Genomic DNA, 54,435 nt, shown 5'->3' with positions numbered 1-54,435 from the left:
CGACGGACAAGATCCGCGAGCGGCTGACGGTGGGCGGCCGGCCATGAAGGCATTGTGCTGGGAGGGCATCGGCAAGCTGGCCGTACGGGACGTGCCCGAGCCGACGATCCGCTCCGCCGGTGACATCATCGTCAAGGTCCGGGCGAGCAGCGTCTGCGGATCGGACCTGCACCTGATCAACGGGTACCTGCCGGCGATGCGCGAGGGGGACATCCTCGGTCACGAGTTCATGGGCGAGGTGGTGGAGACCGGCCCCGACGTACGCCGGATCAAGGTCGGCGACCGGGTGGTCGTCGGCTCGGTGGTGGCCTGCGGCAGCTGCTGGTACTGCCGCACCGAGCAGTACTCGCTCTGCGACAACTCCAACCCGCAGCCGGTCTTCACCGAGAAGCTGTGGGGGCACTCGCCGGCCGGTGTCTTCGGCTACTCGCACGCGGCCGGCGGCTATTCCGGCAGCCACGCCGAGTACATCCGGGTGCCGTTCGGCGACGTCGGGGCGTTCACCGTTCCCGACGGGGTGCCCGACGACTCGGTGGTCTTCGCTGCCGACGCCCTGCCCACCGGCTGGATGGCGGCCGACTTCTGCGCGCTCAAGGGCGGCGAGGTGATCGCCGTCTGGGGTGCTGGCGGGGTGGGGCAGATGGCCGCCCGGGCCGCCCAGATTCTCGGTGCCGAGCGGGTCATCGTCATCGACCGACTGCCGGAGCGGCTCGCCGCCGCCGCCCACCGGCTCGGCGTCGAGACGATCAACTACGTTGAGACCGACGTGTTGGAGGCGCTGCGGGAGCTGACCGCCGGCCGCGGGCCGGACGCCTGCATCGAGGCGGTCGGCATGGAGTCGCACGACGTCGGGCCGGCCTACGCGTACGACAAGGCGAAGCAGACGGTCCGGCTCACCACCGACCGGCCGACCTCGGTGCGGCAGGCGATCATGGCGTGCCGCAAGGGTGGCACGGTGAGCATCATCGGCGTGTACAGCGGCCTGATCGACAAGTTCCCGCTCGGCGCGGCCATGAACAAGGCGCTGGTGCTGCGAATGGGGCAGATGCACGCCCAGCGCTACATTCCGATGCTGCTGGACCGGATCGCCATCGGCGAGATCGACCCCGGCTACCTGGCGACCCACCCGATGTCGCTGGCCGACGGCGTCCGTGGCTACGAGATCTTCCAGAAGAAGGAGGAAGGCTGCCTGCGTACCGTCCTGCACCCGCAACCGGCCTGAGCGGCGCACCGACTCCGCGCGCAGCTCGGTGGTGACCTCCGGAACGCTCTGGGAGGGGCCAGCGAAGAACGGAGCTGGCCCCTCCCAGGGCGTGGAAAGCCTGGTTCGCTGGACTGGCGGACCGGCGGTGGGCCGGTCGCGGCACCGGCGGCGGTGACGAGGAGGGCGCATGCGCAACGACAGGGCGGAGCAGTGGCGGCGGGCGGTGACCGGGCTCGGCCTGCGCCCCGGCACCCGCGAGGAGCCGCTGATCGTCCCACCCCGGCGGGCCGGAAACCGGCCGCGCCGATTCTTCACCGTGCACCTCGGCTTCGTGGCGGCCGATTCGCCCGCCGCCCGCGAACTGGCCGTGACGTACGCCGAGGCGCTGAGTCTGCTCCGCCCGGAGCTGACCCTCGGCGCGGCGGCCCTCTCCCCGGCCGACGCCTGGCACCGCGCGGAGCGGTTGTTCTGCGGGGCGGTCGGGCCCGACGGCGAGCGCTGCACCGACGTGGCCGGCCACCCCGGCTTCCACCACGCGCCCGGCCTGGGCGGCCTCGGCTGGGGCGACGGTGACTGAGCACCGGGGTTCAGTCCAGATCGAACTCGCCGTCCTGGGCGCCCGCGACGAACGCGTCCCACTCGGCCTGGGTGAAGACCAGCACCGGCCCGTCCGGCTCGGCCGAGTTGCGCATCCCGATCAGGTCGTCGACGAATGCCACCTCGACCGCGCTCTCCGACGTGTCGTCCTCAGCCCGCTGCCAGACCGCCCGAGTGAGGTCGAAGTCGCCCTTGGGGTGCTGACCCATCCTTGTTTCCTCCATAGCCGTGCGTCACCGGGGCATCCGTCCGGATCCCCATCGGGCAGGATAATCGGATGTCGAGCCTGACCCGTGTAGAGGCGACCGCGCGTGGCGCGTTGATTACTGTCGAGTCCTATCAAGTGGACCTCGACCTGACCGGTGACGGCGAGCGGTTCCGCTCCACCGTCACGATCCGGTTCCGGGCGACCCCCGGGGCCGAGACCTTCGCCGAGGTCAAACCCGTGCGACTGCTCGGGGTGCGCCTCAACGACCGGGATCTCGACCCGCCGGCCCTCGACGACAACCGACTGCCCCTGACCGGGCTGGTCGCGACGAACACGCTGACCGTCAGCGCCGAGATGGCCTATTCCAACACCGGCGAGGGCCTGCACCGCTTCGTCGACCCGGCCGACGGCGAGACCTACCTCTACGCGATGTCCTTCCTCGACGAGGTGCAGCGGATCTTCGCCGCGTTCGATCAGCCCGACCTCAAGGCCCCGGTGACCCTCTCGGTCACCGCGCCGCCGGAGTGGACCGTCGCGGCCAACGGGCAGGTCGCCGACCGGCCGGCGCCCGGGCGCTGGGAGTTCGCCCCCACCGCGCCGCTGGCCACCTACTTCTTCACGCTGATCGCCGGCCCCTGGCACGTACGGCACGACGAGCATGACGGCATCCCGCTCGGCGTCTACTGCCGGCGCTCCCTGGCCGAGCACCTGGACGCCGACGCCGAGGAGATCTTCACCGTCACCAAGCAGTGCCTCGACCGGTTCCACCAGCTTTTTGCCGAGCGCTACCCGTTCGGCAAGTACGATCAGGCGTTCGTGCCCGAGTTCAACGCCGGCGCGATGGAGAACCCGGGTCTGGTCACCCTGCGCGACGACTACGTCTTCCGCTCCGCCGTCACCGACACCCAGCGGGAGCTGCGGGCCACCACCATCGCCCACGAGATGGCGCACATGTGGTTCGGCGACCTGGTGACCATGCGCTGGTGGGACGACCTGTGGCTGAACGAGTCCTTCGCGGAATACCTGGGCACCCGGGTCACCGCCGAGGCCACCCGCTTCGACCAGGCGTGGACCACCTTCGCGATGCGCCGCAAGGCCTGGGGTTACACGGCCGACCAGCGCCCCTCCACCCATCCGGTGGCCCCCGAGGAGGTGGCCGACGCCGCCCAGGCCCTGCTCAACTTCGACGGCATCTCGTACGCCAAGGGCGCCAGCGTGCTGCGCCAGCTCGTCGCCTGGGTGGGCGACGACGCCTTCCTCGCCGGCCTGAACGCCCACTTCGCCAGGCACCGGTTCGGCAACGCCACCCTCACCGACCTGCTCGACAGCCTCGCCGCCGCGAGCGGACGCGACCTGGCCGACTGGGCCGAGCGCTGGCTGCGCCGCAGCCAGGTCAACACGCTGCGGATGGTGACGGCGGTGGACGCCGACGGCCGGTGGAGCGAGGTGGCCGTGGTGCAGACCGCGCCGGAGGCGTACCCGGTGCTGCGGCCGCACCGCATCGGGGTGGCCTGGTACGCCGCCGATGCGCCGGTGCGCCGTCTTGAGGTCGACCTGAACCCGGACGTCGATCAGGGCCGCACCGAGTTGACCGAGCTGATCGGGCAGCCCGCGACCGGCTTGCTGCTGCCCAACGCCGGTGACCTCACCTTCGCCAAGATCCGGCTCGACCCGGCCTCGGCGGAGGCGGTGCCGATGCTGCTGCCCGGGCTGGACGATCCGCTGGCCCGGGCGCTGCTCTGGGGCGAGGCCCTGCATGCCGCCACCGACGGCGAGCGCCCGGTGGCCGCGCTGGTCGAGCTCATCGGGGCGGCGCTGCCCGTGGAGACCGAGGTGATCATCGCCGAGGACGTACTCACCCTCAGCCGCAATCTGGTCGACCGCTACCTGGAGCCGCTGGCCCGGGACGCGGCCCTGCTCCGGATCGCCGGGGCCTGCGCCACGCTGCTGGCCGGCGCCCCGGCCGGCGGCTCGATGCAACTCGCCGCGGCCCGGGGCCTGATCGGCGCGACCGCCGACACCGGGCTGCTTGCCGGCTGGTTGGCCGGCCGGGACGTCCCGGCCGGGCTCGCGGTCGACGCCGACCTGCGCTGGGCGCTGCTGTACCGGCTGGTGGTGCTGGGTGCGGCCGGCGAGCCGGAGATCGCCGCCGAGGCGGCCGCCGACCGCAGCGCCACCGGCGCCGAGCGGGCCGCGCGCTGCCGGGCGGCGCTGCCCGACGCCGACGGCAAGCGGGCCGCGTGGGAGATCGTCATCCACAACACCGCGCTCTCCAACCGTCTGGTGGAGGCGACCGCCGAGGGCTTCTGGCAGCCGGAGCAGGCAGACCTGACCGCCGGCTACGTCGAGCGCTACTTCGCCGACATGCCGGCGGCGGCGCGGCTGCGTACGCCCTGGACGGCCGACGGGGTCGCGGCCCTGGCCTTCCCTCGCTACGCCGTGACGCAGCGCACGCGGGACCTGGCCGCCGCGCTGCTGGTCCGCGACGATCTCACACCCGGCCTGCGCCGGCGGGTCGTCGACCTCGACGACGACCTGCGTCGCGCGCTGGTGGCCCGGACGGCGGTGGCCGCCGTGGGTGCCTGACGGCGGCCGTTGCGCCGCTGGAGGCCCCGTCGGGCCGCGTTCCGGTTTCGGCCTACGATCGTTTGGTGGAGGAAGACATCCGGCGAATCGGGATCATGGGCGGCACCTTCGACCCGATCCATCATGGGCACCTGGTCGCGGCCAGCGAGGTGGCGGACCGGTTCGGCCTGGACGAGGTCGTTTTCGTGCCCACCGGCCAACCCTGGCAGAAGGTGGACGAGCCGGTCAGCTCGGCCGAGGACCGCTACCTCATGACCGTGATCGCCACCGCCTCCAATCCACGCTTCCAGGTGAGCCGGGTCGACATCGACCGGGGCGGCCCGACCTATACCGTTGACACGTTGCGCGACCTTCGGGCCGAGTACGGCCCGAAGGTGCAGCTGTTCTTCATCACCGGCGCGGACGCCCTGGAACGCATCCTGTCCTGGAAGGAGGTGGACCGGATGTTCGAGCTGGCCCACTTCATCGGGGTGACCCGCCCCGGCTTCGAGCTGTCCGACCGGCACCTTCCCGCGGACACGGTCAGCCTGGTGCAGGTACCAGCGATGGCGATCTCGTCGACCGACTGCCGGGCGCGGGTCTCCCGGGGCGAGCCGGTCTGGTACCTGGTGCCGGACGGTGTGGTGCAGTACATCGCCAAACGGCGCCTCTACCAGCGGGGATAACGCCCGGAACGTGGGCTTTTGTCCGTGTAACCGACCAGAACTGACAGGTCGTTGCGCCGCCGGGTGTGAGAGGCTTGCAGAGTCGTACGGTTGATCGAAGGAGAACGGTGACAGTTTCTGAACGCGCGCACGAGCTGGCGATGGCCGCCGCCCAGGCCGCGGCCGACAAGAAGGCGCAGGACATCGTCATCATCGACGTGGGTGACCAGCTCGCCATCACCGACGCGTTCCTGCTGGCCGCCGCTCCGAGCGAGCGCCAGGTGCTGGCCATCGTCGATGCCATTGAGGAGCGCCTGCTGGAGCTGCCGGAAAAGGCCAAGCCGGTCCGGCGCGAGGGCGAGCGGGGCGGCCGGTGGGTGCTGCTCGACTACGTCGACATCGTGGTGCACGTGCAGCACACCGAGGAGCGCGAGTTCTACGCCCTGGACCGGCTCTGGAAGGACTGCCCCCAGATCCAGTTCGAGGACCGCGACCTCGCCGATTCGACCGCCGGCCCCGCCAGCGCGGAATGACCCGTCTGATCATCTGGCGGCACGGCAACACCGACTGGAACGCTACCGGCCGGGTCCAGGGCCAGAGCGACGTACCGCTGAACGACCTCGGTCATGAGCAGGCCCGTGTCGCCGCGCCCGTGCTGGCCGCGCTGCGCCCGGACGCCATCGTCGCCAGCGACCTGCGCCGGGCCGCCGACACCGCCGCCGCCCTCGCCGCGCTGACCGGGCTGCCGGTACGCACCGACGCCCGGTTGCGGGAGCGCCACTTCGGCCAGTGGCAGGGCCTCGCCCTCACCGCGATCGCCGAGCGTTTCCCCGACGAGTACGCCCGCTGGCGGGCCGGCGCCCCCGACCCGGGCGCTGGCATCGAGACCCTCGACGACCTGGGCAAGCGGGTCGGCGTCGCCTTCCAGGACGCGGCCGACCTCGCCGGCGGCGGCACGGTGGTGGTGACCACGCACGGCGGTGGCGCTCGGCAGGGCGTGGGGCACCTGCTCGGCTGGGGCCCTGCGGTGCTGCGCAGCGTCGGTTCGCTGGCCAACTGCCACTGGACCGAGCTGCGCCACGACGACGTGCGCGGTTGGCACCTACGGGCCCACAACGTGGGGCTGATCACGCCACCGGCGCTCACCGACGCGGTCTGAATCCTCCGGTTCGGGCGGGCCGCCCCGACATCGGCTAGCGTGCCGGGCATGCCCGTCGCGGTCGTCACCGACTCCACCGCCTATCTTCCGCCCGAGCGGGTGCGTGCGCACCGGCTCACCGTCGTCCCGCTCACCGTGGTGCTCGACGGCGTGGAGGGGCTGGAAGGGGTCGAGGTCTTCCCCGACGACGTAACCCGGGCGCTGCGCGGCCGGCGGGTCGCGGCGAGCACCTCCCGGCCCGCCCCGGAGCAGTTCGCGCAGGTCTATCGCGAACTGCTCGCCGGGGGCGCCGACGCGGTGGTCTCGGTGCACCTGTCGGCCGAGCTCTCCGGCACGGTGGAGGCGGCCCGGCTGGCCGCCGCCGAGGTCGGTGACCGGGTCACCGTGGTCGACAGCCGCTCCACCGGGATGGGCCTGGGCTTCCCGGTGCTCGCCGCCGCCGCGGCCGCCGCCGAGGGCGCGGACCTTCCCGGGGTACGCCAGGCGGCAGTCGACGCCATCGAGCGGACCACCATCTTCTTCTACGTGGACACCCTGGAGTTCCTGCGCCGGGGCGGCCGGATCAACACGGCCGAGGCGCTGCTCGGCACCGCCCTGTCGGTGAAGCCGATCCTGTTCATGCCCGACGGCGTGATCGTGGTGCGGGACAAGGTGCGTACCGCCGGCCGGGGCCTGGCCCGCCTGGTCGACCTGGCGGTCGAGGCGGCCGGTGACGTCGAGGTGGATCTGGCCGTGCACCATCTCGCCGCACCCGAGCGCGCCGAGCAGTTGGTGGCGGCGCTGACCGAGCGTCTCGGCGAGCGGCGGCACGACACGTACGTCACCGAGGCCGGGGCGGTGGTGGGGGCGCACGCCGGCCCCGGGCTGGCCTGCGTGGTGATCCACCGTCGCCTCGACCCCGAGGCGGGGTGAGAACAGCGGACCGGCCGCTCACGGCAGCGGCTGGGGCGGGTGGGGGCCGACGTATCGCGAGTCCGGCCGGATGATCTTCGGGTCGGTGGCCTGTTCCAGCGCGTTCGCACACCACCCGATGACCCGGCTGGTGGCGAAGGTGGGTGTGAACATCTCCCGAGGCAGCCCGCAGAGGTGCATCACCACGCCGGTGTAGTACTCCACGTTGGTGTGCAGTTCCCGGCCGGGCTTCAACTCCGCCAGCAACGACAGCACCCGCTCCTCGACGGCCACGGCGAAGTCCACCAAATCGCCGCCGAGGTCCCGGGCGATCCCCTTGAGCATGCGTGACCGCGGGTCTTCCGTGCGGTAGATCGGGTGCCCGAACCCCATGATCCGCTCGCCGTTCAGGATGCGCGAGCGCAGCCACGCATCGGCCCGGTCGATCGAGCCGATGGCGTCGAGGGTGTCGAGGGCCCGGCTGGGAGCTCCGCCGTGCAGAGGGCCGGAGAGCGCGCCGAGGGCCCCACCGATGCAGGCGTAAATGTCGGCACCCGTGGAGGCGATGACGCGGGCGGTGAAGGTTGACGCGTTGAAGCCGTGATCCACGGTTGCGATGAGGTAGCGCTCGATCGCCCGGGCGTGGGGTTCGGACGGCTCCTCGCCAGTAATCATGTAGAGGTAGTTCGCCGCGTGTGACAGGTCGTCGCGCGGTTCGATCAGGTCCAGGCCGGCGCGCAGGCGGTACAACGCCGCGAGCAGACTGGGCGTGAGGGCGCAGAGTGCCATGGCCTGCGTTCGCCGCTCGGCCGGGGGCGTGTCGTACAGCGGGCGGGCTCCGGCGGCGAGGCCGGCGACGGCCAGCGCGGCGCGCAGCCCGCTCATCGGGTCCTGCGACCGGGAGGCCGCGGCAATGCCGGGCAGCGCGGCGGCGACGGCGGGCGGGATGTGGCGCAGCGGGGCGATCTCCTGCTGGAGCGCCTTGGTCTCGTCTGGCAGGGCGCCGTCGATCAGCAGCGCCCAGACGTCCTCCAACGTGCGGCGCTCGGCCAGATCGATGGCGGAGTACTGCCGGTAGTGGTAGAAGCCCTCGCGGCCGCGGACGTGGCCGATCGTGGTGTCGGTGACGACGACGCCGGCGAGCCCGCGGGGAACGGTGATGGTGTCAGGCATGCCGGCAGCGTCCCGCCGACGGAGCGAGCCGGTCAACATTGATCCAGTCAATGTGAGAGCATGGCCACATGTCCGATGACCCACTGCTGACGACCAGCGAGGTGGCGCATCGCCTGCGCATCAAGCCGGAGACGGTCTACGCGTACGTCAGCCGAGGGTTGCTTGACAGAGTCAAGGTTCCCGGCGAACGGATCAGCCGCTTTCGGCTGGCCGACGTCGAGCGGCTGGCCGCCCGCACCCAGGCGACCCGGCCGGAACGCGATGCCGCGCCGGCGATGCGGACCGCCACGACGCTTATCGCGTACGGGCGGCTCCACTACCGAGGATTGGATGCGGCGAAGCTTGCGCCGGTGACGCCGTTCGAGGAGGTCGCGCGATGGCTCTGGACGGGCGAGCGGCACGCGACGCCCTTTGCGGCGCCCGTGGAGGGCATCGAGCGGGCGAGGCGGGCGAGCCACCACCTGCCGGCGCAGGCCCGACTCTTCGACCGGCTGCCGGTGATCGTCGCCGTCGCGGCCGCGATGGATCCGCTGCGCTTCGACCTGGCGCCCGCCACCGTGACGGCGCTCGCGCCCGCGCTGCTGTCCACCATGGTCGACGCCCTGCCGTCCGCCGGCGGGGCGGCTCCGGACGTCGGCCTCGCGGCACGCCTGTGGCCACGGTTGACGGACCAGCCGGCGACGATGGCGGGCCTCCGGGCGCTCAACGCCGCGCTCGTCCTCCTCGCCGATCACGACCTGGCCGCTTCGACTATCGCGGTACGGGTAGCGGCCTCGACCCGCGCGAACCCCTATGCGGCGGTGCTGGCGGGCCTCGGCGCGCTGGACGGGCCGATGCACGGAGCCGTGGGCACCAGCGTCTACCGGATGATCGAGGCAGCGCTGCGGGAAGGGGTGCCGGCCGCGATCGCCGAATGGTTCCGCACCGGCGGTCTGCCTGGGTTCGGGCATCCGTTGTATCGGGACGGCGATCCGCGAGGAGCGGCCCTCCTCGATCTCGTTGCGAAGCTGCCGCTCGAGGCTGAGCTGCGGCGAGTCGTCGACGAACTGATCGCCACGGCGGCGCGACGGGCTGTCCTGCCCAATGTCGACTTCGCCGTCGCGGTGTTGGCGCAAGCGACCGGCATGGGCCCGGGCGCCGGTGAGGTGATCTTCGCGATCGCCCGGACGGCGGGCTGGATCGCGCACGTCATGGAGGAGTACGCCCAGCCGGGCAATCGGTTCCGCTGGAACAGCGGCTACACCGGGCCGCCCCCCGCGTCCGCGTGACCGCTCGGGGTCATCGCCTCGCCTAGCACACCGTGTGCATGATCAGGCGCTTGTCCACAGGGCAGCTCTCTGTCCACAGAGGCCTCATCCGGACCTGAAATGACCCCTGTCCGGGCCTAGCCTCGCGTCGTGTCGAACGACGAGGAGAGCGTGGTGCGGCGGCGGCTGTCCCTGCTCAGCGAGCCGAGCTCGCGCCACGAGCCGGCCTGGCCGACCTTTGATCTGGCCCCGGCAGCGCCCCAGCGCGACGCGGGACCGCGTTCCGCGCCGGGGAAGTCCGACGCGACCGTGTCGCCCGGAGGCGGGCCGGCGCCGCGCTCGCCGCTGGTGGAAGCAGACGTGCCGATGCCGCTTGCGGCCGGGCTCGCCGAGGCAGCCCTCGGCGACGAGCCCGAGCAGGAGGTGTCGCGCCCGGGCCGGCTCTCCCGGTTGCCCGGTCCGGGTGCCTTCGACCCCGGACGGCGAGGGGTCCGAGCCCTCGCGGTCGTCGCCGCCGTCGTGGTGCTGGTCGCCGGGTTCTGGGCCTGGCGGTCCCGGCCTCAGGCCGAGCCGGTGCGGCCGGTGTCGACGGTCGCCGCACCGGACGAGGCGCAGCCGTCCCCGGCCGCACCGCCCGGGGCGAGCGGCGAGGTGGTGGTCGCGGTCGCCGGCAAGGTACGCCGTCCCGGGCTGGTCCGGCTGCCAGCCGGCGCCCGGGTCGGCGACGCCGTCGAGGCGGCCGGCGGCGCACTGCCCGGGGTGGACGTCGCCCTGCTCAACCCGGCCCGCAAGCTGGCCGACGGGGAACTGATCCTGGTCGGCGTCACCGCGCCCCCCGCCGCCGCCGGGCAGCCGGGCGCGGCGGTGGGGCCGGCGGTCGACGGCGCGGCACCGGGCGGGCTGGTCAACCTCAACACCGCCACTGCGGACCAGCTCAAGACCCTGCCCGGGGTCGGTCCGGTGCTCGCCCAGCGGATCATCACCCATCGCGAACAGCACGGGCTCTTCCGGTCGGTGTCCGACCTGCGCCAGGTCTCGGGTATCGGCGACACCCGCTACGAACAGCTCAAGGACCTGGTGACGGTGTGACCGGGCAGACCGCCACTGACGCGTCCGGCCCGGCCAGCGGTCCGGCGGACCTCGACCTACGGTTGGCCGGGCTGGCCGTGGCCGCCTGGCTCGCAGCCCTGGCCGCACTGCACCTCACCGCGGCGGCAGCCGGCGTGTTGGCCGCCGTCGCGGCCGGCTTCGCCCTGCTCGCCGGTGCGCATCTCCTCGGCGTTCTCGGCCGCCCCGCCGCCCCGGCCCGCCGATACGGCTGGATCGCCGTCGCCGTGCTGCTCGGTTTGGTCTGCGGGGCGGCCGCGACCGCCGCTCGGCTCGCCGTCCGGGACGCGGCCCCGATCCGGGAGCTGGTGGACGCGCGGGCCGTGGTCAGCGCCGAGCTGGTCGTCCGGAACGACCCACGACCGATCCGGGGCGCCGCCGGCCGGCCGGCCACCCTGCTCGTGCGGGCCGACCTCGTCCGATTCACCCCCAGGAACGGCCGGCCGGTGGCCGCGCCGGCCCGAGTGCTGGTGCTGGCCACCGATCCGGCATGGCGCGGGTTGCTTCCCGGCCAGCGGCTGACCGCCGAGGGGCGGCTGGCCGCTCCTCGCGGTGGGGACCTGACTGCGGCGGTGCTCACCGCGACCGGTCCGCCCGTGCCACAGGGGCCACCGCCGTGGCTCCAGCGGGCTGCCGGCGCGCTCCGGGCCGGCCTCCAGCGGGCCTGCGAACCGCTCCCCGACGAACAGGGCGGTCTGCTGCCCGGGCTGGTTGTCGGGGACACCAGCCGGTTGGCGCCCGCCGTCGAGGAGGACTTCCGGGTCACCGGAATGACGCACCTGAATGCCGTTTCCGGTTCGAACGTCGCGATCATCGTCGGCGCGGTGCTGTTGCTGGCCCGGTGGGCCCGAACAGGTCCCGGCGTGGCCGTCGTGCTCTGCGGGCTGGCCCTGATCGGGTTCGTCGTCCTGGTCCGGCCGGAGGCGAGCGTGCTCCGGGCCGCCACCATGGGTGCGATCGGGCTGGCCGCGCTCGCCGCCGGCCGGCCCCGGGCCGCGCTGCCCGCGCTCTGCGCCGCGGTAACCGTGCTGGTGCTGGTCGACCCGCAGCTCGCCCGGGATGTCGGCTTCGCCCTCTCCGTGCTGGCCACCGCCGGGCTGTTGCTGCTCGCCCCGGGCTGGCGGGACGCCCTGCGCCGCCGGGGCGTCCCGCCCGGGTTGGCCGAGGCACTGGCGGTGCCGGCGGCCGCACAGGTCGCCTGTGGGCCCGTGATCGCCGGCATCTCGGGGACGGTGAGCCTGGTCGCGGTGCCGGCGAATCTGCTGGTGGTGCCGGCCATCGCGCCCGCCACCGTGCTCGGTGTGACCGCCGCCGTCGTCTCGCCGGTCTGGCCGGCCGGCGCGGAGTTCGCCGCCTGGTTGGCGAGCTGGCCGGCCTGGTGGTTGGTGATCGTGGCCCGGTACGGGGCAGCGCTGCCGGCCGGGACCCTGCCCTGGCCGAGCGGGGTGACCGGTGCCCTGCTGCTGGCCGGGGTCACTGTGGCGCTGCTGCTCGCCGCCCGGCGGCAGGTGCTCCGGCGGCTCGTCGCGGTATCCGCCGCCGCGGCGCTCCTCGGCACGCTGCCCGTCCGGTTGTTGGCGAGCGGCTGGCCGCCGCCGGCCTGGGTGGTGGTCGCCTGCGCGGTCGGGCAGGGGGACGCGCTGGTGCTGCCGGTCGGTGCCGGTCAGGCGGTGGTCGTCGACGCCGGACCTGACCCGGCCGTGGTGGACGGATGTCTGCGCCGGCTCGGCGTACGTGAGATACCGCTGCTGGTCGTCAGCCACTTCCACGCCGACCACGTGGCCGGGATCGCCGGGGTGTTCCGGGGCCGCCGGGTGGCGGAGGTGCTGACCCCGCAGTGGCCGGAACCGACCTACGGGTCATTCCAGGTGGGCCTCGCCGCACGGGCCGGCTCGGCCGGAGTGGTCACCCCGCCGGTGGGCTGGCGCTGGCGGGCCGGGGACGTGGAGTTGGTCGTCGTCGGCCCGCCCTACCCGTTGCGGGGCACCCGGTCCGACCCCAACAACAACTCCCTGGTGCTGGCCGCCAGCGTGGCCGGGGTGCGGATCCTGCTGTCCGGCGATGCCGAGACCGAGGAGCAGCGGGCAATGCTGGAGCATGCTCCACCCGACGCGTTTCGAGCCGATGTGCTGAAGGTCGCTCACCACGGTTCGGCCTATCAGGATCCGGAGTTCGTGGCGGCGGTTCATCCCGCCGTGGCGCTGGTCTCGGTGGGGGTCGACAACGGCTACGGGCATCCCAACCCGGGGATGCTGGCCCGCCTGTCCGGTGCCGGTGCCCGGGTGCTGCGGACCGACACGGGCGGGGACCTGGCGGTGGTACGGGACGGGCGCGGGCTCGCGGTGGTCGCGCGAGGTGTTGGTCCGGAGCGGTAGGACGTGAAGCAGATACGGGATTCGAGGCATCTTGCTGGGATATTCGGTGGATCGACTCAAATGTCTGGATTTGCGCTGAGTGCGGGCTGTGGCGTCACAGTCACCGATGAGCAGGCACGATCCGGCCGAAGGCCGTGCGAGTATGGGCGACGTGACCCCGGCCAGCCTGCCCCCTATTCTGCTCGTTCTCGGCGACGAGGAACTGCTCGCCACGCGCGCGGTCACCGAAGCCGTAGCCCGGGCCCGCAGCGTCGATCCGGAGGTGGACGTCCGCGACTACCAGGCGGCTTCGCTGACGGTGGGGGAGATCGCCGAGATGCTCAGCCCCTCGCTGTTCGGCGGGCATCGGGTGCTCGTGCTCCGGTCCGGCCAGGACGCTCGCAAGGACCTGGTCGCCGCGCTGCTGGCGTACGCGAAGAACCCGGACCCCGACGTGCAGTTGGTGGTGCTGCACCTCGGCGGTGCGAAGGGCAAGGCGTTCGCCGACGGGCTGCGCGCGGCGGGCGCGACGGTGGTGCCGGCGGCGAAGCTCAAGGGGCACCGGGATCGGGTCGCCTTCGTGCGGGACGAGATCCGCCGTAGCGGGGGCAAGTGCACCGAGGACGCCGCCGAGGCCCTGATCGCCGCGGTCGGCACCGATCTGCGGGAGCTGGCTGCCGCCAGCTCGCAGCTCGTCGCCGACACCGACGGACGGATCGGGGCGGACACTGTGGCTCGCTACTACCGTGGCCGAGTCGAGGTGACCGGTTTCGCCGTCGCCGACGCCACGATGGTTGGCGACGTCCCCGCCGCACTGGAGGCGCTGCGCTGGGCGCTGCACGTCGGCGTCGACCCGGTGCCGATCGCCGACGCGCTCGCCGACGGCGTGCGTACGGTGGCCCGGGTTGCCTCCGCCGGGCGGGGTAGCCCGTATCAGCTGGCCAGCAGCCTGGGTATGCCGGCGTGGAAGATCGAGCGGGCCCAGCGGCAGTGCCGGGGCTGGAGCCCGGAGGCTCTGGTCGAGGCGATGCGGGTGGCCGCCGAGTGCAACGCCGCCGTCAAGGGAGGCGCCGACGACCGGGCGTACGCGCTGGAGCGGGCGGTGTTCGCCGTCGCCGCAGCCCGGCAGGGCGGGGCGCGGTGACCCGAACCCCCCGGCCCTGGGTGACCGTCCCGACCGGCGGGGAGCGATACCGCCCGCTCTACGCCCGGGTGCTCGGGCTGCGCTTCGTCAACCCGGGCGGGGTGCTCTGCTTCCTCTTCTTCGAGGGGGCGGTGGCGCTCGCCGTGCTGCTCGCCCTCGCCGAGTTGGTCAGCTGGTGGGCGGTGCCGGTGCTGCCGGCCGTGGTGGCGGCGATGGTGAAGCTCAACGACCTGGTCGCCGAGGTGGTGATCCGTACCGCAGCGCAGGTGCCGGAGCAGGAGCGGGACCGGTTCCGGCGGCAGATGGAGCCGGTGGTCGGGCGGGCCCGCATGCCGTCGACGGTTGGCGGAAGACGCACACGCCAGAAGCGATATGACTCTGAGTCATAAGTATGTCTCAGATTCATATCGCTAGGAGAGGTTGCTGCCTCGGGGGCACGGCCCGGAAACGGGCCTGGCCCAGAGAACGACCCGAAAAGGCCGACAGCCGGAAGCCCCGGGATCCTCCCCCGGGGCTTCCGGTCAGGTCTGAGACGCTCGTCAGGCCGAGAACGAGGCGACGCGCTGGGCGATCGCCGACTTCCGGTTGGCCGCCTGGTTGGCGTGGATGACACCCTTGCTGGCAGCCTTGTCCAGCTTGCGGGAGGCGTCCCGCATCAGGGTGGTGGCCAGCTCGGCGTCGCCCGCCTCGGCAGCCTCGTGGAACTTCCGGATGGCGGTCTTCAGCGACGACTTGACCGACTTGTTACGCAGCCGGCGCTTCTCGTTCTGCCGGTTGCGCTTGATCTGGGACTTGATGTTCGCCACGCGACAGCCTCGTCTTGATAGCTCGGGTTGGTCTGCTTTCGCGCACGACGAGCATGCGTCATCGTCGCGCGAAAAGTCAGGTTACCAGGTCGGCCGGGACGAGCCAAAACGGCCTCTGCCAGACTGACCAGCCATGAGGACCGACGACTTCTGGCAGCTGATCGACCAGGCCCGGGCCGGGGCCGGCACGGCGGCCGACGCGGTCGCCGCCCGCGCGGTCGCCCTGCTCGCCGAGCGGGACCCGGCGGAGATCGTCGGGTACGCCCACCACCAGCGGCGAGTGCTCGCCGCGTCCTACCGGGTTGACCTGTGGGGTGCGGCGTACCTGATCAACGGGGGCGCCTCGGACGACGGCTTCGAACACTTCCGGGGCTGGCTGATGACCCAGGGCCGGGCGGTCTTCGCCCGGGCGGTCGCCGATCCGGATTCCCTCGCCGAGTTGCCGCAGGTCCGGGCCGCGGCGCTCAGCGGCGAGGAGTTCGAGTGCGAGAGCATGCTGGCGGTGCCCTGGGAGGCGCACCGAAGGGCGACCGCGGCCGAGTTGTCGGCGGACCGGGACCGGGTTCCCGTGCCCGACCTCAACGACTTCTGGGACTTCGACGACGAGGCGGAGGCGCGGCGGCGGTTGCCCCGGCTCGCCGCCCTGTTCGCCGAGCCGCCGCAGGAGTGACCGGGGAGGACCGGCATCCCGAGCGACGTGGGAGCATAGAGGGGGCCGGCGTCGTGCCGGCCCGCTCACGTCAGCCGACCAGAACGGACCGCTGTGCCACCGACGCTCGATCCCGGCGCGAACGCTCCTGGAGCCACCGACCCGGCGCGCATCAGGAACTTCTGCATCATCGCCCACATCGACCACGGGAAGTCGACCCTGGCCGACCGGATGCTGCAGCTCACCGGCGTGGTCGACCCCCGGCAGATGCGCGCCCAGTACCTCGACCGGATGGACATCGAGCGCGAGCGCGGCATCACCATCAAGAGCCAGGCCGTACGCATGCCGTGGACGATCCGGGACGGCGACCGGGCCGGCGAGGCCGCCGTGCTCAACATGATCGACACACCGGGTCACGTCGACTTCACCTACGAGGTGTCCCGGTCCCTCGCGGCGTGCGAGGGCGCGATCCTGCTGGTCGACGCCGCGCAGGGCATCGAGGCGCAGACCCTGGCCAACCTCTACCTGGCGCTCGAGAACGACCTGCACGTCATCCCGGTGCTCAACAAGATCGATCTGCCGGCCGCCCAGCCGGAGAAGTACGCCGAGGAGCTTGCCCATCTGATCGGCGGCGACCCGGCGGACTGCATCAAGGTCTCCGGCAAGACCGGTGAGGGCGTGTCGCATCTGCTGGACGAGATCGTCCGGCAGTTCGTGCCGCCGGTCGGAGCGGCCGAGGCCCCGGCCCGCGCGATGATCTTCGACTCGGTGTACGACGTGTACCGAGGTGTCGTCACCTACGTCCGCGTGGTCGACGGCAAGATCGAGGCCCGCGACCGGATCAAGATGATGTCCACCGGCGCCGTGCACGAGCTGCTGGAGATCGGCGTCATCTCGCCGGAGATGGTGAAGTCCGACGCGCTCGGCGTCGGCGAGGTGGGCTACCTGATCACCGGCGTGAAGGACGTCCGGCAGTCCCGGGTGGGTGACACGGTCACCATCAACACCCGGCCGGCGACCGAGGCGCTCGGTGGCTACAAGGACCCGAAGCCGATGGTCTACTCGGGCCTCTACCCGATCGACGGCTCGGACTACCCCAACCTCCGTGAGGCGCTGGACAAGCTCAAGCTCAACGACGCCGCGCTGACCTACGAGCCGGAGACCTCGGGCGCGCTCGGCTTCGGCTTCCGCTGTGGCTTCCTCGGCCTGCTGCACCTGGAGATCATCCGGGAGCGGCTGGAGCGGGAGTTCAACCTCGACCTCATCTCCACCGCCCCGAACGTGGTCTACCGGGCCATCCAGGAGGACGGCGAGGAGGTCGTGGTCACCAACCCGAGCGAGTACCCGACCGGCAAGATCGCCGAGGTGTACGAGCCGACCGTGCGGGCCACCGTGCTGACCCCGAACGACTACGTCGGCGCGGTGATGGAGCTGTGCCAGGGCCGCCGGGGCAGCCTGCTCGGCATGGACTACCTCTCCGCCGACCGGGTGGAGCTGCGCTACACCCTGCCGCTGGCCGAGATCATCTTCGACTTCTTCGACCAGCTCAAGAGCCGCACCAAGGGGTACGCCTCGCTGGACTACGAGCCCTCCGGCGAGCAGTCGTCGGACCTGGTCAAGGTGGACATCCTGCTGCACGGCGAGCCGGTGGACGCGTTCAGCGCCATCGTGCACAAGGACAAGGCGTACGCCTACGGCACCACGATCGCGGCGAAGCTGCGCACCCTGATCCCGCGCCAGCAGTTCGAGGTGCCCATCCAGGCCGCCATCGGCAACCGGGTGATCGCCCGGGAGACGATCCGTGCCATTCGCAAGGACGTGCTCGCCAAGTGCTACGGCGGTGACATCAGCCGTAAGCGCAAGCTGTTGGAGAAGCAGAAGGAAGGCAAGAAGCGGATGAAGATGGTGGGCCGGGTGGAGGTTCCCCAGGAGGCCTTCATCGCCGCGCTCTCCTCCGACTCGGGTGACGGCAAGCCCGCCGGCAAAAAGTAGCCGCACCGGTCCGCCGACGCACGGCCGGCGCCCCGCCACGGGACCCGTACCCCGGGTCACGCGTGGGGCGCCGGCCGTTTCGCGTACCCGTCGGTTTGGGTTTTCCGCGACCCGGGAACTTACCGGTCACGACAGGAACCACACAGGATGTGGGTAACTTCTTGGGAGGAGACGACCATGACCATCACGGGCATCATCTCCGCACTGATCGTCGGTCTGATCATCGGCGCTCTGGGTCGCCTGGTCGTTCCGGGGCGCCAGAGCATGCCAGTTTGGCTGCACATGGTGATCGGTGTGGGCGCCGCGTTGCTCGGCACCGTGCTCGCCCGGGCCGGAGGCTTCGCCGACACCGCTGGCATCGACTGGCGTGAGCTGCTGCTGCAGATCGTGCTGGCCGCCATCGCCGTGGCCATTGTGGCCGGGGTGGGTGGCCGGCGCAGCGTCTCGCGCTACTGACCCCCGAAGCGCCCACAGCGGGGCGTCCGGCCATCGAGGTCGGGCGCCCCGCTGGGGTAAGGAGGGGCCCCTTGTTAACGCCTGCGGTAGAGCACGGGCCCCCTGTTAACGCGGTTCCGGCGAGGGCGGCGGCACCCGTACGCTCACTGCATGACGGGCAGGCTGACGGCGGTGAACATCGGCGTGGTGACCGAGGCGGAGTGGGCGGGCGACGCGAGCGGCCGCAGCGGGATCGACAAGCGCCCGGTCGACCGCCCGGTGTCGATCCGGTTCGCCGGGGTGACCGGCGACTTCATCGGGGAGCGCGCCCACCACGGTGGCCCTGACCAGGCGGTGTACGCCTACGCCGAGGAGGACGCCGGCTGGTGGGCCATCGAACTGGGTCGGGCCATCCGACCAGGCGCGTTCGGCGAAAACCTCACCACGTACGCGGTGGATGTCACCGGGGCTGTCGTCGGGGAGCGGTGGGCGGTTGGCTCCGCCCTGCTCGAGGTGACCAAGCCACGCACCCCGTGCACCACGTTCGCCGGCTTCTGGGGCGTGCCCGATCTGATCCGGCGGTTCACCGTCCGGGCCGCGCCCGGGGCGTACCTGCGGGTGCTGCGGGAGGGCGAGGCCGGCGCGGGCGACCCGGTCGAGGTGGTGGACCGGCCGGCGCACGGGGTGACCATCGGCGAGGTGTTCCGGGCGACCACGTTGGAGCCCGAGCTGCTGCCCCGGCTGCTCGACGTGCCGGAACTGCCCGAGCCGATCCGGGACAAGGTTCGTCGCCGGCTCGGCGTCGCCCGCTCCTGACCGGGTGCTGTCGCCTCCGTGGACGGCCCTGGCGCAGGCCCGGGTCCGGCCGCGGATCCGGCCGAGCCGCGGATGGGGGTCTGGTCGAGCGACTGGGGGGTCTGGTCGAGCGACACCACCCCGTCCCGGCCCCGGTCAGGCGTCGGCGAAGACCTCCGCCAGCACCTGGGTCGAGGCCGCCTGGCCGTCGCGTACCCGGTCCCAGGTGCCGTGCTTGGCGGTCCACTCCAGGTCAGCGAAGCGGACCCGCTTCACGCCGTGGTCGTCGGCGTGCGAGACCAGCCAGTGCGCGTACCGCCAGCCGTTGCGGCTGTTGGTCGCCGGGACGGTGAAGCCGGTGAGTTCGGTCGGCGTGGTGAGGTCGTGCAGGCCCCAGTCCAGGGCGAGGCTCTCGACCAGAGCGGCCGCCGCGGCCGGGCCGCGCATCGAGGGCGTCGAGCCGACCGTGCAGGCCACCGCGCCGGTGGCGTGACCGAGCAGCGCTCGGGTGAGCACCTCGGACTCGTCCGCCCACTTCTCGTACGCCTCGGGGAAGGCCGACCGTTGCACCCGCTGGGCCGCCTCGGTGACCCGCATCTTCTCCCAGCCCTTGACCTTCTTCAGCGCGGCGTAGAACTGGTTCGCCGCGTAGCGCGGGTCCTGGACCTGTTCGGGGGTGCCCCAACCCTGGCTCGGGCGCTGCTGGAACAGGCCCAGCGAGTCCCGGTCGCCGTGCGCGATGTTGCGCAGGTGCGACTCCTGGTACGCGGTGGCCAGCGCCACCACCACGGCCCGCTCGGGCATCCGCCGCTGTACGCCGATCGCCGCGATGGTGGCCGCGTTGGCCATTTGTTCGGCACTCAGCACGACCTCGCCGTCGGCCTGCACCGTGCAGGTGCGGCTGGCCATCGTGAACCGGAGGTGCTGCCCGAACTGCTTGGTGACGAACCAGACGCCGAGCAGGGCGACGACCGCCACCACCACACCTGCCGCCACGATGGCAACTCGAATCCGCACGCGCACCCCCTGTCCCGACGGTCCGACCAGCGTACGTCCCCCGACGCACGGTCCGGGGCCGGCCGTCCGCCCTAGCTCGCGCCCGCCCGACCCGGTCGTTCGGTCCTAGCTCGCGTCCTCTCCCGGACCACCGTCCAGAGCGGCCACCCATCGAGCGAGTCGTTTTTCGCGGAACGCGGCCACGCCCTCCCGGCCCTCGTCGGAGAGGAAGTACCCGGTGGAGAGGGCACCCAACTCGGCGATCTCCGCCCGCAGGTCGGTGGCGGCCGGCCGGCGCAGCAGCTCCTTGGCGCCGGCGAGGGCCTTCGGCGCGCCCCGCACCAGCGAGGCGCAGTAGCGTGCCACCGCCTCGTCCAGCTCGGCCGCCGGCACGGCGGCGGTGACCAGGCCGATCTCGGCGGCCCGCCGGCCGTCGAAGGTGTCGCCGGTCAGGTACAGCTCGGCGGCGGCCCGGGAGTGCAGCCGGGGCAGCACGGTCGCGGAGATCACCGCCGGGATCACCCCGATCCGGACCTCGGTGAACGCGAACGTCGCCTCCTCGGCGCAGACCGCCAGGTCGGCTGCGGCGATCAGGCCCAGCCCGCCCGCCCGGGCCGGCCCGGCCACCTGCGCCAGCACCGGCTTGGGGCACTCCCGCACCGCCGCCAGCACCTCGCCCAGCATTCCCGCCGGCACCGTCCCGCTGGCGTACGCGGCGGCGGTCTCCTTCAGGTCGGCCCCGGAGCAGAAGACCGGGCCGGTGTGGCCCAGCACGATCGCCCGGACGGCGTCGTCGGCGACCGCGGCGGCCAGCCCGGCCAGCAGCTCGGTCATCAGCGGGGTGGAGAGCGCGTTGCGGTTGTGCGGGCTGTCCAGGGTGAGGGTGGTCACCCCACGGGCCGTGGCGACCCGCACGAGAGCGTCCGGAGAGGTCATGCCGGGCACACTAGTGGCCATGCCTGGCGCTCTTCCAGAAGGCGAGCCCGTCCCGGTCGACGGGTCGCTGCCCCCTGCCGCCCTGTCTGCCGTCGGCGCGCGCGGCTTCGGGGTGTATGTGCACGTCCCGTTCTGCGCCAGCCGCTGCGGCTACTGCGACTTCAACACCTACACGTCGGCGGAGCTCGGCGGCGGAGCCAGCCGCGAGTCGTACGCCGAGACCGTGCTGGCCGAGCTGGCGCTCGCCGCCCGGGCGCTGGGCGACACCCCGCCGCCCCGGGTGGACACCGTTTTCGTGGGTGGCGGTACGCCCACCCTGCTCCCCGCCGACGACCTGGCCCGGATCCTGGACGGCATCGACCGCACCTGGGGGCTGGCCGCCGACGCCGAGGTGACCACCGAGGCCAACCCCGAGTCGGTAAACCCCGGGTCGCTCAAGGCGCTGCGGGCGGCCGGCTACACCCGGATCTCGCTGGGCATGCAGTCCGCCGCGCCCGGGGTGCTGGCGATCCTGGACCGGCAGCACAGCGCCGGTCGGGCCGTGGCCGCCGCCGAAGAGGCGCGGGACGCCGGGTTCGACCACGTGAACCTGGACCTGATCTACGGCACGCCGGGGGAGCACGCGGAGGACTTCGCCGCCTCGCTGGACCAGGTGGTGGCGGCGGGCGTGGACCACGTCAGCGCGTACGCCCTGATCGTGGAGGAGGGCACCCGGCTGGCCGCGCGGATGCGTCGCGGAGAGCTGGCGTACCCGAGCGACGACGTCGCGGCGGACCGTTACCTGGCCGCGGAGGCCGCCCTGGACGCGGCCGGCTTCTCCTGGTATGAGGTCTCCAACTGGGCCCGCTCCGAGGCGGCCCGCTGCCGGCACAACCTGCTCTACTGGCGCGGCGGTGACTGGTGGGGCCTCGGCCCGGGGGCACACAGCCACGTCGGCGGGGTGCGCTGGTGGAACGTCAAGCACCCCACCGCGTACGCCGGACGCCTGGCCGCGGGGAAGTCACCCGGCCTGGCCCGGGAGGTGCTCACCCCCGACGAGGCGCACATGGAGGACGTGATGCTGCGGCTGCGGCTCGCCGACGGCCTGTCGCTGGGCGTGCTGGACGCGGCGGGTCGGGCCGGCGCGCAGCGGGCACTGGCCGACGGTCTGCTGACCGCCGACGGGTACGCGGCCGGCCGGGCCGTGCTCACCCTGCGCGGCCGGTTGCTGGCCGACGCGGTGGTGCGCGACCTGCTGCCCTGAGCGATGACGGACCCGGCCGACCGGAGGGACGGCCGGGTCACGGTCACTTGATGAAGCTGGCGGACATCGGGTAGCGGTAGGGCTGGCCCTCGTTGGCCTTCATGCCGGCGATGATCCCGAACAGGATCTGGATCACCACGACCGCGATGCTGGGCAGGAAGAGCAGGCACCAGCTCACGAAGAGCAGCACGAACGCGATGATCGACCAGAGGAGCTGGAAGTTCAGCGCGGCGAGGGCGTGGGCCCGGGCGGTGGGGGACTGCGGGCCGCGGACCAGGAAGGCGATCAGCGGGGCGACGAAGCCCAGCGGGCCGAAGCTGATCAGTGCGCCAGCGGCGCCGCCGAAGTGCGCGATCAGCGCCCAGGTCTTGTCCTCGTTGTTGCCGTAGCCGCCGCCCGGCGGGGGGTAGCCGCCCGGCGGGGGGTAGCCGCCCGGCGGCGGATAGCCACCGGGTGGGGGATAGCCGGGACCGCTCGGGCCCCCGGACATTGGTGCGGTGGGGGGCTCGTTGGCCGGCGAGGAGCCGTATGGTGCCGACTGCGGGGTGTCGCCCGGCGGCTGGGCGCCGGGGTCCCCCGCTCCGGGAAAGCGAGGTGGTTCAGTCATGGACGTCACGGTAGGTCCCGTTCGCAACGACGCGCCAGAGCGACACCGCCCCGGAAGTCCGGCTGTTTGGCTCTCCCGGAGTGTGCGGTGGACCGCACCGGAGGTCCGTCGCTGATCATCGCGTCGGTGGGTGTGCCGACGTAGACTGGCACTCGCTACAGTCGAGTGCCAGATGCTCGACCGGCACCGCGTGCCGCCTGATCGACCACCAGGCGGTGCCGGGCGCCGGCGGGCCGAGGTGCGTCAGGAGGTGGGGAGATGGGTCTCGACGACCGCAAGCTCGCCGTGCTCCGCGCGATTGTCGAGGACTACGTCGCCACCCAGGAGCCGGTCGGCAGCAAGGCGCTGGTGGAGCGCCACCAGTTGGGCGTCTCCCCGGCCACCGTACGCAACGACATGGCCGTCCTGGAGGACGAGGGCTACATCCGGCAGCCGCACACCAGCGCCGGCCGGGTGCCCACCGACCGCGGCTATCGGCTCTTCGTCGACCGGCTCTCGCGGGTCAAGCCGCTCAGCCCGGCCGAGCGCCGGGCCATCGAGCGGTTCCTGGTCGGCGCGGTCGATCTGGACGACGTGGTGCACCGCACGGTCCGGCTGCTGGCCCAGCTCACCCGGCAGGTCGCCGTGGTGCAGTACCCCAGCCTGGCCCGTTCCAAGGTGCGCCACCTGGAGCTGGTGCCGATCTCCACCACCCGGCTGATGGTGGTCATGATCGCCGACACCGGTCGGGTCGAGCAGCGGCTGGTCGAGCTGCCCGGCCCACTGTCGGCCGACGACGTCACCGACCTGCGTCGGCTGGCCAACGACAAGCTGGTTGGCAGCCGGCTGTCGGACACCCCGCCGCTGGTCCAGGCCCTGGTGGACGAGTCCTCGCCGCACCTGCGCCCGGCCATGGCCACGCTCTCCAGCGTGCTGCTGGAGACGCTGGTCGAGCGGCACGAGGAGCGGCTCGCGCTGGCCGGCACGGCCAACCTCACCCGAGGTGGCCTGCTGGATTTCCAGGGCTCACTGCGGCCCATCCTCGAGGCGCTCGAGGAGGAGGTCGTGCTCCTCAAGCTCATCGGCGAGGCCGAGCCGAGCACCACCCGGGTGCTGATCGGCGACGAGAACGAGATCGACAACCTGCGCGCCGCCTCGGTGGTCAGCACCGGGTACGGCCCGGGTCGCACCATCGTCGGCGGCCTGGGTGTGGTCGGGCCGACCCGGATGGACTACCCCGGCACCATCGCCACGGTGCGAGCCGTGGCACGCTACGTGGGCGAGCTGCTGGCCCAGAACTGACCAGTCAGGGGCGGCGGCCGGCAGGAGGCCGGCGACCGGCGCAACGCGAGACGAACATGAGGACACCGAACGCAGTGGCCAGGGACTACTACGGCATTCTCGGCGTCAGCCGGGACGCCTCCGACGACGAGATCAAGCGCGCCTACCGCAAGCTGGCGCGGCAGTTCCACCCGGATGTCAATCCGGATCCGGAGGCACAGGAGAAGTTCAAGGACATCAACGCCGCGTACGAGGTCCTCTCGGACGATCGGAAACGGCAGATCGTCGACCTGGGCGGCGACCCGCTGGCTCCGGGGGGCGGGGGCGCCGGTCCGGGAGGCCCGGGCGGCGCCGGCCCGTTCGTCGGGTTCCAGGACATCATGGACGCGTTCTTCGGCGGGGCTGCCGGCGGTTCGCGCGGCCCCCGTCCGCGTACCCGGCCGGGCGCTGACGCGATCCTGCGGCTGGAGCTGGACCTCAACGAGACCGCGTTCGGCGTCGAAGCCCCGATCACGGTCGACACCGCCGTGCTCTGCACCACCTGTTCCGGTGCCGGGACCGCGGCCGGCACCCACCTCGCGACCTGCGAGGCGTGCGGTGGGCGGGGCGAGGTGCAGTCGGTGCAGCGGACCTTCCTCGGCCAGGTGGTCTCCGCCCGGCCGTGCACGGTCTGCCAGGGCCACGGCACCACCATCCCGAACCCCTGCCCGACCTGTGCCGGTGACGGCCGGGTCCGGACCCGCCGCTCACTCACCGTCAAGATCCCGGCCGGTGTCGAGGACGGCATGCGGATCCGGCTGGCCCAGCAGGGCGAGGTCGGCCCGGGCGGCGGGACGGCCGGCGACCTCTACGTGGAGATCCACGAGCGGCCGCACGACGTCTACTCCCGCAAGGGCGACGATCTGCACTGCCGAGTCACCGTGCCGATGACCGCCGCCGCGCTCGGCACCCGGCTGACCATCAAGACCCTGGACAGCGAGGAACCGGTCGATGTCAAGCCGGGCACCCAGCCGGGCAGCACGCTGCGGCTGCGCGCCCGGGGCGTGCCGCACCTGCGCGGCACCGGCCGGGGCGACCTCTACGTCCACCTCGACGTCCGCACCCCGACCAAGCTCGACGCCGAGCAGGAGCGGATGCTGCGCGAGTTCGCCAAGACCCGGGGCGAGGAGGTCGCCGAGCTCACCAAGCAGGGCGGCTTCTTCTCCCGGATGCGCGACGCCTTCAACGGGCACGCCTAGCGTGTCCGCGCCGCTGTTCCTGGTCGAGGCGCTGCCCACCGGTGACACGCTGACCCTCGACGGGCCGGAGGGGCATCACGCCGCCACCGTGCAGCGGCTGCGCGTCGGCGAGGAGTTGCTGCTCGCCGACGGGCGGGGCGGCACCGCCGGCGGGGTGGTCACCGCCGTCGGCCGGGGCACCCTCGACCTGATGATCACCTCCCGGGGGTACGTCGACGCGTCCGTCCCCCGGCTCGTTGTGGTGCAGGGCATCGCCAAGGGCGATCGGGGCGAGCTGGCCGTGCAGGCGATGACCGAGGTCGGGGTGGACGAGATCGTCCCGTGGGCGGCGTCCCGCTCGGTCACGCAGTGGCGTGGCGACCGGGGCGTACGGGCCCGGGAGAAGTGGGCGGCCACCGCCCGGGAGGCCGCCAAGCAGGCCCGCCGGGCCTGGCTGCCGGTGGTGGCCGGCACGCCCGACGAGTCCACCGCGACCGTGGCCCGGCGGATCGCCGGGGCGGCCGCCGCGTTCGTGCTGCACGAGGAAGCCGAGGAGCGGCTGACCACCGCCGAGCTGCCGGAGACCGGCGAGATCGTGCTGGTGGTCGGCCCGGAGGGTGGCATTGCCCCGCCCGAACTGTCCGCCTTCCGCGAGGCCGGCGCCCGCCCCGTCCGTCTCGGCCCCTCGGTCCTGCGCACCTCCACAGCCGGCGTAGCCGCCCTCACAGTCCTAGCCACCCGCCTACCCCGCTGGTAACCCCCGCCCCCGCCCCCCTTGCCTGGCCGATCATGGAAATGTGGTCCCTCGCAAAGGCCGTGAAAGGCTCGAATTGGGCACCACAACTCCATGATCGCCGGGGCGGGGCGGGGTGGGGCGGGGCGGGGCGGGGCGGGGCGGGGTGGGGTCAGGTGCGGAGGTGGGAGGCGCCGTTGAGGTCGAGGATGGTGCCGGAGGCCCACTCGGCCTCGGGGCTGGCCAGCCAGTGCACGGCGGCGGCGATCTCGTCGGGGCGGGCGACCCGGCCGAACGGGGACTGGGCGCGGATCGCGTCGCCGCGCTCGCCGCTGAGGTGCGTGGTGGTCATGTCGGTCTCCACGAAGCCCGGCGCGACCGTCGCCACCGCGATGCCGTACGGGGCCAGGGCCAGCGCGAGCGACTGGCCGAGCGCGTTCAACCCGGCCTTGCTCGCCCCGTACGCCGGCTGCTCCGGCTCGCCGCGAAAGGCGCCCCGGGACGACACGTTCACGATTCGGCCGCCCCGCTCGCGCATGTGCTGGGCGGCGCACCAGGTGACGTTGGCGGCGCCGGTCAGGTTGGTCTCCAGGACCAGCCGCCATTGCTCCTGCCACTGCCCGTAGGTGTTGCCGAAGACCGGGTGCGGCAGGTCCCGTGGGCCGTAAACGCCAGCGTTGTTGACCAACACGTCCAGCCCGCCCAGCCGTTCCGCCGCCTCGTCGACCATCGTGCGTACCGCGTCCGGGTCGGTCAGGTCGGCGCGGACCACCACGTGCCCGTCGCCGGGTAGCTCCTCGCGCAGCTGTTCGGCCAACTCCGCCGAATCCCGATGGTGGATCGCCACCCGATCCCCGCCCGCCGCGAACACCCGCGCCACCGCGCGCCCGATGCCGCGCGAGGCTCCTGTCACCAGTACCGCCCGTCCTGTCATGCGCGCCATCGTGCCGCACCCAGCCGGGTTGTTAACAAGGGGCCCTTGCTATGCCGTAGGCGTTAACAGGGGGCCCTTCCTTACACTGCCTGAATGGGAAGCGACTGCCTGTTCTGCCGGATCGTCGTCGGGGAGATCCCGGCCACCATCGTGCGGGAGACCGCCACCACCCTCGCCTTCCGGGACATCAACCCCCAGGCGCCCACGCACGTGCTGGTGATCCCGAAGGAGCACTACGCGGACGTGGCCACCCTCGCCCAGGGTGACCCGGGGCTGGCCGGCGAGGTGCTCGCCACGGCCGCCACGGTGGCCGAGGAGGAGGGGCTGCTCGCCGACGGCTTCCGGCTGATGTTCAACACCGGGGCGTACGCCGGCCAGGAGGTCTTCCACGTGCACGCGCACGTGTTCGGCGGCGCGCCGCTCGGTCCGATGCTCTGCCGCTAACGCCGCACCTAGACTGCCCGCATGATCACGGTGCATGACCGGCTCGACCGGATGGTGCGGCAGGCGCAGGCCCAGGGTCGGATCCCGGCGGTCTCGGTCGCCCTGCACCGGGCCGACCGGCCGCTCTGGACCTGCGCGGTCGGCGGGACCGGCAACGACACCCCGCTCGACCCCGACACGGTGTTCCGGATCGGCTCGGTCACCAAGACCTTCACCTCCGTGCTGGTGTTGCAGTGCCGGGACGACGGGCTGCTCGACCTGGACGACCCGATCGGGCGGCACCTCGACCTGCCGGCTCACGGCGGGCTGACCGTACGCCGGCTGCTGTCGCACACCGCGGGCCTGCAGCGCGAGCCGCACGGCGACGTCTGGGACACGCTGCGGGCACCCGGCGCGGCCGAGCTGATCGCCGACCTGGACCGAGTGGAGCGGGTGCTGCCGACCGGCCGCCGCTACCACTACTCCAACCTCGGGATGGCCCTGCTCGGCGAGCTGGTGGCCCGGCTGCGGGGCGGCACCTGGGCGGAGGTGCTGGCCGAGCGGGTGCTCGCGCCGCTCGGGTTGGCCGCCACCGGCCTCACCCCGGGCGGTCGGGCGGCGACCGGGTTCCTGGTTGACGCGTACTCCGACGAGGCGCGGCCGGAGCCGCCGACCGACTTCGGTGGGGTGGCCCCGGCCGCGCAGCTGTGGAGCACCGCGCCGGACATGGCGCGCTGGGCGGCCTTCCTGGCCGATCCGGCCGCGCTGGACCCGGCCGGCGCGGTCCTCGCCCCGGCGACCCTCGACGAGATGCGCTGGCCGCTCACCACCACCGACGAGACGCTCTGGGCGGCCGGCTTCGGGTTGGGCCTGATCCTGGTGCCACAGCCGGGGCGGGTGATGCACGTGGGGCACGACGGGGCGATGCCCGGTTTCCTGGCCGCCGTCTACGGCCGGCGGGGCGGGGACGGCACCGCGGGCGCGATGGGCTGCGCGGTGCTCGGCTCCTCCGGCACCGGCGTGGAGGTGCTAGACCTGCCACACCGGCTGCTCGCCGCCGCCGCCGAGCATGATCCGGCCGACATCGAGCCGTGGCGCCCCGGTCCGCCCGCTCCGGAGTCGCTGCGCGGGATGCTGGGCCGCTGGTGGGGCGAGGGCTTCGAGTGCGTCTTCTTCTGGCACGACGGGACGCTGCGCGCCCGCGGGGCCGACGATCCGGCCGGCAAGCCGCCGGCGGTGTTCGCGCCCGTGTCGGACCGGCCGGACGTGTTCCGTACCATCGCCGGCCGCGAGGCGGGTGAGCTGCTCCGGTTGACCCGCGACGAGCGCGGCGCGGTGGTCCGGATGCACTGGGCCACCTACCGCTTCACCCGGCACCAGGAGACCTTCGACGGGTACGACTTCCGCGCCGGTAGTTGATCTCCTACCGGCGGAAATGGCCAAGGTGCGTCCGCCGTTGAACAGATACGATGGGTGGAACCGTACGCCGCGCCAGCAGGGCCCGGCGCCGAGATCGGAAGCAGGTGGCGTAGGGCCCGACGGCCCGACCTATGACCGGCACCCCACCTCCCGGCCCGCCCCGGGTGCAGACCAGGATCACGGTCCCCGACCAGAAGATCATGGTGAACCTGCTCGGCGCGGGCGACGAGATCCTGCGGCTCGTCGAACGCTCGGTCAACAGTGACGTCCACGTGCGGGGCAACGAGATCACCATCACGGGTGCCCCGGCGGACAACGCCCTCGCCGAGCGGCTCTTCAGCGAGTTGCTCGAACTCATCGAGAAAGGCGAGACCCTGACCACTGACGCCGTCCGGCGTACCGTCGGAATGCTCGAGCAGGGCAGCACCGAGCGGCCCGCCGAGGTCCTGACGCTCAACATCCTCTCCCGGCGCGGCCGCACCATCCGTCCCAAGACGCTCGGGCAGAAGCGCTACGTCGACGCGATCGACGCGCACACCATCGTCTTCGGGATCGGCCCCGCCGGCACCGGCAAGACCTACCTGGCCATGGCGAAGGCCGTCCAGGCGCTGCAGGCCAAGCAGGTCAACCGGATCATCCTCACTCGGCCGGCGGTCGAGGCGGGGGAGCGGCTGGGCTTCCTGCCCGGCACCCTGAACGAGAAGATCGACCCCTACCTGCGCCCGCTGTACGACGCGCTGCACGACATGCTCGACCCGGAGTCCATCCCGAAGCTGATGGCGGCCGGCACGATCGAGGTGGCGCCGCTGGCGTACATGCGGGGAAGGACGTTGAACGACGCGTTCATCATTCTGGACGAGGCGCAGAACACCACGCCCGAGCAGATGAAGATGTTCCTCACCCGGCTCGGCTTCGGTTCCAAGATCGTGGTCACCGGTGACGTCACCCAGGTGGACCTTCCCGGCGGCACGACCAGTGGCCTGCGGGTGGTCCGGGAGATCCTGAGTGACGTCGAGGACGTGCACTTCGCCCAGCTTTCCAGCTCCGACGTGGTCCGCCACACGCTGGTGGGCGAGATCGTCGACGCGTACGCCCGCTGGGATGCCGAGCGGGAGAACCAGCAGGCGCAGAGCGTGCACGCCGTACCCGGGCGGACCGCCCAGGGCGGCCGGGCCGGCCGGCGCCGCTAATTCACCAGAGGAAGACAGTTGTCCATCGAGATCGCCAACGAGTCCGGTGTCGCGGTCGACACCGACGCCGTGCTTGCCGTCGCCCGGCACGCCCTCGACGAGATGGGGGTCAACCCGCTCGCCGAGCTTTCCGTCCTGCTCGTCGACATCGACTACATGTCCGAGCTGAACCACCGCTGGATGGGCGGCGACGGCCCGACCGACGTGCTCGCCTTCCCCATGGACGAGGGCAGCGTCGACCACGGGCCGGGGGAGAACTCCCCGGCCGGCGGTGAACCGGCGCTGCTCGGCGACATCGTGCTCTGCCCCGAGGTGGCGGCCAAGCAGGCGGCTACCGCCGGTCACTCATCCGCCGACGAGCTGCACCTGCTCACCGTGCACGGGGTGCTGCATCTGCTCGGCTACGACCACGCCGAGCCGGAGGAGGAACGGGAGATGTTCGGTCTTCAGGCCCGACTGCTGGCCAGTTGGCGGTCGACCCGGTCGAAATGATGACCACCCTGGCGGCCGGCAGCGACCCTGCCAATCTGCCCGACCTGCAGCTCATCGCTCTCGCGGCGGCGCTGGTGGTGTTCGCCGGCCTCATCGCGATGACCGAGGCGGCGCTCGCCGCGGTCTCCCCGGCCCGGGCCGCCGAACTGGCCCGGGACGGGGCGCGCGGCGCACGTACCCTCCAATCGGTCGCCGGGGACGTGGTGCGCCACCTTAACCTGTTGCTCCTGCTCCGGCTGCTGGCCGAGCTGACCGCCACCACGCTGGTGGCGCTGGTGGCGGTGGACACGTTCGGCGCCGGCTGGCGGGCCGCCCTGGTCACCGCCGGGGCGATGACCGTGGTCAGCTTCGTGGTGGTCGGTGTCGCCCCGCGTACCCTCGGCCGGCAGCACGCGTACCCGGTGGGCCGCGCGGTCGCCCCGCTGGTGCGCTGGCTGGGTCGGGCGCTGAACCCGCTCGCCTCGCTGCTGATCCTGATCGGCAACGCGGTCACCCCGGGGCGTGGCTTCCGGGAAGGGCCGTTCGCCACCCAGGTGGAGCTGCGCGAGCTGGTCGACCTGGCCGAGCAGCGTGGCGTCGTCGAGCACGGCGAACGCCAGATGATCCACTCGGTCTTCGCGCTCGGCGACACCATCGCCCGCGAGGTGATGGTGCCGCGCACGGAGATGGTGTGGATCGAGGAGCACAAGACCCTCGCCCAGGCGCTGGTGCTCTTTCTGCGCTCCGGCTTCTCCCGGATCCCGGTGATCGGCGACAGCGTGGACGACGTGCTCGGCGTGCTCTACCTCAAGGATCTGATCCGGCACACCCAGGGCGGGGACCAGCAGACCACCCAGCTTCCGGTGGCGGAGTTGATGCGCCCGGCGACCTTCGTGCCCGAGTCCAAGCCGGTTGACGACCTGCTCTCCGAGATGCAGGCGGCCCGCAACCACCTGGTCATCGTCGTGGACGAGTACGGCGGCACCGGTGGTCTGGTCACCATCGAGGACATCCTGGAGGAAATCGTCGGTGAGATCACCGACGAGTACGATGTCGAACGCCCGCCGGTCGAACGCCTGGCGGACGGGGCCGTGCGGGTAACCGCCCGGCTGCCGGTGGAGGACCTGGGCGAGCTGTTCGACACCGAGCTGCCCACCGACGAGGTGGAGACGGTTGGCGGCCTGCTCGCGCAGGCGCTCGGCCGGGTGCCGATTCCCGGCGCCGAGGCCGAGGTGGCCGGGCTCCGACTGATCGCCGAGGGCACCACCGGCCGGCGTAACCGGATCGACACCCTGCTGGTGAGCCGGGCCGCGCCGAGCGACGCATCCGACAGCGCGGGGCGCGGCGAGCACGCCGAGTCCCGCGGCAATCAGAACCGTTCCGAGGAGAGGCAACCCGCCGATGCCTGAGTCACCTGCCGTGCCGGCCGCCCGGCCCACCCCGTCCGACCCCGCCACGCTGAGCGCCGAGGACGGCAAGCTGGTCGTCCTGGCCCGGGGCGCGCGCGGCCGGGTCGGTGCCGTGGAGGGGGCGGCGGTCCGGGACCAGGACGGACGGACGTACGCGGCGGCCAGCGTCGCGCTGCCGTCGCTGACGCTGACCGCGCTTCAGCTCGCGGTCGCCTCGGCGGTCGCCGCCGGGGCCGGTCGGCTGGAGGCGGCCGTGGTGGTGACCGAGGCCTCGACGCTGGACGGCGCCGGGCATGCCGCGGTCCGGGACCTTTCCGCTGACGCGCCGATCCACGTGGCCGCCCCGGACGGCACCGTTCTCGGCACGGTGATCCAGTGAGTGACGTGGAGCAGCGTCCCTATCGTGCGGGTTTCGCCTGCTTCGTCGGGCGGCCCAACGCCGGCAAGTCGACGCTGACCAACGCGATCGTCGGCACCAAGATCGCGATCACCTCGAACAAGCCACAGACCACCCGGCACGTCATCCGGGCCGTGCTGCACCGGCCGGAGTCGCAGCTCGTCCTGGTCGACACCCCGGGCCTGCACCGGCCTCGTACGCTGCTCGGCGAGCGGCTGAACGACCTGGTGCGGGAGACGTGGAGCGAGGTCGACGTGATCGGCCTCTGCATCCCGGCGAACGAGCCGATCGGCCGAGGCGACCGGTTCATCACTGGCGAGCTCGCCAGCCTCAAGGCGACCGTGCTGGCGGTGGTCACCAAGACCGACCTGGTGGACAAGAAGCGGCTGGCCGAGCAGCTCCTCGCGGTGAGTGAGCTCGGCGATTTCGCCGACGTGGTGCCGGTGAGCGCGGTCTCCGGGCACCAGGTGGACACCCTGGTCGACGTGATGACCGGCTACCTGCCGGAGTCGCCGCAGCTCTATCCGGACGACATGCTCACCGACGACCCGGAGCAGGTGCTGGTCGCCGAGCTGATTCGCGAGGCGGCCCTCGAAGGCGTCCGGGACGAGCTGCCGCACTCCATCGCCGTGGTGGTGGAGGAGATGATCCCGGAGGGCCAGCTCACCAAGATCTACGCCGACGTGTACGTCGAGCGGCCGAGCCAGAAGGCGATCATGATCGGTCACCGGGGTAGCCGGATGAAGGAGGTCGGCACCACCGCCCGCCGGCAGATCGAGGAGCTGCTCGGCACCCGGATCTACCTCGACCTGCACGTCCGGGTCGCCAAGGACTGGCAGCGCGACCCGAAGCAGCTGCGCAAACTGGGCTTCTGACCGCCCGGCCGCCAAACGCCAACCGCCAAACCGCCGGTTCCGGACATCGGGGCCGGCGGCTCGCTTTTCGGACTGATCCGGAACGGCCGGCGGTATGGGATGTTTCACTTCCGGCCCGGTCCGTTCGCCGTTTCAGCCGCCAGGGTCGGAGGGTAGGGGAAGCGTTGTGATGCCCTTGCCCCCGGACATAGCTGCAGGCTGATGCGAAATCGATACCTGGATCTGCTCCGTTCCCTGGCCATCGTGCGAGTCGTCGTCTACCACGTCGTCGGATCGGCGGCCCTGACGCTGATCTTCCCGGCGATGTCGGTGATGTTCGCGCTCGCCGGCTCACTGATGGCCGCCTCGCTGGACCGAACCGGCGCGCCGGCTGTGCTGCGCCGGCTGCGTCGCCTGCTGCCGTCGCTGTGGGTGCTCGCCGCGATCTTCGTGCCGGCCATGCTGCTCACCGGTCTGCCGCTCACCCCGAAGGTGCTGCTCTGGCTCTTCCCGGTCAGTGATCCACCGGCCAACCACTGGGGCGCGCTGGCCCTGAGCCCCATCTGGTACCTCCGGGACTACCTGTGGTTCGTGTTGGCCTCGCCGCTGGTGCTGTGGCTGTTCCGTCGGGCGCCGCTGCCCACCCTCCTCGCCCCGTACGCCCTGCTCGTGATGATCGAGCTGGGCGTGTACCGGAACCCGCCGACCGTGCTGCGCGAGTTCGGCCTGTACTTCGGTGCCTGGCTGCTCGGTTTCGCCCACCACGACGGCATGCTCCGCCGGCTCAGCAACCGGGTGCTGGTGCCCACCGTGCTCGTCCTCGGCGCCGCCGGGCTGTCCTGGATCTTCACCCACCCCGGCCCGCGCGGCTACGACCTGAACGACAACCACCTCGGCAATGCCGTCTGGTCGGCCGCGTTCATCCTGGTGGCGATCGGCCGGGCCCCGGCCGAGGCGGCCTGGGTCGACCGCATTCCGGTGCTGAGCCGGGCGGTCACCGTGCTGAACCGGCGCGCGCTGACGGTCTACCTGTGGCACATGTCATTCGTGGTGGCGCTCACCCCGCTGCTCGCTCGGGTCGGCTGGGCTTCGCGTGACTCGCTCGCCCTGACGATCCGGGTGGCGTTGGTGTTCGCCCTGGTCGGCGTGGTCACCCTGCTGTTCGGCTGGGTCGAGGACGTCGCGGCCCGGCGCGCGCCGGAACTGCTCCCCGGCCGGCGCCGGCCGGCCCTGGCCGAGCGTGCCGCGACCGCCCCGGCCAGCCCCGCGCCCGCCGGCGCCGAGGCCGAGCTGGTGGTGGCCGGTGCCCGCGCGGACCGGTCCGCCGGGTTCGGCCCGGGCCGGGTGCCCGTGCCGCGCGGCGCGGCAGAGCGGGCGGACACCGGGACCACTGCCGGCTGACCCGGCGGCCTCCCGCCTCAGCGGCGGTTGATCGCGATGTCGCCGCTGCCGGTGCGGACGTCCAGCAGCAGGGCGGCGGTCGGGTCGTCGGTCACCGCCACGGTGGCCGTGCCCGAGCCGGTGCTGGTCCGCACCCGGTACCGGCCCTCCGGCACGGTCAGCTCCACGTCGCCGCTGCCGGCGTGCACCCGGGCCGAGGCCGGCTGGTCCAGCTCGACGGTCACGTCACCCGAGGAGGTCTCCGCGTCCACGCCGGCGGCCAGCCGCCGCGCCTCGACATCGCCGGAGGAGGCGCGCAGCCGGACCACACCGGTCACCTCGTCCACCGTGATGTCCCCGGAGCCGGTCTCGGCGCGGACGTCGCCGCGCGCCGTCGTCACGCTGACGTCGCCGGAGCCCAGCGTGACGTCCACCGCGCCGACCTTGCTCAGCGTGATGTCCCCGGAGCCGGTCTCGCCGCGTACCGCCACGCCCTCGGGGACGGTCACCTCCCAGGAGACGCTGCAGCGGTTGCCGCAGCTGGTGTCCAGCACCAGCTCGTCGCCGTTGATCCGGTAGGCGGTGTCGGGCTGAGCGCCCCGGTAGTGGACCTCCCGCTTGATCCGTACGTCGGTGGCCGACCCGGACCCGTGCACCGTCACGTCGCCCGAGCCCGGCCGTACGATGATCCGGGTGATCTTCACCGTCTCGGTGTTGTCGTAGGTCAGCTCGCTGAACGACAGCGGGTCACACCCGGACAGGAGGATCAGGGCGGCCGCAGCCGTGGCGGCGACGGCGGTTCGATGCTGAGGCATGGCCAGCACGTTACGGCCGGCCTTCGCGGCGGCACATCCGGGTCCGGCCGCCGAACGACCCCGAACTGACCCTGAGATGGCACCCCGAGGGAGAATGACCGGATGGCCGGGTACCGCCGACAGCTCTACCGCGACGACGCGGTGGTGCTGCGCGTGCAGAAGCTGGGCGAGTCCGATCGGATCATCACCCTGCTCACCCGCCGGCACGGCCGGCTGCGGGCGGTGGCCCGCGGCGTCCGGCGTACCACCAGCAGGTTCGGTGCCCGGCTGGAGCCGTTCGGGCACGTCGACCTTCAGCTCGCCGGCGACCCCAAGGGCAACCACGGCAGCTCGCTGCACACCGTCAGCCAGGTCGAGGGGATCGACCTCTACGGCAAGCGGTTCCTCGGCGACTACCCCCGCTACACGGCGGCCAGCGCGATCGCCGAGACCGCCGAGCGGCTCACCCCCGTCGAGCGGGAGCCGTCGCTGCGGTTGTTCCAGCTCACCCTCGGCGCGCTGAAGTCCCTGGCCCGGGGCGAGCACGCCACCACCCTGGTGCTCGACGCCTATCTGCTGCGCGGGATGGCGCTGGCCGGTTGGGCGCCAGCGCTGACCGCCTGCGCGGTCTGTGGCACCCCGGGGAAGCACCGGGCGTTTTCGGTGCCGGCCGGGGGAGCGGTCTGCCCGGACTGCCGACCGCCCGGCGCCGCCCACCCCGCCCCGGCCACCGTCGAGCTGATGTCCGCGTTGACCACCGGCGACTGGACGTACGCGGACGCCACCGAGACCGCGGTACGCCGGGAGTGCAGCGGCCTTGTCGCGGCGCACCTCCAGTGGCACCTCGAGCGCACGCTACGCTCGCTGCCGCTGGTCGACCGGGGTGCCGGCACCGGGCCCGCCCCCGCCGGCACGAACAGGGAGGGTGCGTAAGTGATCCGATCGACGAGGGGCGTCCGGCGGGAGCCGGTGCCACCGACTCCGCATCCGTCCGGCGCCCGGCCGCCGGCCCTGCCGGCCGAGGCGCTGCCGAAGCACATCGCGGTGGTGATGGACGGCAACGGCCGCTGGGCCAAGGAGCGTGGGCTGCCCCGGACCAGGGGCCACGAGCAGGGCGAGCACAGCCTCTTCGACACCGTCGAGGGCGCGATCGAGCTGGGCATCCCCTACCTGTCGGCGTACGCCTTCTCCACCGAGAACTGGCGGCGCTCGCCGGACGAGGTCCGCTTCCTGATGGGCTTCAACCGGGACGTCATCCGCCGCCGCCGGGACCAGCTCGTCGACCTGGGCGTCCGGGTGGTGTGGTCGGGCCGGGCCGGGCGGCTCTGGAAGAGCGTGATCTCCGAGCTGCAGACCGCCGAGGAGATGTCCCGGGGCAATTCGACGCTGACCCTGCAGTTCTGCGTCAACTACGGCGGTCAGGCGGAGATCGCCGACGCCGCCGCCGCGATCGCCCGCGACGTGGCCGCCGGGAAGCTCGACCCGGGCAAGGTCAACGAGAAGACCATCGCCCGCTACCTCTACCACCCGGAGGTCCCCGAGGTGGACCTCTTCCTGCGTCCCTCCGGCGAGCAGCGCACCTCCAACTTCCTGCTCTGGCAGAGCGCGTACGCCGAGCTGGTCTTCCTCGACACGCTCTGGCCGGACTTCGACCGCCGCCATCTCTGGTACGCCTGCGAGCTCTACGCCCAGCGGGATCGCCGCTTCGGCGGCGCGCTGCCCAACCCGGTGGCCCCGACGGTCTAGGGGGTCAGGCCGGCACTTCGGTGTGGTCGCCCGCCCAGAGCGTGTGGAACGAGCCTTCCCGGTCCACCCGGCGATAGGTGTGCGCCCCGAAGTCGTCCCGCAGGCCCTGGATCAGGGCGGCCGGCAGCCGAGCCGCGCGTAGCCCGTCGAAGTAGGCCAGCGACGACGAGAACGCCGGCGTCGGCACGCCCGCCCGGGCCGCGTCGGCCACCACCCGCCGCCAGGCGGGCACCCCGGCACCGACCTGGTCGGCGAACCACGGAGCCACCAGCAGCGTCGGCAGTTCCGGCTCGGCGTCGTACGCCTGGCGGATCCGGTCCAGGAAACGGGCCCGGATGATGCAGCCGCCCCGCCAGATGGTGGCCGTGCCGCCCAGGTCGATGCCCCAGTCGTACTCCTGGCTGCCGGCCCGGATGTGGTCGAAGCCCTGCGCGTACGCGACGATCTTGCTGGCCAGCAGCGCGCGCCGGACATCCTCGACGAAGGTCGCCCGGTCATCCACCTGCCACTTCTCCCCGGCGTCGGGGAAGGCGCGGCGGGCGGCGGCGCGCTGGTCGGCGTGGCCGGACAGGGACCGGGCGAAGGTGGCCTCAGCGATACCGGTGATCGGGATGCCCAGGTCCAGCGCGCTCTGCACGGTCCACCGGCCGGTGCCCTTCTGCTCGGCCTGGTCGAGCACCACGTCGACGAAGGGCTGGCCGGTGGCCGCGTCGGTGTGCGCCAGCACGTCGGCGGTGATCTCGATGAGGAAGGACTCCAGCTCGCCGCCGTTCCACTGCCGGAAGATGTCCGCGATCTCCGCCGGGCTCGCCGACAGGCCGGCCCGCAGCAGGTCGTACGCCTCCGCGATGAGCTGCATGTCGGCGTACTCGATGCCGTTGTGGACCATCTTGACGAAGTGGCCGGCGCCGTCCGGGCCGATGTGCCGGCAGCACGGGGCCCCCTCCACCTGCGCGGCGATCCGCTCGAAGATCGGGCCGAGCTTGCGGTAGGACTCAGCCGAGCCGCCCGGCATGATGCTCGGGCCGTGCAGCGCGCCCTCCTCGCCGCCCGACACGCCGGTGCCGACGAAGTGCAGGCCGTGCCCGCGCAGCGCCTCCTCCCGGCGGCGGGTGTCGACGAAGTGCGCGTTGCCGCAGTCGACGATGATGTCGCCGGCCTCCAGCAGCGGCACCAGTTCGTCGATCACCGCGTCGGTGGGGCCGCCCGCCTTCACCATGACGATCACCGCGCGGGGGCGCTCCAGCGTGGCGACGAAGTCGGCCATCGATTCCGACGGCACGAAGGCGCCCCCGTCGCCGTGCTCGGCGATCAGGCTGCGGGTGCGTTCGGGCGAGCGGTTGTGCACCGCGACGGTGAAGCCGTGGCGGGCCAGGTTGCGGGCCAGGTTGCGGCCCATCACCGCCAGGCCGGTAACGCCGATCTGTGCCGTCGCCTGCGCCGCCATGCCTACCGCCTTCTGTCGGGCTGCCCGTGCTGCTGCGACCGTACCGTGGCCCGTCGGGGCGTGGTGTCGGTAAATCGGGTGCGGCGGCGGTGGGTGGTCGGTTAGCGTACCGGCATGCGTAACTGACGCCCCTTTTCCGAGCCCCGGTCCGCCGCCCGTTGTCGCCGCGGACCTGTCCGCTCCGGGCGTCCGCATCCTGCACCGCGCCGTCGTGGTGTCTCCTCTGATCGGACCGCCCGGGTTGCCCATTCGCCGCGCCAATCGGCGCCGGAGACAAGTCAGGAGGCAGGGTATGCCTGCCAAGCGCAGTCCGAAGAAGTCCCGCAAGCCCGCGTCGACGCCGTCCCCGCTGGCGGTGACCCCACCCGATCTCGCCGCGCTGGCGGTGGCATCCGCAGCGCCGGTGGCTCTGCCGGGCCGGTCCGACACCCCGCCGGCGCCGAAGGCCGGCCCGCCGGTCGGCCGGGAGGCCCGGATCGCCGGGCGCAGCCAGCGCGCCGGCCAGACCCGGTTCTACGCCTTCCGGCGCAGCTGAGGTCTGTTGGGGTGCAGTTGTGGTCGCTCCAGCGACCACAACTGCACCCACCGCGTCGGGACCGGTCAGCCGATCAGGGGGCGGAAGGTGCCGAGTACGACGCTGACCGTCAGCGCCCCGCCGGCCAGCGCCGCCGCGCCGGCGATCAGCAGCGCGTCGGCCCGGGTGAAGTGCTGCCGCCGGGCGACCGTACGCGGAATTCCGGCGTCGAAACCGCGGGCGTCCATCGCCACCGCCAGCCGGGTGCCCCGCCGGATCGCCCCGACCAGCAGGGCGAACGCCGTCGACACGAACAGCCGCAGCCGGGCGACCGGATTTCGGCCGGCGTCCACGCCCCGGGCCCGGCGCGCCATGCTGATCATCCGCCACTCCTGTTCGAGCAACGGCACCAGCCGGAACGCGGCCAGCGCGCCGATGGCGAACCGGGCCGGTGCTTTGGCGTTCTGGACCAGCGCGTCGGCCAGGTCGGTGGCGTCGGTGGTGGCGAAGACGACGATCCCGGGCAGCGCCACCGCGAGCATGCGCAGCACCAGCCCCAGCGCGGTGACCAGCACGCCCTCGGTGACCAGGACCGGGCCCGCCTCGATCAGCACCCGCCCGGAGCGGTCGGCGGCGAACAGCACCAGGGTGACCAGGATGCCGCCAGCGCTGGCCAGCAACGGCCAGGCCCGCCGGGCCAACACCCGGTAGCGGACGCCGAACAGCGGCAGCACCGCCAGCTCGATCGCGATGGCGATCGCCGGGGCCACCGGATCCAGGGTGGCGATCAGGATGAATGAGAAGATCAGCGCGGCGGCCAGCTTGGCCACCGGGTTGCGCCGGGCCAGCGGCGCATCGGGGGCGGCGACCGGCTCCGCGCCGATCACGGCCGGTCCCCCCGGTCGACGCCGGTCATCGGTCGCTGCAGGGTGACGGTGCGGTCGGCCAGCGCGGCGACGAAGTCCGGGTCGTGGGTGACCGCGACGACGCCGTGGCCGGCGTCGCGCAGCTCGGCGAGCAGGTCGATCAGCTCCAGCCAGGTCCGCCGGTCCTGGCCGAAGGTGGGTTCGTCGCAGATCAACAGGCGAGGTGCGGTGGCCAGGGCGGTCGCCACGCTCAGCCGCCGTGCCTCCCCGCCCGAGAGGGTGTACGGGTTCGCCCCGGCCAACCGGGCCAGCCGGAGCCGCTCCAGCAGCCCGTCCACCGTGGACCGTACCGCCGCCTCGGGTTGGCCGGTCCGGCGCGGGCCGAGTGCCAGCTCGTCGAAGACGGTGCTGGTGACGAACTGGTGCTCCGGGTCCTGGAAGACCGAGCCGATCCGCCGGGCGAGGGCCGGCGCCCGCCAGCGGTGCGGGGCAGTGCCGGCGTCCCGGCCGGCCAGCTCAGCGGTGGCGGTGACCCTACCGGCGCCGGGACGGAGCAGTCCGCCCAGGAGCAGGGCCAGGGTGGACTTGCCGGCGCCGTTCGGGCCGAGGACGGCGAGCGCCTCGCCGGCGCGTACCCGAAGGTCTGTGGGGGCCAGCCGGGGCGGCAGGCCGAGCCGGTCGGCGGTGATCAGCGGCGGTCCGGCCGGCGCGACGGCGGGCCGGGACGGCACGGCGCGGTCGGGCACCCAGACCCCGGCGTCGGCGAGCGCGTCGCCGTGCGTGGCGAAGACCGCGCTGGGTGGGCCGTCGGCCCGCACGCCGCCGCCGGCCTCCAGCACGACCACCCGGTCGACCAGCGGCAGCGCCTCGGCGACCCGGTGTTCGACCAGGATCAGCGTGGTGTCGGCGTCGAGGGCGTCCCGGACGGCCTGCCGGATCAGCGTGGCGCCGGCCGGGTCGAGGTTGGCGGTCGGCTCGTCGAGCAGCAGCAGCCCGGGCCGCAGGGCGAGCGCCCCGGCCAGCGCGAGCCGCTGCTGCTCGCCACCGGACAGCGCCGCCGTGGGCCGGTCCCGGTGGTACGGGAAGCCGACCCGGCGCAGCGCCTCGTCCACCCGGGGCCAGATGTCCTCCCCGGGTACGCCCCGGTTCTCCAGCCCGAACGCGACGTCGTCGCCGCAGCGGGCCATCACCAGCTGGGTCTCCGGGTCCTGGAAGACGACGCCGACCCGTTCCCGGGCCTTGCGCGGGTCGAGCCCGTCCACCTCGATGGTGCCCTCCTGCTCACCGGAGTCCTCCGGCAGCAGCCCGGCGAGCGCCGCGAGCAGGGTGCTCTTCCCGGCGCCCGAGGGCCCGAGCAGCAGCACCCGCTCCCCGGCCTCGACGCGCAGGTCCACCCCCCGCACCGCCCACCGCTTCCGCCCCGCGTGTCGCCACCCGAAGCCCCGCAGCAACACCGCGCCCATATTGTCCTCAGACGGCCGCGCGGGTGCGGCCGGCGGGGAAGCGGTCGAGGACGCCGGTGTTGGCCAGGGCGCGGGTGAGGTACCAGGCGCCGGCACCGGCGATCACGGTGGCGCTCACGATCGTCAACAGCGCGTACGGGATGCGGTAGGTGGCCAGGTCGGTGGCCTTGTTCCAGTAGACGAAGTCAAAGATCGCCGCGCCCAGACCGGTCAGCGCGCCGGCGAGCACCGCGGTCGGCAGCCGGTACGAGCGGTAGCGGAACGCGGCGAAGGCCAGTTCGGCGCCGATGCCCTGGGTCAGGCCCTGCACGATGGTGATGCCGCCCCACTGGCTGCCCAGCAGCGCGGAGACGATCGAGGCCACCAGCTCGCAGTAGAGCGAGGCGCCGGGCTTGCGGATCACCAGGCCGCCGAGGACCGCCGGCACCAGCCACATCCCGTAGATGAGGGTGTGCGCCGGCGGGAAGAAGGCGAAGGCGGCGCTGGTGGCGCTCCAGACCAGATTCCAGGCCCAGAAGATGACGCCGAAGGCGACGGCGATCACCGAGGCGACGACGATGTCGATCGTGCGCCAGCGGTTGCTGTCGGTGTGAGTCATGAATCGCTCCCAGTCCAGTGGTACGAACCAGGAGAAGACGCACGCCGCGTCCGGATGCCCGGACTGCGGCGCGGCTGGAGGTCGACCGAACTCCCTGCGCTGGCATTACCCAGATCAGGTTCGAGGGTCTGCGGGCACCGGCCCGCACTCTCAGCGCTGTGCGCTCCCCTGTCGGATGTGAAATTGTCTCTAGACGCTAGCATCGCCACCGACTGCCCGGCCAGCAGGGCATCGGCGATCGACGCGGCTGGGTAGGCTGGCCGATCATGGGGGTCGACGCGCGGGGCCTGACGTTCGAGGTGCGCACCGGCGGTCCGGCGGACGGCGAACCCGTTCTGCTGCTGCACGGCTTCCCCCAAAACAGCGGCGAGTGGGACGACGTGCTGCCCGTGCTGCACGCCGCCGGTCTGCGCACGTACGCGCTCGACCAGCGGGGCTACTCGCCGGGCGCGCGGCCGGCGGCGGTCGAGGCGTACCGGGTTCCGGAGCTGGTGGCGGACGCGGCCGGCGTGCTCGACGCGCTCGGTGTGCCGGACGCGCACGTGGTCGGGCACGACTGGGGCGCGGTCGTGGCCTGGGGGCTGGCGGCGGTGCACCCGGAGCGGGTCCGCACCCTGACCGCGGTCTCGGTGCCACACCCGGCGGCGATGGCGCACGCGCTCGCCACCGACCCGCGGCAGAAGGCCCGCTCCGCCTACATCGCGCTGTTCCGCAAGCCGGGCAAGGCGGAGAAGGCGCTGCTCGCCTGGAACGCGACCGCGCTGCGCCGGATGCTCGGCGGGGTGGGCGACGCCGCGCGGGTGGCCCGGTACGCCGACCCGATGCGCGAGCCGGGCGCACTGACCGCCGCGCTGAACTGGTACCGGGCCATGTCGGGGGCCGACCTGAAGGCCGTCGGGGCGGTGGGCGTGCCGACCACGTTCGTCTGGAGCGACCGGGACGCCGCGATCGGCCGGACCGTCGCCGAGGCGTGCGCGGCCCACGTCACGGGCGACTACCGCTTCGTCGAGCTTGCCGGCGTAACCCACTGGATCCCGGACGAGGCGCCCGCCCCGCTGGCCGAGGCGATTCTTGCCCGGATCGCCCGATGACCCCGACCGCCACGCCGGTCGGGCCGCACCCCCGTAACCGACCGATGGAGGAAGCATGATGGTGAGCGCCGAGGCTTACCTGGCGGTGGTGACCGAGACGATCGGTCGGGTGGCCGCCGGCCAGCGGGACAACGTGGGCCGGGCGGCCGACCTGATCGCGCAGTCGCTACGCGCCGACGGGGTGATCCACGCGTTCGGCACCGGCCATTCCGAGGCCCTCGCCATGGAGATCGCCGGCCGGGCCGGCGGCCTGGTGCCCACCAACCGGATCGCCCTGCGCGACCTGGTCCTCCACGGCGGCGAGCCGGCTGACGTGCTCGGCCCGAAGCTGGAACGCGAGCCTGCGGTGGCGCACCGCCTCTACGAGCTGGCCCCGATCCGCCCGCAGGACGTGTTCGTGCTCGCCTCCAACTCCGGCGTCAACGGCGCGATGGTGGAGTTCGCGTCGATCGTCAAGGAACGGGGTCACGCTCTGATCGCGATCACCTCGGCCGCGCACTCGGCCCGGATGACCTCGCGCCACCCGTCCGGGCGCAAGCTGGCCGACTTCGCCGACGTGGTGCTCGACAACGGCACCCCGTACGGCGACGCCACCCTGGCGCTGCCCGGCGGCGGCGCGGTCGGCGCGGTCTCCTCGATCACCGCCGCGCTGCTGGCGCAGCAGATCGTGGCGGAGGTGGTGGCCCGGTTGCTGGCGGCGGGGGAGCGGCCCCCGGTCTATCTGTCGGCCAACATCGCCGGCGGCGACGAGCACAACGCCGAGCTGGAGGCCCGTTACGCCGGCCGGATCCGCCGGGGGGCATGAACCGGGCATAGCGTCGCCCCCGGCGGGAATTCTCCGCCGGCAGCACGACCGTGCGGCGGGAGGTGGCGCTTGTCCAGGGAGACCGAGCGGCAGCGCTGGCAGCGCAACTTCGCCGACCTGCTTCAGGAACTGCGGGTGACGCAGACCGGGGTGCAGATCCTCTTCGCCTTCCTGCTGACCCTGCCGTTCAGCAACGGGTTCCCGCAGACCACCGACTTCCAGAAGGACGTCTACGTCGTTGCCCTGCTGGCCGCCGCCGCGGCCACCGCGATGATCATTTCGCCGGTCGCCTTCCACCGGGCGCTGTTCCGGCAGGGCCGCAAGCCGGAGCTGGTCCGGTTCGCCCACCGGGTGGCCGTCGGCGGCCTGGCCTTCATGCTGATCTCGATGGTCAGCGCGGTCCTACTGATCATGGATTTCGTGCTGGGCCGGCCGATTGCCCTGGTGCTGACCGGGGTCGCCGGGGCGTGGTTCCTGACCTTCTGGCTGATCCTGCCGGTCGCCGCCCGGCGCAACTGGGGCGTCGAGGGCATCGACGACGAGGACGACAGCCCGCAGGTGCTGCCCGGCGACTGACCGCGCCGGTCGCGCCAAATCGGACGTGCAGCGGAGGCTACCCCTGGGTAATACCCGGGGGTAGCGTCGATTTTGTCGAGCACGTCGACGCAGCCGGACCGAGGTCCCCAGGAGGCAGCCGTGACCGCGACACAGAACAGCCGGCCCGATCCCGCAGACACGTCCGGCCCCATGGGGCAGGTCTCCGAGAAGGAGGCCCGCCAGGTCGCCGAGGCGGCCCGCGAGACGGCCTGGGACCGGCCGAGCTTCGGCAAGGAACTCTTCCTCGGCCGGTTACGCCTCGACCTGATCAACCCGTGGCCGCGCTCCGACCCGGACGACGTCGCCCGCGCCGAGGAGTTCCTCGGCGCGTTCGGCGCGTACCTGGACTCCGAGGTGGACGGTGCCGCCATCGAGCGCGACGCACACATCCCGGACGAGGTGTTCCACGGGCTGGCCCGGCTGGGCGCCTTCGGCATGAAAATCGACCGGAAGTACGGCGGCCTCGGGCTGAGCAACCTGCACTACTGTCGGGCGCTGATGCGGGCCGGCTCGGTCAGTCCGGCCATCGGCGCGCTGCTCTCCGCGCACCAGTCGATCGGCGTGCCGCAGCCGTTGAAGATGTTCGGCACGCCCGAGCAGAAGCAGCACTTCCTGCCCCGGCTGGCCGCCGGTGAGGTATCCGCGTTCCTGCTCACCGAGCCGGACGTCGGCTCCGACCCGGCCCGGTTGGCCACCACCGCCGAGCCCACGGCCGACGGCACCGGCTACCGGCTCAACGGGGTGAAGCTCTGGGCCACCAACGGCACGGTCGCCACCCTGCTGGTGGTGATGGCCCGGGTGCCGGCCGCCGAGGGGCGGCGCGGCGGCATCACCGCCTTTGTGGTGGAGGGCGACAGCGAGGGCATCACCGTCGAGCGGCGCAACGCCTTCGTCGGCCTGCGCGGCCTGGAGAACAGCCTCACCCGGTTCCACGACGTCTTCGTGCCGAAGCGGAACGTGATCGGCGGCGAAGGCAAAGGCCTCAAGATCGCCCTGACCACGCTGAACACCGGGCGGCTCTCGCTGCCGGCCATGTGCGTCGGTGCCGGCAAGTGGTCGTTGAACGTGGCCCGGGAGTGGGCCGCCGACCGGGTCCAGTGGGGCCGGCCGGTCGGCGAGCACGAGGCGGTCGCCAAGAAGCTGGCCTTCATCGCCGCCGCCACGTACGGCATGGAAAGCATGCTCGACCTGTGCTGTCTGCTCGCCGACGACGAGCGCAACGACATCCGGATCGAGGCGGCGTTGGTGAAGCTCTACGCCAGCGAGATGGCCTGGAAAATCGCCGACGAGCTGATCCAGATCCGGGGCGGTCGCGGCTATGAGACGGCCGAGTCCCTGGCCGCCCGGGGTGAGCGGCCGGCCGCCGTCGAGCAGCTCCTGCGCGACCTGCGGATCAACCGGATCTTCGAGGGCTCCACCGAGATCATGCACCTGCTGATCGCCCGGGAGGCGGTCGACGCGCATCTCTCGGTGGCCGGCGACATCATCGACCCGGACGCCGGGCTCGGCCGCAAGGCCAGGGCGGGCGCCCGGGCCGGCGCCTTCTACGCGAAGTGGCTGCCCACGCTCGCCGTCGGCCGGGGTCAGGCGCCCGGGGCGTACGCCGAGTTCGGCCCGCTCGCCGGGCACCTGCGGCACGTCGAGCGCGCCTCCCGCAAGCTGGCCCGGTCCACCTTCTACGCGATGTCCCGCTGGCAGGGAAAGCTGGAGCGCAAGCAGGCGTTCCTCGGCCGGGTGGTGGACATCGGCGCGGAGCTGTTCGCGATGTCCGCGGTCTGCGTACGGGCCGTCGCCGAGCGGTCGGACCATCCCGAGCACGTCGAGCTGGCCGACCTGTTCTGCCGGCAGGCCCGGCTGCGGGTCGACGAGCTGTTCACCGCGCTCTGGTCCAACACCGACTCGCTGGACGTGACGGCCGCGAAGCGGATCCTCGCCGGCCGGTACGCCGCGCTGGAGGAGGGGGTGAGCACCCCGCCCGCCGACCGCCCCTGGGTGGCCCCCTGGCAGCCCGGCCCGTCCACCGCGCCCGACGTCCGCCGCCGCCTGTGAAAGGAGGGGCCCCCTGTTAACGCCTCCGGTAGAGCAGGGGGCCCTTGTTAACACTCAACGGGCGGCGATCGCCCAGGCCAGCACACCGGCCAGGATGAGCCCGTTCAACGCGGCCAGCACCAGATACGCGGCTGGCGGGATCTTGCGGCCCTTGCGTACGAAACTCACCAGGATGCCCGCGTACACCAGCAGCATCATGGCGACGGCGATCAGGAAATACAGCACCGGCACACCTTAGCGGCCGGCCTTCAGGCCGAGTCTGCGCAGCTCCAGGGCGGCGAGCGCGTCGACGGTCGCGTCGTCGCCGCGCCGCCACGCCTCGGCCACGTCGGGCGCGATCTGGGCCAGCCGCCCGAGCGGCTGACCGGCGAGCGCGCGCAGGGCCAGCAGGTCCCGCCCGGCGGGGGCGGCCGCGAGGACCTGCGCCGCGCCGGCCCGGCGCATCCAGCGCAGCCGCAGCGGCAGCCAGCCGAGGAGAACCAGGCCGAGCGGGAGGACCAGCACCGCGATGCTCAGCCCCAGGGCCAGCTGACCGACGACCTCCTGCTGGTCGCGGCCGGCCTGGGCGACCGCGCGGGCGGCGTCGGCGGCCCGGCTGAAGGGGGCGGTCAGCTCGTCGCCGACCAGCGGCACCCGGCCGACCTTGCCACCGGCGTCGGCCAGATTGTCGGCGAGACCACCGCCGGCACCCTCCAGCTTCTGCCCGGGTACGGCGAGTTTCTCGATCACGTCGTGCAGCCAGAGCGCGAAGCGGATCGCCGCGTACACCCAGACGACCACGAGCAGATCGGTGAAAAGCTGACGGAGGGCAGTGGGCAAACGATCAGCATAGATTTTCACACTGGACAGGGTGCCACGGTCCGCTCGGTTACGGTCCTTCCCCGGCGTGGCTGACCGCGTCCGCCACGATGTGCGCGACGTGCTCATCCACCAGGGCGTACGCGATCTCCCGGCCGCGCCGGGACCCGCGGACTACGCCCGCGCCGCGCAGCACCCGCAGGTGCTGGGAGACCAGGGGCTGCGGGGCACCGAGCTTCTCCACCAGCTCGTGCACACAGCGCTCGCCCTGGGCCAGCTCGCTCACGATCGCCAAGCGGATGGGCGCCGACAGTGCGCGCAGCAGGTCACCCGCGCCTTCGAAGGCGTCGTACCCGTGTGCGGCGGTCATCCCGTAACGGTAACCAATGCCAGCAGAACCGGCGGGTGAGGGCTCACCGCAGCACCACCTCCGGCTCGTGCGGCTCGGCCACCGGTGCGGCACCCGGGCGGAACCGGCGACGCAGCGCCCGCCGGGCCGCGGTGCCGAGCGCTATGACCAGGAACGAGCCGATGGCCAGCAGCACCACCGAGGCGCCCGGGGCGGTGTCGGCGGTGGCGGCCACCCAGATGCCCGCCCCGGCGGCGAAGAGCCCCAGCGCCATCGCCGCCGTCATGGTGCTCCGGAAACCCCGGGTGACCTGCTGGGCGGCGGCCACCGGCACCACCATCAGGGCGCTGATCAGCAGCACCCCGACCGCCCGCATGGCGATCGTCACCGTCCACGCGGTCCCCACCGCGATGAGCAGGTTGAGCGCCCGCACGGGCAGCCCGGAGACCCGGGCGTACTCCTCGTCGTGGCAGACCGCGAAGAGCGCCGGGCGCAGCGCCAGCATGGCCACCAGGACCACCACGCCGAGCACCAGGATGGTGACCAGGTCCGCCGAGGAGGTGGTGATCAGCGACCCGAACAGGTACGAGTTGAGCGAGGCGCTGCTGGCGTCGGAGAGCCCGACCAGCAGCACGCCCCCGGCGATGCCGCCGTAGAAGAGCAGTGCCAGCGCCAGGTCCCCGGAGGTACGGCCGCGCGAGCGGACCAGCTCGATCACGATCGCGCCCAGCGTCGCCGCGATCACCGCCACCAGCACGGGGGAGTGGTTGAGCAGCAGCCCGGCGCCGACGCCGGTGAGCGCCACGTGGCCGATCCCGTCGCCGATCAGCGCCAGCCGACGCTGCACCAGATAGATGCCGAGCGCCGGGGCGGCCAGCCCGATGATCAGCGCGCCGACCAGGGCGCGCAGCATGAAGTCGTACTGAAAAATGTCCATGCTCACCTGCTCCACAGCCCGGCGGGCTCCTCGGGACCGTGCGGGTGCACGTGGTCGTGATCGGGCTCGGCGTGGTGGCCGGCCGGCTCCGGCACCGCGCCGTCGTGGGCGATGCCGCCCTGGTGGACGACGACCGCCCGGCTGATCAGCGGGCGCAGCGGCCCCAGTTCGTGGGCGACCAGCAGCACTGTCCCGCCCCCGTCAACGAAGCCGCGCAGCGCCCCGGCGAACGCCTCCTGGCTGGCCGCGTCCACCCCGGCGGTCGGCTCGTCGAGCACCAGCAGTTCCGGCTGACCGGCCAGGGCCCGGGCGATCAGGGTGCGCTGCTGCTGGCCGCCGGAGAGCGTGGCGACCGGGTCACCGGCCCGGTCGGCGAGCCCGACCGCCCGCAGCGCGGCGGTGACCGCCTCCCGGTCGGCCCGCCCCGGCGGGCGCAGTACGCCCCGGCGGGCCAGCCGCCCGGACGCCACCACCTCCCGCACGGTGGCCGGTACGCCGCCGCCGGCACCCAGCCGCTGCGGGACGTACCCGATGCGGTGCCACTGCCGGAAGCGGTGCCGCGGAGTGCCGAAGAGGGTGACCGATCCGGCGCCGAGCGGCACCAGGCCGAGCGCGGCGCGGATCAGGGTCGATTTGCCGGAGCCGTTGGCGCCGAGCACGGCGACCACCTCGCCGGCGGTGACGGTCAGCGAGATGTCCCGCAGCACCGGCGGTCCGTCGTAGCCGACGGTGGCGTGCGCGATCTGGATCACGGGTTCGGTCATGAGCAGTCCAGGGCGGTCCGCAGGGTCTGAAGGTTGGTGCGCATCACCGACAGGTAGTCGCCGTCGGCCGGGGCGCCCTCGATCGGGTCGAGCACGGCGGTCTTCGCGCCGACCTCGCGGGCCACCGTCTCGGCGACCTTCGGGCTGACCATCGTCTCGAAAAAGACGGTCGTGGCCTGGTGGTCGCGGGCCTCCCGCGCCACCTCGGCGAGGCGCTTCGGGGAGGGCTCGCCCTCGGGGCTGAGGCCGGTAATGCCGACCTGTTCGAGCTGGTAGCGGGCGGCCAGATAGCCGAACGCGGTGTGGCTGGTCACGATCTCCCGGCGCTGGCAGGTCCGCAGGCCCTGCGTGTAGTCGGTGTCCAGCTTCGTCAGCTCGTCGCGCAGTCCCGTCGCCCGGGCGGTGAACTCGGCGGCCCGGTCCGGGGCGATCCTGCCGAGCCGCTCGGCGAGTTGGTCGCCGATGGCGGCCAGCCGGGTCGGGTCGAGCCAGACGTGCGGATCCTTGCCGCCGGTCTCGCTCTCGTGCCCGGCCTCACCTTCGTGCTGGTGCCCGCCCGCCCCCGCGTCCAGTAGCGGCTGCACGGTGGCGACGTCGAATGCCCGGTCGCCGCCGTTCTGCGCCACCGCCTCGTCCACGGCCGGCTGAAAGCCGCCGAGGTAGACGATCAGCTTCGCGTCGACGATCTGGCCGACCTGTCGCGGCCGTAGCTCCAGGTCGTGCGGCTCGGCGCCCGGCCGGGCCAGGTTGACGGTCCGGACCGCGTCGCCGCCGACCCGCTCGACGAGGAACTGGAGCGGGTAGAAGGCCACCACCACGTCGGCCCCGTCCGGGCCGCTCCCCTCGTCACCCTGGGGGGTGCAGGCGGTGACGCCGCCGAGGGCGAGCAGGGCTGCGGTGGCCGCGGCCAGGGCGCGGGAGATGGAGGGGACGGTCATACGACCAACTGTCCGCGATAACGAAATTGATTGTCAAAAACGCATGATTGCATGTCCGCGCGGTGCGCTGGGTCACAGCAGCCTGAGCCGGATCACAGCAGCTTGGCCAGCGCTACCGCGATCAACAACGTCAGCATGAGCAGCCGCAGCACCCGGGTCGCCGGCTTCTGCACCGGCCAGGTGACGGTCATCAGCCACACCAGCAACCCGGCCAGCGCGAGCAACAGCACGCCGCCCGCCGCGCCCGGCGCGAAGAGACCCACCAGGACCAGGACCAGCGCGGCCAGGAACACCGCCGTCGGGTTGAGCCGGGCCAGCCGGCTCAGCACGGGACTCTGCGTACGCTGCATCCCAAAACTCTACGAGGAGGAACCCGGTGCTGGTCACCAACCGGTTCGTGGTCGACGCCGACGGCGCGTCGGATTTCACCGAACGGGCGCACGCCGCCCTCACCGCGCTCGCGGCCCGCCCCGGCTACCTGCGCGGGGAACTGCTGCGGGCGTTGGACGACCCGACGCACTGGTGCCTGGTTACCGAGTGGGAGTCGGTCGGGGCGTACCGGCGGGCGCTGGGCGGCTTCGACGTCAAGGTCACCGCCGTACCGCTGCTGGCCCGGTCGGTCGACGAACCGTCGGCGTACGAGACGCTGGCCAACGCCGCGCCGCAGGGCGACGTGGTGGTCCTGGCCAGTGATCGAGCCGCAGGTCCTTACCGCTGAGGCCCGGGGCACTACCCTGGCGCGTATGACCGCTCCCGGACCGGCCGCCCCGCCTCCGCCGTTCGTACCGCCCGGCGGGCCGCCGGTACCGGGGTCGCCGAGCGGGCCGGGCGTTCCCGCGCCGCCGCCCGGTCCCGGGGTGGCCCCGCCCTTCGCGGCGCCGCCCACCGAGGGCGGCCGGGCCCGGCTCTGGCTCGGCCTCGGCGTCGGTGCGCTCGCCGTGCTGCTCTGTTGCGGCGGGGGCGGGCTGGCCATCGTCGGGCTGGCGGTGAGCAGCGCCGAAGCCACGCAGGAGCAGGGCCGGACCGTCACCAGCAACTACTACCGGGCGCTGGTCGACAAGGACTGGTCCAAGGCGTACGACCAGCTCTGCACCGACGCCCGCCGCCGCGAGTCCCGCCCCGAGTTCGAGCAGCGGGTGGCCACCGAGCCGCAGATCGCCGGCTACCGGGTGGGCAGAGTCGACGCCCAGACGCTGACCGTGCCGGTGGACGTGACCCTCGCGGGCGGCAAGCGGGAGGACCAGACGGTGACCCTCGCGCCGGACCAGCAGACGGGCGCCGTCAGGGTCTGCGGGGTGAGCTGACCGCGCCCCGGTATTGTGCTGGCATGCCAGCCGACCGTATCGACGCCGTCGTCAGCCTCGCCAAGCGCCGGGGCTTCGTCTTCCCGTCCAGCGAGATCTACGGAGGCACCCGGTCGGCGTGGGACTACGGTCCGCTCGGCGTGGAGCTGAAGGAGAACGTCCGCCGGCAGTGGTGGAAGACCATGGTCCAGCAGCGCGACGACGTCGTCGGCCTGGACTCGGCGGTCATCCTGGCCCGCGACGTGTGGGCCGCCTCCGGCCACCTGGACGCCTTCGTCGACCCGCTGACCGAGTGCCAGTCCTGCCACAAGCGGTTCCGCGCCGACCACCTGGAGGAGGCGTACGCCGAGAAGCACGGCAAGCCGCTGACCTCGCTGTCGGAGCTGAACTGCTCGAACTGCGGCAACAAGGGCACCTTCACCGAGCCGAAGATGTTCAACGGCCTGATGAAGACCTTCCTGGGCCCGGTGGAGAGCGAAGAGGGCCTGCACTACCTGCGCCCGGAGACCGCCCAGGGCATCTTCGTCAACTACAAGAACGTGGAGACGGTCGCCCGCAAGAAGCCGCCGTTCGGCATCGCGCAGACCGGCAAGTCGTTCCGCAACGAGATCACCCCGGGCAACTTCATCTTCCGTACGCGCGAGTTCGAGCAGATGGAGATGGAGTTCTTCGTCGAGCCGGGCACCGACGAACAGTGGCACGAGTACTGGCTGAACGAGCGCTGGAACTGGTACCTCGACCTGGGCCTGTCCGAGGAGAACCTGCGCTTCTACGAGCACCCGAAGGAAAAGCTCTCCCACTACTCGAAGCGCACCGTCGACATCGAGTATCGGTTCCAGTTCGGCGGCACCGAGTTCGCCGAGCTGGAGGGCGTCGCCAACCGCACCGACTTCGACCTGTCCACGCACAGCAAGCACTCCGGCGTCGACCTGTCGTACTTCGACCAGACCAAGCAGGAACGCTGGGTCCCGTACGTCATCGAGCCGGCCGCCGGCCTGACCCGCGCGGTGCTCGCCTTCCTGCTCGAGGCGTACGACGAGGACGAGGCGCCGAACACCAAGGGCGGCGTCGACAAGCGGACCGTCATGCGGTTCGACCCGCGGCTGGCCCCGGTCAAGGTGGCGGTGCTGCCGCTGTCCCGCAACGAGGCGCTCTCGCCGAAGGCCCGGCAGCTCGCCGCCGACCTGCGCAAGCGCTGGGTGGTCGAGTTCGACGACTCGCAGGCGATCGGCCGCCGCTACCGCCGGCAGGACGAGATCGGCACGCCGTTCTGCGTGACGGTCGACTTCGACACCCTCGACGACAATGCGGTGACCGTGCGTAACCGCGACACCATGGCCCAGGAGCGCATCTCCCTGGACCAGGTCGAGCGCTACCTGATCGAGCGCCTCCCCGGCTGCTGAGCTGGTCACGGGGCCCCGGCCGCGCCGGTCGGGGCCCCGTACACTTGTCCGGTGACTGCCCCGAGCCTGCCCGCGCTGCGCCCGTTGACCCTCGGGTCGCACCAGGTGTGGCCGCCGGTGGTGCTCGCGCCGATGGCCGGGATCACCAACGTCGGTTTCCGCCGGCTCTGCCGTGAGCAGGGCGGCGGCATCTACGTATGCGAGATGATCACGACCCGGGCGCTCGTCGAGCGGAACCCGAAGACGCTCCGCATGATCGCCTTCGGCGCCGAGGAGCGGCCCCGCAGCCTCCAGCTCTACGGCACCGACCCGGAGATCACCGCAGCCGCCGTGCGGATCGTGGTGGAGCGGGATCTCGCCGACCACATCGACCTCAACTTCGGCTGCCCGGTCCCGAAGGTCACCCGGCGTGGCGGCGGGTCGGCCCTGCCGTGGCGACGCCGGCTCTTCGCCCGGCTGGTCAAGGCCGCGGTGGACGCCGCGACACCCGCCGGGGTGCCGGTCACCGTCAAGATGCGCAAGGGCATCGACGACGAGCACCTGACGTACGTCGAGGCCGGGCTCGCCGCCCAGGATGCCGGGGTCGCGGCGGTCGCCCTGCACGGGCGTACGGCCGCGCAACGCTACTCGGGCACCGCCGACTGGGACGCCATCGCCACCCTCAAGCAGGCGCTCGATGTGCCGGTGCTCGGCAACGGCGACATCTGGGAGGCCGACGACGCGCTGCGGATGGTCGCCCACACCGGGGTGGACGGGGTGGTGGTCGGCCGCGGCTGTCTGGGCCGGCCGTGGCTCTTCGCCGACCTGGAGGCCGCCTTCAACGGCCGGCCCGAGCGGCGGTTGCCGACCCTCGGGGAGGTGGCGGCGACCATGCGGCGCCACGCCGAGCTGTTGGTGGACCAGTTCGTGGCCGGCGCCCGTAACCCGGCCCGGGGTGAGCGGGACGGTTGCACCGATTTCCGCAAGCACGTCGCCTGGTACCTCAAGGGTTTCCCGATCGGCAGCGAGCTGCGCCGTTCCCTGGCGATGATCGACAGCCTGGCCCAGCTCGACGACCTGCTCGGCAAGCTCGACCCGGCCGTGCCGTTCCCGCTGGAGGCCCTGGGCCAGCCGCGCGGCCGGACCAACTCTCCGGGCAAGGTCTTCCTGCCCGACGGCTGGCTGGCCAGCCGCGACGACGACACCCCGCCGGACGGCGCCGAGCTGGACGACTCCGGCGGCTGACCCCTAGCTGACCCCTACGGTTGACGAAAGGGCCGGCCCCCGGGTGGGGCCGGCCCTTCGTGTGGGTCAGGAGGCGCTGTAGCCGCGGGTGGCGATCCAGTTGGCGAGGTTGTCCACGCTGATCTGGTAGGAGGCCATGTTCGGGTTGGCCGAGTCGGCGATGGTGACGGTGTTCCCGCCGTCGCGGTAGCCCACGACGCTGATGTAGTGGCCGCCTTCGAAGGAGTGGGTGGTGCCGTCGGTGTCGGTGGCGGTGCCGGCGATGTTGGCGACCACGGCCCGGCCGTT

At 72.6% G+C, this 54,435-nt stretch carries 60 protein-coding genes and 1 riboswitch (1 of these 61 only partly in view); of the genes, 40 read left to right on the top strand and 20 right to left on the bottom strand.

Annotated elements, in window-relative coordinates:
• The 3 genes from ABZ671_RS20540 to ABZ671_RS20530 all read left to right on the top strand — a co-directional run.
• Positions 1-47: the 3' end of a cyclase gene (locus tag ABZ671_RS20540; RefSeq protein ID WP_357860229.1), read on the top strand. 592 nt of this gene lie to the left of the window's left edge; the window shows 47 of its 639 coding nt (coding positions 593-639); the start codon falls outside the window, past its left edge; the stop codon is at positions 45-47.
• Positions 44-1,222 carry a zinc-dependent alcohol dehydrogenase gene (locus ABZ671_RS20535; protein WP_357860226.1) on the top strand — a complete coding sequence of 393 codons (1,179 nt, stop codon included), beginning with the start codon at positions 44-46 and terminating at the stop codon, positions 1,220-1,222. Before ABZ671_RS20540 ends, ABZ671_RS20535 begins: the two co-directional genes overlap by 4 nt.
• A gap of 169 nt (positions 1,223-1,391) precedes the next feature.
• Positions 1,392-1,781: a hypothetical protein gene (locus ABZ671_RS20530; RefSeq protein ID WP_357860223.1), complete on the top strand. Its 390-nt coding sequence runs from the start codon at positions 1,392-1,394 to the stop codon at positions 1,779-1,781.
• A gap of 10 nt (positions 1,782-1,791) precedes the next feature.
• On the opposite strand, the gene ABZ671_RS20525 is transcribed toward ABZ671_RS20530, so the two are convergent.
• A complete protein-coding gene (locus tag ABZ671_RS20525) occupies positions 1,792-2,010 on the bottom strand; it encodes a DUF397 domain-containing protein (protein ID WP_357860220.1) in 219 nt (72 codons plus the stop codon).
• 68 nt (positions 2,011-2,078) lie between these two features.
• Between ABZ671_RS20525 and pepN the strand changes: the two genes are divergently transcribed.
• The 5 genes from pepN to ABZ671_RS20500 all read left to right on the top strand — a co-directional run bounded on the left by pepN (position 2,079) and on the right by ABZ671_RS20500 (position 7,310).
• Complete coding sequence (gene pepN / locus ABZ671_RS20520) at positions 2,079-4,595, top strand: aminopeptidase N (protein ID WP_357860217.1); 2,517 nt, start codon at positions 2,079-2,081, stop codon at positions 4,593-4,595.
• A gap of 65 nt (positions 4,596-4,660) precedes the next feature.
• Positions 4,661-5,260, top strand: a complete 600-nt coding sequence (gene nadD / locus ABZ671_RS20515; RefSeq protein ID WP_357860214.1) for a nicotinate-nucleotide adenylyltransferase — start codon at positions 4,661-4,663, stop codon at positions 5,258-5,260.
• Between the two features lie 107 nt (positions 5,261-5,367).
• On the top strand, positions 5,368-5,772 hold the full coding sequence (gene rsfS, locus ABZ671_RS20510; protein WP_357860211.1) for a ribosome silencing factor: 405 nt from the start codon (positions 5,368-5,370) through the stop codon (positions 5,770-5,772).
• A complete protein-coding gene (locus ABZ671_RS20505) occupies positions 5,769-6,398 on the top strand; it encodes a histidine phosphatase family protein (RefSeq protein WP_357860208.1) in 630 nt (209 codons plus the stop codon). Before rsfS ends, ABZ671_RS20505 begins: the two co-directional genes overlap by 4 nt.
• Before the next feature lie 48 nt (positions 6,399-6,446).
• The gene (locus tag ABZ671_RS20500) at positions 6,447-7,310 is read left to right on the top strand and encodes a DegV family protein (protein WP_357860204.1); all 864 of its coding nucleotides are present in this window, start codon (positions 6,447-6,449) and stop codon (positions 7,308-7,310) included.
• An 18-nt stretch (positions 7,311-7,328) separates the two neighbouring features.
• Here the strand turns inward: ABZ671_RS20500 and ABZ671_RS20495 are convergent, their stop codons facing one another.
• Complete coding sequence (locus ABZ671_RS20495; protein WP_357860200.1) at positions 7,329-8,462, bottom strand: citrate/2-methylcitrate synthase; 1,134 nt, start codon at positions 8,460-8,462, stop codon at positions 7,329-7,331.
• A gap of 68 nt (positions 8,463-8,530) precedes the next feature.
• Here ABZ671_RS20495 and ABZ671_RS20490 point away from each other — a divergent pair, with 68 nt between their 5' ends.
• The 5 genes from ABZ671_RS20490 to ABZ671_RS20470 all read left to right on the top strand — a co-directional run bounded on the left by ABZ671_RS20490 (position 8,531) and on the right by ABZ671_RS20470 (position 14,703).
• Complete coding sequence (locus ABZ671_RS20490; RefSeq protein WP_357860197.1) at positions 8,531-9,730, top strand: citrate synthase; 1,200 nt, start codon at positions 8,531-8,533, stop codon at positions 9,728-9,730.
• Positions 9,731-9,859: 129 nt separating this feature from the next.
• Positions 9,860-10,798 (top strand): helix-hairpin-helix domain-containing protein, encoded by a 939-nt coding sequence (locus ABZ671_RS20485; protein WP_357860194.1) that lies wholly within the window; start codon positions 9,860-9,862, stop codon positions 10,796-10,798.
• Positions 10,795-13,191, top strand: a complete 2,397-nt coding sequence (locus tag ABZ671_RS20480) for a ComEC/Rec2 family competence protein (RefSeq protein WP_357860191.1) — start codon at positions 10,795-10,797, stop codon at positions 13,189-13,191. The genes ABZ671_RS20485 and ABZ671_RS20480 overlap by 4 nt, the downstream gene beginning before the upstream one ends.
• A gap of 142 nt (positions 13,192-13,333) precedes the next feature.
• Entirely contained in the window at positions 13,334-14,314 is a 981-nt protein-coding gene (gene holA / locus ABZ671_RS20475; RefSeq protein WP_357860298.1) for a DNA polymerase III subunit delta, read from the top strand.
• Positions 14,315-14,334: 20 nt separating this feature from the next.
• The gene (locus ABZ671_RS20470) at positions 14,335-14,703 is read left to right on the top strand and encodes a hypothetical protein (protein WP_357860295.1); all 369 of its coding nucleotides are present in this window, start codon (positions 14,335-14,337) and stop codon (positions 14,701-14,703) included.
• Positions 14,704-14,853: 150 nt separating this feature from the next.
• Here ABZ671_RS20470 and rpsT read toward each other — a convergent pair whose 3' ends face one another.
• The gene (rpsT, locus tag ABZ671_RS20465) at positions 14,854-15,120 is read right to left on the bottom strand and encodes a 30S ribosomal protein S20 (protein WP_357860188.1); all 267 of its coding nucleotides are present in this window, start codon (positions 15,118-15,120) and stop codon (positions 14,854-14,856) included.
• 133 nt (positions 15,121-15,253) lie between these two features.
• On the opposite strand from rpsT, the gene ABZ671_RS20460 reads away from it, so the two are divergent.
• The 4 genes from ABZ671_RS20460 to ABZ671_RS20445 all read left to right on the top strand — a co-directional run bounded on the left by ABZ671_RS20460 (position 15,254) and on the right by ABZ671_RS20445 (position 19,012).
• The gene (locus tag ABZ671_RS20460; RefSeq protein WP_357860185.1) at positions 15,254-15,790 is read left to right on the top strand and encodes a DUF4240 domain-containing protein; all 537 of its coding nucleotides are present in this window, start codon (positions 15,254-15,256) and stop codon (positions 15,788-15,790) included.
• A gap of 93 nt (positions 15,791-15,883) precedes the next feature.
• The gene (gene lepA, locus ABZ671_RS20455) at positions 15,884-17,761 is read left to right on the top strand and encodes a translation elongation factor 4 (RefSeq protein ID WP_357860182.1); all 1,878 of its coding nucleotides are present in this window, start codon (positions 15,884-15,886) and stop codon (positions 17,759-17,761) included.
• Between the two features lie 177 nt (positions 17,762-17,938).
• Positions 17,939-18,217, top strand: a complete 279-nt coding sequence (locus tag ABZ671_RS20450; protein WP_357860179.1) for a GlsB/YeaQ/YmgE family stress response membrane protein — start codon at positions 17,939-17,941, stop codon at positions 18,215-18,217.
• 150 nt (positions 18,218-18,367) lie between these two features.
• Positions 18,368-19,012 carry an MOSC domain-containing protein gene (locus ABZ671_RS20445; RefSeq protein WP_357860176.1) on the top strand — a complete coding sequence of 215 codons (645 nt, stop codon included), beginning with the start codon at positions 18,368-18,370 and terminating at the stop codon, positions 19,010-19,012.
• A gap of 135 nt (positions 19,013-19,147) precedes the next feature.
• Here the strand turns inward: ABZ671_RS20445 and ABZ671_RS20440 are convergent, their stop codons facing one another.
• Both ABZ671_RS20440 and ABZ671_RS20435 read right to left on the bottom strand, forming a co-directional pair.
• Positions 19,148-20,014: a hypothetical protein gene (locus ABZ671_RS20440; protein ID WP_357860173.1), complete on the bottom strand. Its 867-nt coding sequence runs from the start codon at positions 20,012-20,014 to the stop codon at positions 19,148-19,150.
• Between the two features lie 99 nt (positions 20,015-20,113).
• Positions 20,114-20,923: an enoyl-CoA hydratase-related protein gene (locus tag ABZ671_RS20435; RefSeq protein WP_357860170.1), complete on the bottom strand. Its 810-nt coding sequence runs from the start codon at positions 20,921-20,923 to the stop codon at positions 20,114-20,116.
• 19 nt (positions 20,924-20,942) lie between these two features.
• On the opposite strand from ABZ671_RS20435, the gene hemW reads away from it, so the two are divergent.
• Entirely contained in the window at positions 20,943-22,166 is a 1,224-nt protein-coding gene (gene hemW, locus ABZ671_RS20430) for a radical SAM family heme chaperone HemW (RefSeq protein WP_357860167.1), read from the top strand.
• A gap of 43 nt (positions 22,167-22,209) precedes the next feature.
• On the opposite strand, the gene ABZ671_RS20425 is transcribed toward hemW, so the two are convergent.
• Positions 22,210-22,773, bottom strand: a complete 564-nt coding sequence (locus ABZ671_RS20425) for a DUF4870 domain-containing protein (protein ID WP_357860164.1) — start codon at positions 22,771-22,773, stop codon at positions 22,210-22,212.
• Between the two features lie 258 nt (positions 22,774-23,031).
• On the opposite strand from ABZ671_RS20425, the gene hrcA reads away from it, so the two are divergent.
• The 3 genes from hrcA to ABZ671_RS20410 all read left to right on the top strand — a co-directional run bounded on the left by hrcA (position 23,032) and on the right by ABZ671_RS20410 (position 26,007).
• Complete coding sequence (gene hrcA, locus ABZ671_RS20420) at positions 23,032-24,054, top strand: heat-inducible transcriptional repressor HrcA (protein WP_357860161.1); 1,023 nt, start codon at positions 23,032-23,034, stop codon at positions 24,052-24,054.
• Positions 24,055-24,128: 74 nt separating this feature from the next.
• The gene (gene dnaJ / locus ABZ671_RS20415; protein WP_357860292.1) at positions 24,129-25,271 is read left to right on the top strand and encodes a molecular chaperone DnaJ; all 1,143 of its coding nucleotides are present in this window, start codon (positions 24,129-24,131) and stop codon (positions 25,269-25,271) included.
• A 1-nt stretch (position 25,272) separates the two neighbouring features.
• Positions 25,273-26,007 carry a 16S rRNA (uracil(1498)-N(3))-methyltransferase gene (locus ABZ671_RS20410; RefSeq protein WP_357860158.1) on the top strand — a complete coding sequence of 245 codons (735 nt, stop codon included), beginning with the start codon at positions 25,273-25,275 and terminating at the stop codon, positions 26,005-26,007.
• Positions 26,008-26,155: 148 nt separating this feature from the next.
• Here the strand turns inward: ABZ671_RS20410 and ABZ671_RS20405 are convergent, their stop codons facing one another.
• Complete coding sequence (locus ABZ671_RS20405; protein ID WP_357860155.1) at positions 26,156-26,917, bottom strand: SDR family oxidoreductase; 762 nt, start codon at positions 26,915-26,917, stop codon at positions 26,156-26,158.
• A 93-nt stretch (positions 26,918-27,010) separates the two neighbouring features.
• On the opposite strand from ABZ671_RS20405, the gene ABZ671_RS20400 reads away from it, so the two are divergent.
• The 8 genes from ABZ671_RS20400 (at position 27,011) to ABZ671_RS20365 (ending at position 34,481) form a co-directional block, all read left to right on the top strand.
• On the top strand, positions 27,011-27,361 hold the full coding sequence (locus ABZ671_RS20400) for a histidine triad nucleotide-binding protein (RefSeq protein WP_357860152.1): 351 nt from the start codon (positions 27,011-27,013) through the stop codon (positions 27,359-27,361).
• Positions 27,362-27,382: 21 nt separating this feature from the next.
• Positions 27,383-28,759 (top strand): serine hydrolase domain-containing protein, encoded by a 1,377-nt coding sequence (locus ABZ671_RS20395; RefSeq protein ID WP_357860149.1) that lies wholly within the window; start codon positions 27,383-27,385, stop codon positions 28,757-28,759.
• Between the two features lie 131 nt (positions 28,760-28,890).
• The gene (locus ABZ671_RS20390) at positions 28,891-29,949 is read left to right on the top strand and encodes a PhoH family protein (protein WP_357860147.1); all 1,059 of its coding nucleotides are present in this window, start codon (positions 28,891-28,893) and stop codon (positions 29,947-29,949) included.
• Between the two features lie 18 nt (positions 29,950-29,967).
• Positions 29,968-30,441 (top strand): rRNA maturation RNase YbeY, encoded by a 474-nt coding sequence (ybeY, locus tag ABZ671_RS20385; protein WP_357860143.1) that lies wholly within the window; start codon positions 29,968-29,970, stop codon positions 30,439-30,441.
• Positions 30,417-31,829 carry a hemolysin family protein gene (locus ABZ671_RS20380; RefSeq protein ID WP_357860140.1) on the top strand — a complete coding sequence of 471 codons (1,413 nt, stop codon included), beginning with the start codon at positions 30,417-30,419 and terminating at the stop codon, positions 31,827-31,829. Before ybeY ends, ABZ671_RS20380 begins: the two co-directional genes overlap by 25 nt.
• Positions 31,822-32,208, top strand: coding sequence for a cytidine deaminase (locus ABZ671_RS20375; protein WP_357860137.1), 387 nt, complete (start codon positions 31,822-31,824; stop codon positions 32,206-32,208). Before ABZ671_RS20380 ends, ABZ671_RS20375 begins: the two co-directional genes overlap by 8 nt.
• Positions 32,205-33,101 (top strand): GTPase Era, encoded by an 897-nt coding sequence (gene era, locus ABZ671_RS20370; protein WP_357860134.1) that lies wholly within the window; start codon positions 32,205-32,207, stop codon positions 33,099-33,101. Before ABZ671_RS20375 ends, era begins: the two co-directional genes overlap by 4 nt.
• Positions 33,102-33,302: 201 nt before the next feature.
• Positions 33,303-34,481, top strand: a complete 1,179-nt coding sequence (locus ABZ671_RS20365) for an acyltransferase (RefSeq protein WP_357860131.1) — start codon at positions 33,303-33,305, stop codon at positions 34,479-34,481.
• Between the two features lie 17 nt (positions 34,482-34,498).
• Here the strand turns inward: ABZ671_RS20365 and ABZ671_RS20360 are convergent, their stop codons facing one another.
• Entirely contained in the window at positions 34,499-35,275 is a 777-nt protein-coding gene (locus ABZ671_RS20360; protein WP_357860128.1) for a DUF4097 family beta strand repeat-containing protein, read from the bottom strand.
• A gap of 102 nt (positions 35,276-35,377) precedes the next feature.
• Between ABZ671_RS20360 and recO the strand changes: the two genes are divergently transcribed.
• Positions 35,378-36,187 carry a DNA repair protein RecO gene (gene recO / locus ABZ671_RS20355; RefSeq protein ID WP_357860125.1) on the top strand — a complete coding sequence of 270 codons (810 nt, stop codon included), beginning with the start codon at positions 35,378-35,380 and terminating at the stop codon, positions 36,185-36,187.
• Positions 36,188-36,223: 36 nt separating this feature from the next.
• The gene (locus ABZ671_RS20350; protein WP_357860289.1) at positions 36,224-37,000 is read left to right on the top strand and encodes an isoprenyl transferase; all 777 of its coding nucleotides are present in this window, start codon (positions 36,224-36,226) and stop codon (positions 36,998-37,000) included.
• Positions 37,001-37,004: 4 nt separating this feature from the next.
• Here ABZ671_RS20350 and gndA read toward each other — a convergent pair whose 3' ends face one another.
• On the bottom strand, positions 37,005-38,447 hold the full coding sequence (gene gndA, locus ABZ671_RS20345; protein ID WP_357860122.1) for an NADP-dependent phosphogluconate dehydrogenase: 1,443 nt from the start codon (positions 38,445-38,447) through the stop codon (positions 37,005-37,007).
• Positions 38,448-38,739: 292 nt separating this feature from the next.
• On the opposite strand from gndA, the gene ABZ671_RS20340 reads away from it, so the two are divergent.
• On the top strand, positions 38,740-38,982 hold the full coding sequence (locus tag ABZ671_RS20340) for a hypothetical protein (protein WP_357860119.1): 243 nt from the start codon (positions 38,740-38,742) through the stop codon (positions 38,980-38,982).
• Positions 38,983-39,047: 65 nt separating this feature from the next.
• Here ABZ671_RS20340 and ABZ671_RS20335 read toward each other — a convergent pair whose 3' ends face one another.
• From ABZ671_RS20335 to ABZ671_RS20325, 3 genes are read right to left on the bottom strand one after another with little or no spacing between them, the layout of a single operon-like run.
• A complete protein-coding gene (locus ABZ671_RS20335; protein WP_357860116.1) occupies positions 39,048-39,848 on the bottom strand; it encodes an energy-coupling factor transporter transmembrane component T in 801 nt (266 codons plus the stop codon).
• Positions 39,845-41,290 carry an ABC transporter ATP-binding protein gene (locus ABZ671_RS20330; RefSeq protein ID WP_357860113.1) on the bottom strand — a complete coding sequence of 482 codons (1,446 nt, stop codon included), beginning with the start codon at positions 41,288-41,290 and terminating at the stop codon, positions 39,845-39,847. The genes ABZ671_RS20335 and ABZ671_RS20330 overlap by 4 nt, the downstream gene beginning before the upstream one ends.
• A 7-nt stretch (positions 41,291-41,297) precedes the next feature.
• Positions 41,298-41,888, bottom strand: a complete 591-nt coding sequence (locus ABZ671_RS20325) for an ECF transporter S component (RefSeq protein WP_357860110.1) — start codon at positions 41,886-41,888, stop codon at positions 41,298-41,300.
• A 73-nt stretch (positions 41,889-41,961) separates the two neighbouring features.
• Positions 41,962-42,068: riboswitch (TPP riboswitch) on the bottom strand.
• A gap of 86 nt (positions 42,069-42,154) precedes the next feature.
• Here ABZ671_RS20325 and ABZ671_RS20320 point away from each other — a divergent pair.
• The 4 genes from ABZ671_RS20320 to ABZ671_RS20305 all read left to right on the top strand — a co-directional run bounded on the left by ABZ671_RS20320 (position 42,155) and on the right by ABZ671_RS20305 (position 46,430).
• The gene (locus ABZ671_RS20320; protein WP_357860107.1) at positions 42,155-42,979 is read left to right on the top strand and encodes an alpha/beta fold hydrolase; all 825 of its coding nucleotides are present in this window, start codon (positions 42,155-42,157) and stop codon (positions 42,977-42,979) included.
• A 55-nt stretch (positions 42,980-43,034) separates the two neighbouring features.
• The gene (locus tag ABZ671_RS20315; protein ID WP_357860104.1) at positions 43,035-43,784 is read left to right on the top strand and encodes an SIS domain-containing protein; all 750 of its coding nucleotides are present in this window, start codon (positions 43,035-43,037) and stop codon (positions 43,782-43,784) included.
• 69 nt (positions 43,785-43,853) lie between these two features.
• Positions 43,854-44,360: a DUF6328 family protein gene (locus ABZ671_RS20310; protein ID WP_357860101.1), complete on the top strand. Its 507-nt coding sequence runs from the start codon at positions 43,854-43,856 to the stop codon at positions 44,358-44,360.
• Between the two features lie 171 nt (positions 44,361-44,531).
• Positions 44,532-46,430 carry an acyl-CoA dehydrogenase family protein gene (locus tag ABZ671_RS20305; protein WP_357860286.1) on the top strand — a complete coding sequence of 633 codons (1,899 nt, stop codon included), beginning with the start codon at positions 44,532-44,534 and terminating at the stop codon, positions 46,428-46,430.
• Between the two features lie 54 nt (positions 46,431-46,484).
• Here the strand turns inward: ABZ671_RS20305 and ABZ671_RS20300 are convergent, their stop codons facing one another.
• From ABZ671_RS20300 to ABZ671_RS20270, 7 genes are all read right to left on the bottom strand, one after another.
• Entirely contained in the window at positions 46,485-46,655 is a 171-nt protein-coding gene (locus ABZ671_RS20300; RefSeq protein WP_357860098.1) for a hypothetical protein, read from the bottom strand.
• A gap of 9 nt (positions 46,656-46,664) precedes the next feature.
• Positions 46,665-47,249, bottom strand: a complete 585-nt coding sequence (locus ABZ671_RS20295) for a hypothetical protein (RefSeq protein ID WP_357860095.1) — start codon at positions 47,247-47,249, stop codon at positions 46,665-46,667.
• Positions 47,250-47,298: 49 nt separating this feature from the next.
• Positions 47,299-47,598: a metalloregulator ArsR/SmtB family transcription factor gene (locus ABZ671_RS20290; protein ID WP_357550996.1), complete on the bottom strand. Its 300-nt coding sequence runs from the start codon at positions 47,596-47,598 to the stop codon at positions 47,299-47,301.
• A 43-nt stretch (positions 47,599-47,641) separates the two neighbouring features.
• Positions 47,642-48,514 (bottom strand): metal ABC transporter permease, encoded by an 873-nt coding sequence (locus ABZ671_RS20285; protein WP_357860090.1) that lies wholly within the window; start codon positions 48,512-48,514, stop codon positions 47,642-47,644.
• A gap of 2 nt (positions 48,515-48,516) precedes the next feature.
• Positions 48,517-49,278 carry a metal ABC transporter ATP-binding protein gene (locus tag ABZ671_RS20280; protein WP_357860087.1) on the bottom strand — a complete coding sequence of 254 codons (762 nt, stop codon included), beginning with the start codon at positions 49,276-49,278 and terminating at the stop codon, positions 48,517-48,519.
• Positions 49,275-50,216 carry a metal ABC transporter substrate-binding protein gene (locus ABZ671_RS20275; protein ID WP_357860084.1) on the bottom strand — a complete coding sequence of 314 codons (942 nt, stop codon included), beginning with the start codon at positions 50,214-50,216 and terminating at the stop codon, positions 49,275-49,277. The genes ABZ671_RS20280 and ABZ671_RS20275 overlap by 4 nt, the downstream gene beginning before the upstream one ends.
• A gap of 92 nt (positions 50,217-50,308) precedes the next feature.
• Complete coding sequence (locus ABZ671_RS20270; RefSeq protein ID WP_357860081.1) at positions 50,309-50,566, bottom strand: DUF6703 family protein; 258 nt, start codon at positions 50,564-50,566, stop codon at positions 50,309-50,311.
• A 26-nt stretch (positions 50,567-50,592) separates the two neighbouring features.
• On the opposite strand from ABZ671_RS20270, the gene ABZ671_RS20265 reads away from it, so the two are divergent.
• Genes ABZ671_RS20265 through dusB form a run of 4 tightly spaced genes read left to right on the top strand, consistent with a single transcriptional unit; the run spans position 50,593 to position 54,147 of the window.
• Positions 50,593-50,934, top strand: a complete 342-nt coding sequence (locus ABZ671_RS20265; protein ID WP_357860078.1) for an antibiotic biosynthesis monooxygenase family protein — start codon at positions 50,593-50,595, stop codon at positions 50,932-50,934.
• A 25-nt stretch (positions 50,935-50,959) separates the two neighbouring features.
• Positions 50,960-51,520: a hypothetical protein gene (locus ABZ671_RS20260; RefSeq protein ID WP_357860076.1), complete on the top strand. Its 561-nt coding sequence runs from the start codon at positions 50,960-50,962 to the stop codon at positions 51,518-51,520.
• 23 nt (positions 51,521-51,543) lie between these two features.
• Complete coding sequence (locus ABZ671_RS20255; RefSeq protein WP_357860073.1) at positions 51,544-52,923, top strand: glycine--tRNA ligase; 1,380 nt, start codon at positions 51,544-51,546, stop codon at positions 52,921-52,923.
• Between the two features lie 51 nt (positions 52,924-52,974).
• Positions 52,975-54,147 carry a tRNA dihydrouridine synthase DusB gene (dusB, locus tag ABZ671_RS20250; protein WP_357860070.1) on the top strand — a complete coding sequence of 391 codons (1,173 nt, stop codon included), beginning with the start codon at positions 52,975-52,977 and terminating at the stop codon, positions 54,145-54,147.
• A 66-nt stretch (positions 54,148-54,213) separates the two neighbouring features.
• Here dusB and ABZ671_RS20245 read toward each other — a convergent pair.
• Positions 54,214-54,435, bottom strand: a 222-nt coding sequence (locus ABZ671_RS20245; RefSeq protein WP_357860067.1) for a C39 family peptidase, incomplete at its 5' end; no start/stop codon positions are given.

Origin of the sequence: Micromonospora sp. NPDC006766 (genome assembly GCF_040636055.1) — a bacterium.
Lineage (GTDB): Bacteria > Actinomycetota > Actinomycetes > Mycobacteriales > Micromonosporaceae > Micromonospora.
The sequence above is the reverse complement of the archived record's forward strand: the minus strand, read 5'-3'. Positions and strand labels throughout refer to the sequence as shown.

Excerpts from the sequence above, each read along its gene's own strand:
- holA (WP_357860298.1), top strand. The coding sequence starts at position 13,334 with ATGGGCGACGTGACCCCGGCCAGCCTGCCCCCTATTCTGCTCGTTCTC.
- ABZ671_RS20340 (WP_357860119.1), top strand. The coding sequence starts at position 38,740 with ATGCCTGCCAAGCGCAGTCCGAAGAAGTCCCGCAAGCCCGCGTCGACG.
- ABZ671_RS20325 (WP_357860110.1), bottom strand. The coding sequence starts at position 41,888 with ATGACTCACACCGACAGCAACCGCTGGCGCACGATCGACATCGTCGTC.
- ABZ671_RS20450 (WP_357860179.1), top strand. The coding sequence starts at position 17,939 with ATGACCATCACGGGCATCATCTCCGCACTGATCGTCGGTCTGATCATC.
- ABZ671_RS20495 (WP_357860200.1), bottom strand. The coding sequence starts at position 8,462 with ATGCCTGACACCATCACCGTTCCCCGCGGGCTCGCCGGCGTCGTCGTC.
- ABZ671_RS20270 (WP_357860081.1), bottom strand. The coding sequence starts at position 50,566 with ATGCAGCGTACGCAGAGTCCCGTGCTGAGCCGGCTGGCCCGGCTCAAC.
- ABZ671_RS20535 (WP_357860226.1), top strand. The coding sequence starts at position 44 with ATGAAGGCATTGTGCTGGGAGGGCATCGGCAAGCTGGCCGTACGGGAC.
- ABZ671_RS20490 (WP_357860197.1), top strand. The coding sequence starts at position 8,531 with ATGTCCGATGACCCACTGCTGACGACCAGCGAGGTGGCGCATCGCCTG.
- ABZ671_RS20405 (WP_357860155.1), bottom strand. The coding sequence starts at position 26,917 with ATGACAGGACGGGCGGTACTGGTGACAGGAGCCTCGCGCGGCATCGGG.
- recO (WP_357860125.1), top strand. The coding sequence starts at position 35,378 with ATGGCCGGGTACCGCCGACAGCTCTACCGCGACGACGCGGTGGTGCTG.
- ABZ671_RS20375 (WP_357860137.1), top strand. The coding sequence starts at position 31,822 with ATGCCTGAGTCACCTGCCGTGCCGGCCGCCCGGCCCACCCCGTCCGAC.
- ABZ671_RS20460 (WP_357860185.1), top strand. The coding sequence starts at position 15,254 with ATGAGGACCGACGACTTCTGGCAGCTGATCGACCAGGCCCGGGCCGGG.
- ABZ671_RS20255 (WP_357860073.1), top strand. The coding sequence starts at position 51,544 with ATGCCAGCCGACCGTATCGACGCCGTCGTCAGCCTCGCCAAGCGCCGG.
- ABZ671_RS20445 (WP_357860176.1), top strand. The coding sequence starts at position 18,368 with ATGACGGGCAGGCTGACGGCGGTGAACATCGGCGTGGTGACCGAGGCG.
- ABZ671_RS20290 (WP_357550996.1), bottom strand. The coding sequence starts at position 47,598 with ATGACCGCCGCACACGGGTACGACGCCTTCGAAGGCGCGGGTGACCTG.
- ABZ671_RS20365 (WP_357860131.1), top strand. The coding sequence starts at position 33,303 with ATGCGAAATCGATACCTGGATCTGCTCCGTTCCCTGGCCATCGTGCGA.
- ABZ671_RS20525 (WP_357860220.1), bottom strand. The coding sequence starts at position 2,010 with ATGGGTCAGCACCCCAAGGGCGACTTCGACCTCACTCGGGCGGTCTGG.
- ABZ671_RS20390 (WP_357860147.1), top strand. The coding sequence starts at position 28,891 with ATGACCGGCACCCCACCTCCCGGCCCGCCCCGGGTGCAGACCAGGATC.
- gndA (WP_357860122.1), bottom strand. The coding sequence starts at position 38,447 with ATGGCGGCGCAGGCGACGGCACAGATCGGCGTTACCGGCCTGGCGGTG.
- pepN (WP_357860217.1), top strand. The coding sequence starts at position 2,079 with ATGTCGAGCCTGACCCGTGTAGAGGCGACCGCGCGTGGCGCGTTGATT.
- hrcA (WP_357860161.1), top strand. The coding sequence starts at position 23,032 with ATGGGTCTCGACGACCGCAAGCTCGCCGTGCTCCGCGCGATTGTCGAG.
- ABZ671_RS20260 (WP_357860076.1), top strand. The coding sequence starts at position 50,960 with ATGACCGCTCCCGGACCGGCCGCCCCGCCTCCGCCGTTCGTACCGCCC.
- ABZ671_RS20330 (WP_357860113.1), bottom strand. The coding sequence starts at position 41,290 with ATGGGCGCGGTGTTGCTGCGGGGCTTCGGGTGGCGACACGCGGGGCGG.
- ABZ671_RS20275 (WP_357860084.1), bottom strand. The coding sequence starts at position 50,216 with ATGACCGTCCCCTCCATCTCCCGCGCCCTGGCCGCGGCCACCGCAGCC.
- ABZ671_RS20425 (WP_357860164.1), bottom strand. The coding sequence starts at position 22,773 with ATGACTGAACCACCTCGCTTTCCCGGAGCGGGGGACCCCGGCGCCCAG.
- ABZ671_RS20285 (WP_357860090.1), bottom strand. The coding sequence starts at position 48,514 with ATGGACATTTTTCAGTACGACTTCATGCTGCGCGCCCTGGTCGGCGCG.
- ABZ671_RS20280 (WP_357860087.1), bottom strand. The coding sequence starts at position 49,278 with ATGACCGAACCCGTGATCCAGATCGCGCACGCCACCGTCGGCTACGAC.
- ABZ671_RS20360 (WP_357860128.1), bottom strand. The coding sequence starts at position 35,275 with ATGCCTCAGCATCGAACCGCCGTCGCCGCCACGGCTGCGGCCGCCCTG.
- ABZ671_RS20320 (WP_357860107.1), top strand. The coding sequence starts at position 42,155 with ATGGGGGTCGACGCGCGGGGCCTGACGTTCGAGGTGCGCACCGGCGGT.
- ABZ671_RS20500 (WP_357860204.1), top strand. The coding sequence starts at position 6,447 with ATGCCCGTCGCGGTCGTCACCGACTCCACCGCCTATCTTCCGCCCGAG.
- ABZ671_RS20400 (WP_357860152.1), top strand. The coding sequence starts at position 27,011 with ATGGGAAGCGACTGCCTGTTCTGCCGGATCGTCGTCGGGGAGATCCCG.
- ABZ671_RS20505 (WP_357860208.1), top strand. The coding sequence starts at position 5,769 with ATGACCCGTCTGATCATCTGGCGGCACGGCAACACCGACTGGAACGCT.
- ABZ671_RS20395 (WP_357860149.1), top strand. The coding sequence starts at position 27,383 with ATGATCACGGTGCATGACCGGCTCGACCGGATGGTGCGGCAGGCGCAG.
- ABZ671_RS20315 (WP_357860104.1), top strand. The coding sequence starts at position 43,035 with ATGATGGTGAGCGCCGAGGCTTACCTGGCGGTGGTGACCGAGACGATC.
- ABZ671_RS20435 (WP_357860170.1), bottom strand. The coding sequence starts at position 20,923 with ATGACCTCTCCGGACGCTCTCGTGCGGGTCGCCACGGCCCGTGGGGTG.
- hemW (WP_357860167.1), top strand. The coding sequence starts at position 20,943 with ATGCCTGGCGCTCTTCCAGAAGGCGAGCCCGTCCCGGTCGACGGGTCG.
- ABZ671_RS20530 (WP_357860223.1), top strand. The coding sequence starts at position 1,392 with ATGCGCAACGACAGGGCGGAGCAGTGGCGGCGGGCGGTGACCGGGCTC.
- ABZ671_RS20305 (WP_357860286.1), top strand. The coding sequence starts at position 44,532 with ATGGGGCAGGTCTCCGAGAAGGAGGCCCGCCAGGTCGCCGAGGCGGCC.